This window comes from Stenotrophomonas sp. SXG-1 (assembly GCF_014083965.1).
Taxonomy (GTDB): Bacteria; Pseudomonadota; Gammaproteobacteria; order Xanthomonadales; family Xanthomonadaceae; genus Stenotrophomonas; species Stenotrophomonas geniculata.
Genome location: NZ_CP046588.1, coordinates 355,001 through 411,462 on the forward strand (window position 1 = coordinate 355,001; position 56,462 = coordinate 411,462).

A 56,462-nucleotide genomic window follows, 5' to 3' on the forward strand; every position below is an offset into this window, starting at 1 on the left:
CTTCAGCTTACGCAGACCGTACCGTAAACCGACACAGGTGGGTAGGATGAGAATTCTCAGGCGCTTGAGAGAACTCGGGTGAAGGAACTAGGCAACATGGCACCGTAACTTCGGGAGAAGGTGCACCCTTTTTGGTGGCTCGTGCGAGCTATAGCTGAAGAGGGTCGCAGTAACCAGGCCGCTGCGACTGTTTATCAAAAACACAGCACTCTGCAAACACGAAAGTGGACGTATAGGGTGTGACGCCTGCCCGGTGCTGGAAGGTTAATTGATGGGGTCAGCCGCAAGGCGAAGCTCTTGATCGAAGCCCCAGTAAACGGCGGCCGTAACTATAACGGTCCTAAGGTAGCGAAATTCCTTGTCGGGTAAGTTCCGACCTGCACGAATGGCGTAACGACAGCGGCGCTGTCTCCACCCGAGACTCAGTGAAATTGAAATCGCTGTGAAGATGCAGCGTTCCCGTGGCAAGACGGAAAGACCCCGTGAACCTTTACTATAGCTTTACACTGAACGTTGAGTTCGTCTGTGTAGGATAGGTGGGAGGCTATGAAACCATGGCGCTAGCTGTGGCGGAGCCATCCTTGAAATACCACCCTGTCGTGCTTGACGTTCTAACCTGGGCCCATTATCTGGGTCGGGGACCGTGTATGGTGGGTAGTTTGACTGGGGCGGTCTCCTCCTAAAGAGTAACGGAGGAGCTCGAAGGTACGCTCAGCGCGGTCGGACATCGCGCACTGTGTGCAAAGGCATAAGCGTGCTTGACTGCAAGATCGACGGATCAAGCAGGTAGGAAACTAGGACTTAGTGATCCGGTGGTTCTGTATGGAAGGGCCATCGCTCAACGGATAAAAGGTACTCCGGGGATAACAGGCTGATACCGCCCAAGAGTTCATATCGACGGCGGTGTTTGGCACCTCGATGTCGGCTCATCACATCCTGGGGCTGTAGTCGGTCCCAAGGGTATGGCTGTTCGCCATTTAAAGTGGTACGCGAGCTGGGTTCAGAACGTCGTGAGACAGTTCGGTCCCTATCTGCCATGGGCGTTGGAGATTTGAGAGGGGCTGCTCCTAGTACGAGAGGACCGGAGTGGACGAACCTCTGGTGTTCCGGTTGTCACGCCAGTGGCATTGCCGGGTAGCTATGTTCGGAAGCGATAACCGCTGAAAGCATCTAAGCGGGAAGCGCGCCTCAAGATGAGATCTCCCGGGGCACAAGCCCCCTGAAGGAACCATGTAGACTACGTGGTTGATAGGTCAGGTGTGTAAGTACAGCAATGTATTGAGCTAACTGATACTAATGATCCGAGAGGCTTGACCATATAACCTCAAGTTGCCTTGACTTTACGACAGCGTCGTAAGAGCATCCAGGTGCACGCTACGTCACAAGAACTACGAGAGGCAGGCGCCTTATCCAGCTGTATCGGATGGCGACGCTCCAACCGCCTCCCTGGTGAAATTAGCGCTGTGGAACCACCCGATCCCATCCCGAACTCGGAAGTGAAACGCAGCTGCGCCGATGGTAGTGTGGCTCAAGCCATGCGAGAGTAGGTCATCGCCAGGGTTTACACCCAAAACCCCGCTGCTTGCGCAGCGGGGTTTTTCTTATTAAGTGAAGGCATTGCTTTTCTGGATACCTTCCGCCCCAAGGGCAAGATCGCGAAGCTGGCGCTGCAAGCGCTGCTGCAACCGTCTCCCTGGTGAAATTAGCGCTGTGGCACCACCCGATCCCATCCCGAACTCGGAAGTGAAACGCAGCTGCGCCGATGGTAGTGTGGCTCAAGCCATGCGAGAGTAGGTCATCGCCAGGGTTTACACCCAAAACCCCGCTGCTCACGCAGCGGGGTTTTTCTTTGACCGCCGCGAGCGGCGGCGCCAACCACGGTTGGCGACTACCGATAGCAGAGGGATCAGCGGTAGATCCACGCCATGCGTGGATGCTCTCCGCAAGGAACCAAGGCGCCAACCCAGGTTGGCCGCTGCACACAGCAGGCCAGGGTTGGCACCCACCAATGGCGGAGCGCACAAAAAAAGCGGCGCCCCGTGGGGCGCCGCTTGAACCTCAACGATGTTCAGTCGAGCAGGGCTCGCCCTTACTTGGCCGAAGCCTTGTCCTTCATCATCGCGTCGCGGGCTGCCTTGAACGGGTTGCCTTCGTACCAGTTCGGCCAACGATCGCCACCGGCCAGCTCCTTGCCGACGCCGTACATCAGCTGCAGGTCCTCGACCGTACCGTCCAGCTTCCAGGTGGCCGCATCGAACTCATCCTTCGGGCCGTGGTAGCGGTTGGCGCCGTAGTCCGCTGCGGCCTTGCGGCCAGCGTCCACGCCACCCTCGCGCAGGTCTTCGCCGCCATCGGCGTACAGGGCCGGCACGCCGGCCTTGGCGAAGTTGAAGTGATCCGAGCGGAAGTAGAAGCCGCTCTGCACCGAGGTCTCACCGTGCAGGGTACGGCCCTGGGCCGCAGCCAGCGGCTTGAGGATGTCCTCCAGCTCGGAGCTGCCGAAGCCAGTGACGGTCACGTCCTTGGCGCGGCCGGCCACCGACATCGCATCGATGTTGATCACACCGGCGATCTTGTCCAGCGGGAAGGTCGGATGGGAGACGTAGTACTTCGAACCCAGCAGGCCGGACTCTTCCAGAGTCACCGCCAGGAACACCACCGAACGTTCCGGCTTCGGCTCCTGGTGGGCCATCGCTTCAGCCACCTCAAGGATGCCGGCGACGCCGGTCGCGTTGTCGACCGCACCGTTGTAGATGTTGTCGCCGGTTTCACCCTCGTGCTTGCCCAGGTGGTCCCAGTGCGCCATGTACAGCACGGCTTCGTCGGCACGCTTGCTGCCCGGCAGCACGCCCACCACGTTGCGCGACTGCTTCTGCGCGATCTGGCTCTTCAGGTCGACCGCGGCGGTGGCCTTCAGCGGCACCGGCTTGAAGCCGCGCTTGCTCGCATCCTTGTAAGCCTGCGCCAGGTCCAGGCCGGCACCGGCAAACAGCGCCTTCGCGGCGTCGGCGCTCAGCCAGCCCTGCACCGGAATGCGGGCATCCGGGTCATCCTTCGCCGGCAGGTCGTACTGCGGCCCGGCCCAGGAGTTCTTCACCACGTCCCAGCCATAGGAGGCACCGGCAGTGTCGTGCACGATCAGCGCGGCAGCGGCGCCCTTGCGCGCTGCCTCCTCGAACTTGTAGGTCCAGCGGCCGTAGTAGGTCATGCGCTTGCCGTCGAACAGCTTCGCGTCATCGACATGGAAGCCCGGGTCGTTGACGAACATCACGACCGTCTTACCCTTCCAGTCCTGGCCGGCATAGTCATTCCACTTCTGCTCCGGCGCATCGACGCCGTAGCCGACGAACACCAGGTCGCTGGCATCGACCTTCACCTCGGCCTGGCCGGTACGGGTACCCACCACCATGTCGGTGCCGAACTTCAGCTCGGTGGTCTTGCCGCCCTGGGTGATCTTCAGCACGGTCGACGCGTCGGCCGTGGTCTCGGTCATCGGCACATCCTGGAACCAGCTGTCACCGTTGCCGGGCTGCAGGCCGATGCGCTGCATCTGGTCGCGGATGTAGTTGACCGTCAGTTCCTCGCCCTTGCTGCCCGGGGCGCGGCCTTCGAATTCATCCGAAGCCAGCGTCTTGACCATCTCGGCGAAGTCGCCGGCGTTGATCTCCGGCGAGAACGCATGGGTCGCCGGCTTGGCAGCGGCGGTGTCGGTGGCCGGCGCGGGCGCCGGCGTGTCTTCGCCTTTGCAGGCACTGAGCGCGGCCGCAGCGGCCAGGCACAGGAGGAGTTTGCGGGGCATCGTCGATTCCTGGAAAACAAAGGGCGGCCGTACCTCGTGTACGACCGGTAACAGCGAGTATCACCGAACCGATGGGCGCGGTGTGCTCAGTCCGCCGGAGCGGTTTCGGTGTCGAACGGGATCGGGTCGGCGCCGGTCACCGGGCCGATGCGGGCCGTGCGGTGCACGTACAGCACCACCTCGCGCTCGAACTGCAACGGGCCGTCGACCACGGCATTCGGGCCGATGATCACGCGTGGCTTGCGGCTGGCGGTCAGCGAGACGCTGAAGTTCGGCTTGCGCACGTGCACACCGCCTTTGACCTGCGAACCGATGCCCACAGTGATGTCACCGTTGACGGTTTCCACGTCGTTGCCGACGCGGCTTTCGACCAGCCCGATGCCACCGTTCACGGTTTCAACGCCGCCTTCGATCTGGCTGCCGCGATCGCTGAAGATGCTGCCGTTGACGGTGCTGACGTTGCCATGGGCGATCACGTCGCGGCCCAGGCGCACACCGCCGTTGACCGTTTCGATCTTGCCGGTGCGCGCGCGATCGGCGACCTTCACCCCGCCGTTGACGGTGTCGATGCTGCCGGTCTCGACGCCTTCGCCGACGCGGATGCCGCCGTTGACGGTGTCCAGCTTGCCGTAGCGCTGGCCGGGTTCGGCGCTGATGCTGCCGTTGACCTTGCTGATGTTCTCCTGCGCACAGACCGGCCCGGTGGCCAGCAGTACGCCCAACAGCAGCGGAATGGAGAGAGCTTTCATGGGGACCTCGATGGATGTGCGGCTGGCAGGCCGCGTGCGGAGATGTCACCATTCCCCGGTACCCCCTGCAACTGCCTGAAGTCACTGGAAAGCCCTTGCGCAACAACGCCTTCCCATCACGCCGACATCACATCGCCGCTGCCCGCGGCGGGCGCTGCCTGCTGTTGGGGCTGGCCTTGGCACTGGCGTTGCCGTTGCCGGGTGCCGCGCAGACCACGCGCGAGACCGAGCGCAAGCTGCAGAAACTGCGCAGTGAGCTGAAGGGCGTGGCGCAGGAGCGCCGGCAGATCGAAGGCCAGCGTGGCCAGGCCTCGCAGCAGCTGCGCGAGGCAGATGAGAAGGTGGCCCGCACCGGCCGTGCGCTTGCGCAGACGGAAACCGCGCTGCGCGAGCAGGGAAGGGCCCTGGCCGAGGCCGAACAACGCCGCAGCACGCTGCAGGCCAACCTCGCCCAGCAGCATCGCGAGCTGGCCGGCCTGCTGCGTGCAGCCTACCAGCTGGGCAACCACGCACCACTGAAGCTGCTGTTGTCGCAGGACACGGTAGCCGATGCCAATCGCGCCCTGGCCTACCATCGTTACCTGCAACGCGAGCGTGCGCAGCGGATCACCACGCTGACCGCCGACCTGAAGGAACTGGAAGCGCTGCAGGCGCAGATCGCCGAGCGCAAGCAGAAGCTGCAGGGTGCACAACAGGACCAGAAGCAGCAGGCGGCGGCGCTGGAAGCCGACCGTCGCGATCGCGCCAAGACCGTGGCCTCGCTGGACGAACGCTTCAAGGACCAGCGCGAGAAGGAACAGGCGCTGGGCCAGGACGCCAAGGCGCTGGAAACACTGCTGGCCAATCTGCGCGCGGCCGCCGCCCGCGCCGAGGCCGAGCGTCGCGCGGCTGCACGCCGAGCCGCCGCCGAAAAGGCCGCTGCCGAGCGGGCCGCACGCCAGGCCGCTGCGCAGGGCCGCCCGCCGCCGCCGACCAAGGTTCCGCCGGCGGTGGCGTCGGCACCGGCGCCGAAGGTCGGGGGCCTGGGCTGGCCGCTGTCCGGCAACCTGCTGGCCCGCTATGGCGGCAAGCTGCCTGACGGGCGTACCAGCAACGGCGTGCTGATCGGCGCACCGGCCGGCAGCACCGTCACCGCGGTGGCCGACGGTACCGTGGTGTTCTCCGATTGGATGACCGGCTACGGCATGATCCTGATCGTCGACCACGGCAACGGCTACATGAGCCTGTACGCCCACAACGACACCCTGCTCAAGGATGCCGGCGCGCGGGTCAGCCGTGGTGATGCGGTGGCCAAGGTCGGCAATTCCGGCGGCCAGGGCGTCACCGCGCTGTATTTCGAGCTGCGTCGTGGTGGGCAGCCGGTGAACCCTGACAGCTGGCTGCAGCGGCGCTGAATCCAGCGCTTCCGCGTGCAGGGCGGATTCAACGGGAATTTAGCTGTGCTTCGCGCATAATCGGTGCATGTGCCTTGGGCACCATGCCACCGTCGACAGGAGTGATCCATGCGCGCAGCCCGTACCGCCACCCTCTTGCTGGCCCTGTTGCCAGCGCTGTCCTGGGCGCAGCAGACCGCGCCCGCCCCGAGCCAGGAAACCGGCGGGCAGGCAGCGAGCAGCGAGGAGGCGGTGACCTCGAAGGTGCCGCTGGAGGACATCCGCCGCTTCGTGGCCGTCTACAACGCAGTGCGGGCCGCCTACGTCGATCCGGTCGATGACAAGAAGCTGATGCAGGCCGCGGTGCGTGGCCTGCTGCTCGACCTCGATCCGCACAGCACCTACTTCAACAAGGAAGACGCGCAGGCGTTCGACGAACAGGCCAGCGGCGCCTACGAAGGCATCGGCGTGGAGCTGCAGCAGCAGCCCGACAACGCCAGCATGAAGGTGATTTCGCCGATCGACGACACGCCGGCGGCGAAGGCCGGCATCCTCGCCGGTGACCTGATCATCGCCATCGACGGCAAGCCGATCAGCGCGATCGATGCCAGCGAACCGCTGCGCGGCCCGGCCGGCAGCAAGGTGGTGCTGACCATCGTGCGCGAAGGCAAGCCCAAGCCCTTCGATGTCAGCCTCACCCGGCAGACCATCCGCGTGACCAGTGTGCGCAGCCGCCTGCTGGAACCGGGCTATGGCTATATCCGCCTGAGCACGTTCCAGGCCGACACCGGTTCGGACTTCCAGAAGCACGTGCAGCAGCTGCAGAAGCAGTCCGGTGGCCAGCTCAAGGGCCTGGTGCTGGATCTGCGCAGCAACCCGGGTGGCCTGCTGACCGCCGCCGTGCAGGTGGCCGACGACCTGCTCGACAAGGGCAACATCGTCAGCACCCGCGGCCGCATCAGCATCAGCGATGCACGCTTCGATGCGACCCCGGGCGATCTGTTGAAGGGCGCACCGGTGGTGGTGCTGGTCGATGCGGGTTCGGCCAGTGCCTCGGAAGTGCTGGCCGGCGCACTGCGCGACAACAAGCGCGCCCGCGTGGTCGGCAGCCGCACCTTCGGCAAGGGCTCGGTGCAGACCGTGCTGCCGCTGGACAACGGTGATTCGGTGAAGCTGACCACCGCGCGTTATTACACGCCCAGCGGCAAGTCGATCCAGGCCACCGGCATCGTGCCGGAGGTCGAACTGAAGCCTGCGGCGCGCCCGGAAGACGAGGCGCTGCCGGCCAGCCTGAGCGATTACAGCGAAGCGACCCTGCCGGGCCATCTGCGCGGTGACGACGAAGGCACCGAGGGCTACCACGCCGGCGCCGTACTGCCGGGCGATGGCCCGATCAACGACGCGCTGGCTGAGCTGAAGAATCCGGGTTCGGTGGCTGCACGCTTGAAGGCCGAAGCGGCGAAAGCGGATGCGGCGAAGGCCGCGAAGGCCACAGCTGCGAAGCCGGAGGCGAAGGTAGAACCGAAGCCGGAAGCGAAGCCGGAAGCGAAGCCGGAAGCAAAGCCGGAAGCAAAGCCGGAAGCAAAGCCGGAAGCAAAGCCGGAAGCAAAGCCGGAAGCAAAGCCGGAAGCAAAGCCGGAAGCAAAGCCGGAAGCAAAGCCCGCACCGGCTCCGGCCAAGCCCTGATTCTGTAGCGTCGAGCCGTGCTCGACTGATCTACGAACGAGCGGGTGAGCGTGACGCCGGCCAGCGGCCGGCTCCCCAAGGGCTCAGAAGCCGTGCCGCTTGCGCAGGCGGCGTGCGATCGCGGCGCGCACGTACACGCCGTACAGCAGGCCGAACAGGAAGCCACCGATGTGCGCCCACCAGGCCACCATGCCGAAGCTTGGGCCGATGTGGGCGAACACCACCTGCAGCGCCGCCCAGACCCCGATCAGCAGATAGGCCGGGGCGCGTACGAACTCCAGGAACAGGCCCAGCGGAATCACCACGCCCAGCCGGGCGCCCGGGAACAGGGCCAGATAGGCGCCGATCAGCGCTGACACCGCACCGCTGGCACCGATGATGATCTGGTCCGGGCTGCCCATGGTGTAGATGGCCACCAGATTGGACACCGCACCGCCGACCAGGAACAGCAGCAGCAGGCGCCACGGGCCCAGCACCCGTTCGGCGGGCAGGCCGAAGATCAGCAGGAACACCAGATTGCCCAGCAGGTGTGACCAGTCCGCGTGCAGGAACAGGGCGGTGAACAGGCGCAGCACGCTGCCGTCCTGCAGGGTCGCCCACCAGTCCAGCGGGTGGGTCAGGCCGGTGGACAGGGCGCCCCAGTCCAGCCAGAGGCTGCCCCGGGCGTCATCCGGACGCGAGATCGACCACAGGAACGCCAGCCACAGTGCCGCAAACAGCACGGGCGTGGCCCAGCGCAGGGCTGCCTTCTTGCGCGACGGGAGGGAGACGAACATGGGCACTAGCCTAGCGTGAGGGCGCTTACGGCGGGGATTGTCCTGTTCAGCTTTTGAGACGAAAAAAGCGCCTGCGCTGTTATTGTTTCATTAACAGCTCTGGGTAATACTCGCATACGGCGTCGTATGTCGGGAGGGGAATCCGGCGCGCTCCGAAGGGCCCCAAGGCCCGCCGGGCGCAGGCGCACTCAGAGCACCATCACCGCTTACCGGAGAGAGAGAACTACGATGCAAACCGCTTCCACCATTGCCCGATTGACCCTGCTGGCCGTCGGCGTTGCCGGTGCGCTGGCTGCTGCCGACGCCAATGCCGCTGCCTTCCAGCTGAAGGAAAACAGCGCCAAGGGCCTGGGCCGCGCGTTCGCCGGCTCCGGCAGCGCCGAAGGCGACGCCTCCATCATCGCCGTCAACCCGGCCGGCATGCGCCAGCTCGATGGCACCCTGGTCCAGGGCGACCTGAGCGCCATCAGCTTCAAGGCCGAGTTCAAGGGCCAGGGCCGCAATGCAGCAGGCCGTCCGCAGACCGGTGGTGACGGCGGCGACGCCGGCATGATCGCTCCGGTTCCGGCCGCGTACTTCCACATGCCGATCGGCGAGAAGGCCCACTTCGGTGTGTCGCTGACCGCACCGTTCGGCTTCAAGACCGAATACGACAACGGTTGGGTCGGTCGTTACAGCGGCCTGAAGACCGATCTGAAGGCCATCGACCTCGGCTTCGCCGCGTCGTATGACGTCAACCCGTACGTGTCCTTCGGCGCGTCGGTGTTCGTCGAGCACCTGACCATCGAGCTGAGCAACGCCGTCGACTACGGCAGCATCCTGGCCGGTGCCGGCGCTCCGGGCTTCGCCCCGGGCAGCGCCGATGGCACCCTGAAGATCGAGGGTGACAACAATGCCGTGGGCTGGACCGTCGGTGGCCTGTTCTCGATCGACGAGAACACCCACATCGGCCTGAGCTACCGTTCGAAGGTCGAGCACAAGATCACCGGTGGTGATGCGACCTTCAGCGGCGCCGACCGCGCCCGTTCCCTGCTGACCAACTCGCCGCGTACCCGCGGTTGGTTCATGGACACCAGCGGCAAGGCCACGGTGACCATGCCGGCCTCGGCCACCCTGAGCGTGACCCACAAGGTCAACGACCGCTGGACCGTGATGGGCGACGTGACCCGCACCGCCTGGTCGACCGCCTTTGACAGCGTCACCGTCGACTACGCTTCGCCGCAGGCGGATTCGGTCCTGGAGTTCGGCTACCGTGACACCACCTTCGTGTCGCTGGGCGCCGACTACAAGCTGAGCGACACCGTCACCCTGCGCGGTGGTGTTGCGCTGGACCAGACCCCGACCACCGACGCCCACCGCGACGTCCGCGTGCCGGATACCAGCCGCAAGTGGCTGTCGCTGGGCGTGGGCTGGACCCCGTCGCAGAACACCGAGTGGAACTTTGGCTACACCCACCTGTTCACCAGCGATCCGAACGTGAACGTGCGTGCGACCACTGCCAACCAGGGCAACTCGCTGTCGGGCAAGTACAAGGTCCGTGGCGACGTGCTGGCTGCTTCGTTCCAGTACAAGTTCTGATTCGGGCCAACGCCTGACGCAGTACACGGAAGGCCCCGCGCAAGCGGGGCCTTCTTTTTTGTGGAACGCTTTGGGGCATCCACGCAGGGTGTGGATCCAGCCGATTGCCTACGCAGCGCGTGGATCCACGACAATAGCGCGATGAACCTGTCCGATCCGAATTTCCAGCTGGAGCTGGCCGCCAACATCGCCGTCGCCGGCTCGATCCTGCTGGCGGGCCGCAACAACGTGCACACCTGGTGGCTGGGCATCGTCGGCTGCGCGCTGTTCGCGGCGGTGTTCGAGCGCTCTCACCTGTATGCAGACATGGTGCTGCAGTTCTTCTTCATCGCCATCAGCGTGCTGGGCTGGTGGCAGTGGCTGCGCGGCGACCACGGTGCACCCCTGCCGATCACCTCATTGCGACCGCGTGCCTGGGCGTGGCTGGCACCACTGGCGGTGGTGGCGACCTTCGGCTACGGCTGGATGCTGACCCGCCTGACCAACGCCTACGCGCCCTACATCGATTCGGCGGTGCTGGTGCTGAGCGTGATCGCCCAGATCCTGATGATGCGGCGCAAGCTGGAATCGTGGTGGGTGTGGCTGCTGGTGAATACCGTCGCGGTGCCGCTGTACTACAGCCGTGGCCTGCATCTGACCTCGATCCTGTACGTGGGCTTCTGGATCAACGCACTGGTGGCGTTGCGCCACTGGCGCAATCTGATGCGGGTGTAGAGCCGAGAACGGGCTCGGCTCTACAGGAAAAAAAGCACAAAAAACCCCGCTTTCGCGGGGTTTCTCGTTTGCCGCATCAACCGGGCGATCAGTCGCCCAGGGTCAGCAGCGAAGCGTTGCCGCCTGCGGCGGTGGTGTTCACCGTCACCGTCTTCTCGGTGGCGAAACGCAGCAGGTAGTGCGGGCCGCCGGCCTTCGGACCGGTGCCGGACAGGCCCTGGCCGCCGAACGGCTGCACGCCGACCACCGCACCGATCTGGTTGCGGTTGACGTAGACGTTGCCGACGTGGACGCCGTTGCTGATGCGATCAACGGTTTCGTCGATGCGCGAATGCACGCCCAGGGTCAGGCCGTAGCCGGTGGCGTTGATCTGGTCGATCACCGCGTCGAGCTGGTCGCCCTTCCAGCGGATGACGTGCAGCACCGGACCGAACACTTCCTTCTGCAGCTGGCCCAGGTCCTTCAGTTCGTACGCGCGCGGTGCGAAGAAGGTGCCATTGGCGGCTTCGGCGGACAGCTCGGCGGCAGCGATCAGGCGCGCTTCGCGGTCCATGCGTTCGGCGTGGTCCTGCAGGATCTTCAGTGCATCGGCGTCGATCACCGGGCCGACGTCGGTGGACAGCAGGCCGGGGTTGCCGACCTTCAGCTCCTTCATCGCACCGGCCAGCATGGTCATCACCTTGTCGGCGATGTCGTCCTGCACGAACAGCACGCGCGCGGCCGAGCAGCGCTGGCCGGCGGAGGTGAAGGCCGAACCGATCGCGTCCTTGACCAGCTGTTCCGGCAGCGCCGAGGAATCGGCGATGAAGGCATTCTGGCCGCCGGTCTCGGCAATCAGCACACCGATGGCGGCGTCACGTGCGGCCATCGCGCGGTTGATCGCACGGGCGGTGTCGGTGGAACCGGTGAAGGCCACGCCGGCCACGCGCGGGTCGGCGGTCAGCGCGGCACCGACGGTGGCACCGTCGCCCGGCAGGAACTGCACCACCTCGGCCGGCACGCCGGCGTCGTGCAGCAGCTTCACCGCGTAGTAGCCGATCAGGTTGGTCTGCTCGGCCGGCTTGGCGATCACGCTGTTGCCAGCGGCGAGTGCAGCGGCCACCTGGCCCAGGAAGATCGCCAGCGGGAAGTTCCACGGGCTGATGCAGACGAACACGCCGCGGCCGTGCAGCTGCAGCTCGTTGGATTCACCGGTCGGGCTCGGCAGCTTCTCGGCGTGGCTGAACTGCTCGCGTGCCTGCTTGGCGTAGTAGCGCAGGAAATCCACCGCTTCGCGCACTTCGGCGATGCTGTCGGGCAGGCTCTTGCCGGCTTCCTTCACGCACAGCGCCATGAACTCCGGCATGCGCGCTTCCAGCTGGTCGGCGGCGTGCTCGAGGATGGCGGCGCGGCTGGCGGCCGGGGTGCGGTTCCAGGCCGGCTGCGCGGCCACGGCATTGGCCAGGGCCTTCTGCACGGTGGCAGCGTCGGCGGCCAGCCACTGGCCGACCACTTCGCGGGTGTCGGCCGGGTTGGTCACCGGCAGCGCGGCGCCGGCCGGGTTCGCACCCGGTACCAGCGGCGCGGCCTGCCAGGGCTTCACAGCCGCGTTGATCTGCTCGGCCAGGGCGCGCAGTTCGTTGTCGTTGGCGAGATTGGCGCCCATGGAGTTCTTCCTGTCGTGGTTCTGGCTGCGCAGCAGGTCAACCGGCAGCGGGATCTTGGGATGCGGAATCGATTCGAACGAGGACACCATCTCGACCGGATCGCGGATCAGGTCGGCGATCGGCACGCGCTCGTCGGTGATGCGGTTGACGAAGCTGGAGTTGGCGCCGTTTTCCAGCAGGCGGCGCACCAGGTACGGCAGCAGGTCTTCATGTGAACCGACCGGGGCGTACACGCGGCAGGGCAGGTTCAAGCGATCGGCCGGCACCACTTCGGCGTACAGATCGTCACCCATGCCGTGCAGCTTCTGGTGCTCGTACACGCCGCCATTGGCGATGCTGCGCACTGCGGCGATGGTGTGCGCGTTGTGCGTGGCGAACATCGGGTAGATCGCATCGGCATGCGTGAACAGGCGCTTTGCGCAGGCCAGGTAGGACACGTCGGTGTTCTGCTTGCGGGTGAACACCGGGTAGCCCGGATAGCCTTCGATCTGCGCGCGCTTGATCTCGGCGTCCCAGTAGGCGCCCTTGACCAGGCGTACCTGCAGGCGGCGACCGGCGCGGCGTGCCATGTCGGCCAGGTGGTCGATCGTGTACGGCGTGCGCTTCTGGTAGGCCTGCACGACCACGCCGAAACCATCCCAGCCGGACAGCGAGGCATCGGAGAAGACCTGCTCGATGATGTCCAGCGACAGTTCCAGGCGGTCGGACTCTTCGGCGTCGACGGTGCAGCCGATGCCGTAGCTCTTGGCCAGCTGTGCCAGTTCCAGCACGCCCGGCACCAGGTCCTTCAGTACGCGCTCGCGCTTGGCGTGCTCGTAGCGCGGGTACAGCGCCGACAGTTTGATCGAGATGCCCGGGGCGTTGTTGACGTCGCCGTCCGGACGGCCGCCGCGTGCCTTGTGATCGCCGCCGATGGCGTGGATCGCACGACGGTAGTCTTCCAGGTAGCGCAGCGCGTCCTTCATGGTCAGCGCGCCTTCGCCCAGCATGTCGAAGGAGTAGCGGTAGTTCGCGTTGTCGCCCTTGTGCGAGCGCGACAGCGCTTCGCTGATGGTACGGCCCATGACGAACTGGTGGCCCATGATCTTCATCGCCTGGCGCACGGCCAGGCGCACCACCGGCTCACCCACGCGGCCGACCAGGCGCTTGAACGCGCTGGGCGCATCGGCGCGGGTGGCATCGTTCATCTGCACCAGCTTGCCGGTCAGCATCAGGCCCCAGGTGGAGGCGTTGACCAGCACCGAGTCGCTGCCGCCCAGGTGCTTTTCCCAGTCGGCATCGGCCAGCTTGTCGCGGATCAGCTTGTCGGCGGTGTCCTGGTCCGGAATGCGCAGCAGCGCCTCGGCCACGCACATCAGCAGCACGCCTTCCTCGCTGCCCAGGTCGTACTGGCGCATGAAGGCTTCGATGGCGCCCTGGTCCTTGGCACGCACGCGCACGCGGCCGACCAGGTCGGCGGCCAGCGCCTGCACCCTGGCCTGTTCCTCGGCGGGCAGGCGGGCCTGCGCCAGCAGCTCGCGCACATGGCTGGCCTCGTCCTTCAACCAGGCATCGGTGATGGCCTGGCGGAACGGGTTGGGGGGCGCCGGCAGTTCCGGCGACAGCAGCGCGCCGGGACGCGGAGCGTCGTGGGCGGCAGGGGAGGAGGAAGGTGCGTTCATGCCGGTCCGGCCAGTGGAAAACTTGGCGATTTTAATCATTTTTGCGGGTTCCGGAAGTGCCCCGCAGCCACCTTGATGAAGTGCTGATAGCCCCTAGCTGCGGTGGATTCAGCGTGTTCAGCAAGCTCGGAAGAACTTGTGCTGAATTCGTCATTTGTGTCGCCGACCTCATGCTGTGTTGCAGCATGGGAAAAAGTGTGAATGCACCCTTGCTACCGGCGAGAGGGCGGGGCTACCATCGAGACGTTTCCCGCGGCAGGAACGCGGTTGCGACATGATCGAGGTGCTTCCAGCTCCGGATGGGTCAGGTACGCAGCTGCGGCTGCGTCCCCCACGGGCGCTCGATGCCCGGCAGTTCGTCCTGTTGTTCACCGTGTTGTCGGGTGCGATGTGGCTGGTGTCCGCCCTCGGGTGGTTGGCCGGCAATGCATTCGCCCCCCTGTTCGCGCTGCTGTACAGCCTGGTGCTGGCGGCCGCGCTGCGTGCCTTGTGGCGCAGCGGTGAACGGCAGGAGGAGATCCGGGTAGTGCCGGCGTACGTGGAGGTCATCCCCGTACCCGGTGGATCGCCGGTGTTCCGGGCCCACCCCCACTGGGTGCGCCTGCTCACCGACGATGAGAGGGTCCGGCTGGCATCCAGCGGCCGGCAGGTGGAGGTGGGGAGTTTCCTCGCGCCGGCCGAACGTCAGACGCTCGCAGAGACACTTGAAAGCTTGCTCGCCGCCAGCGATGGCGGCAACCGACGACGCTAAGGGTCTAGGCAATGAAGCAAAGCAGCAGGTGGGGCACGAAGTGCGTGAACGCGGTTGCCGCAGTGCTGGCGACCGGGGGACTGATGCCAGCGTTGGCCTGGGCCCAGGCGGCCGATCCGAGGCCGTGGCAGCTGAACATGGGTAAGGGGGTGACCCAGACCTCGCGCCTGGCCTGGGAATCGAACAACCTGTCGTTGATCATCTGCACGGTGATCGGCGTCATCGTGTTCGGGGCGATGGCCTACGCCATGTTCAAGTTCCGCAAATCCAAGGGCGCGGTCGCCGCCACCTTCAGCCACAACACCAAGGCCGAGGTGATCTGGACGGTGATCCCGGTGATCATCCTGATCGTGATGGCCTGGCCGGCCACGGCCAACCTGATCAAGATGTACGACACCCGCGATGCCGAGATGACGGTGAAGGTCACCGGCTACCAGTGGATGTGGAAGTACGAATACCTCGGCGAGAACGTCACCTTCACCAGCCGGCTGGACCGCGAGTCCGACCGTGTGCGGCAGAGCGGCGTCGTGCCGACCCGCGAGAGCCATCCGCACTACCTGCTGGATGTCGACAACCGCCTGGTGCTGCCGGTCGATACCAAGGTGCGTTTCGTCATCACCTCCGACGACGTGATCCACGCCTGGTGGGTACCGGCGCTGGGCTGGAAGCAGGACGCCATCCCCGGCTTCATCAACGAAGCCTGGACCAGCATCGAGCAGCCCGGCGTGTACCGCGGGCAGTGCGCAGAGCTGTGCGGCAAGGACCACGGCTTCATGCCGATCGTGGTCGAGGCGGTGTCCAAGGAAGACTTCAAGCAGTGGCTGGCGCAGCGCAAGCCTGCGGCGCCTGCCACGCCGGCGGCACCTGCGGCACCGGCCGAACCGACTGCACCGGCGGGCGAAGCACCGGCTGCGCCTGCTGCTGCAGAAGCGGGCAGCGCACCTGCCACCGCAGCCAGCGGCGCGTGATGTAAAGCCCGCGGCCGCTCGCGGCCGTGGTGACAACCGATTCTGAGAGGTGTTTTGCAATGGCGCACTCGGCAGTTGGGCACGACGATCACCATCACCACCAGAGCTTCTTCGAGCGTTGGTTCTTCTCGACCAACCACAAGGACATTGGCACGCTGTACCTCGGTTTCAGCTTCATCATGTTCATCATCGGTGCGGCGATGAGCGTGGTGATCCGCGCCGAGCTGGCGCAGCCGGGCCTGCAGTTCGTCAAGCCCGAGTTCTTCAACCAGATGACCACCGTGCATGCGCTGGTGATGATCTTCGGTGGCGTGATGCCGGCCTTCGTGGGCCTGGCCAACTGGATGATCCCGCTGCAGATCGGCGCGCCGGACATGGCGCTGCCGCGCATGAACAACTGGTCGTTCTGGCTGCTGCCGGTGGCCTTCAGCCTGCTGCTGCTGACCCTGTTCCTGCCTGGCGGCGCACCGGCAGGTGGCTGGACGCTGTACCCGCCGCTGTCGCTGCAGGGCGGCTACAACGTCGCCTTCAGCGTGTTCGCCATCCACGTGGCCGGCATCAGTTCGATCATGGGCGCGATCAACATCATCGCCACCGTGCTCAACATGCGCGCGCCGGGCATCGACCTGCTGAAGATGCCGATCTTCTGCTGGGCCTGGCTGATCACCGCCTTCCTGCTGATTGCGGTGATGCCGGTGCTGGCCGGTGCGGTGACCATGCTGCTGACCGACAAGTTCTTCGGGACCAGCTTCTTCAATGCCGCCGGTGGCGGTGACCCGGTGATGTACCAGCACATCTTCTGGTTCTTCGGGCACCCCGAGGTCTACATCATGATCCTGCCCGCCTTCGGCGTGGTCAGTGAGATCATCCCAACCTTCAGCCGCAAGCCGCTGTTCGGCTACCAGGCGATGGTGTACGCCACCGCCGCGATCGCGTTCCTGTCGTTCATCGTCTGGGCCCACCACATGTTCACCGTGGGCATGCCGCTGGGTGGCGAGATCTACTTCATGTTCGCCACCATGCTGATCTCGATCCCGACCGGCGTGAAGGTGTTCAACTGGGTCAGCACCATGTGGCGCGGCTCGCTGACGTTCGAAGCGCCGATGCTGTGGTCGGTGGCCTTCGTCATCCTGTTCACCATCGGCGGCTTCTCCGGCCTGATGCTGGCGATCGTTGCCGCCGACTTCCAGTATCACGACACCTACTTCGTGGTCGCCCACTTCCACTACGTGCTGGTGACCGGCGCGGTGTTCGCACTGATTGCCGCGGTGTACTACTGGTGGCCGAAGTGGACCGGGCGCATGTACAGCGAGAAGTGGGCCAAGGTGCACTTCTGGTGGTCGATCGTGTTCGTCAACCTGCTGTTCTTCCCGCAGCACTTCCTCGGCCTGGCCGGCATGCCGCGCCGTATTCCCGATTACAGCGTGGCCTTCGCCGACTGGAACCTGATCAGCTCGATCGGTGCATTCGGCATGTTCGTCACGCCGTTCATGATGGCCGCGATCCTGCTGTCCTCGCTGCGCAATGGCGAGAAGGCCGAGGCGCGTTCCTGGGAAGGCGCACGTGGGCTGGAGTGGACGCTGCCATCGCCGGCACCGGCGCACACCTTCACCACGCCGCCGACCATCCGCCCGGGGGATCTGGCGCATGACGACATCACGCACTGAGGTGGGGCATGCATAACGAGAGCCCGCTGCAGACCTGTAGAGTCGAGCCATGCTCGGCTGACGAAAAGCAGCCGAGCATGGCTCGGCTCTACAACAGCCCGGGCGACGCCCCGGAAAACGGCATCGAACAGCAACGCCGGCGCGCCAGGCGCACGGCGATGTGGGTCGGCGCCATCGCTGTGCTGGTCTACGTCGGTTTCATCCTCAGTGGGGTGATCGGCCGATGAGCGACGCACCGGCCACCGCGACCTCACGCAGTGCCGGGCTGCCGCGCCTGATCGGCGTGGCGGTGGCGGTGTTCCTGCTGACGTTCTCGCTGGTGCCGCTGTATCGCATCGCCTGCGAGAAGGTGTTCGGCGTGCGACTGGAGCGCGGCCCCGGCAGCGAAGCCAGTGCGGGTGCGGCGTCCGGCAAGCGCACCGTACGGGTGGAATTCGATGGCGGCGTCAACTCGCGCCTGCCGTGGTCGTTCCATCCCGAACAGCTGACCATGGACGTGGTGCCCGGCGAACTCAACGAAGCGTTGTACTTCGCACGCAACGACAGCCAGCAGGCGGTGGTCGGCAGTGCGGTGCCTTCGGTGGCGCCGGCGCGTGCCTCGGGCTTCTTCAGCAAGACCGAATGTTTCTGTTTCACCGCGCAGACGCTGCAGGCTGGCGAGAAGCGCGACATGCCGGTGCGTTTCATCGTCGATCCGGATCTGCCGCCGGAGATCAGGACGATCACCTTGTCCTACACCTTCTACCGCAACGACGCGCTGTCCGATCGGCTGGCCCCGGCCGCCACCTCGGAAGGCGCGCACGCCGCACCCTGACCCGGATACCGACATGGCCCAGACACCGACCGACGCCAACGTGTACTTCGTCCCGGCCCAGAGCAAATGGCCGTTCGTGGGTTCCATCGCGATGATGGTGACCATGGTGGGCGTGGCCAGCTGGCTCAACGATGCCAGCTGGGGACGCTGGACGTTCTACATCGGCATCGCGATGCTGGTGCTGACCCTGTTCTGGTGGTTCAGCGACGTGGTGCGCGAGTCGCAGGCCGGCAACTACAACCACCAGGTCGATGGTTCGTTCCGGATGGGGATGATCTGGTTCATCTTCTCCGAGGTGATGTTCTTCGGCGCCTTCTTCGGCGCGCTGTTCTACACCCGCAACCTGGGCCTGTCGTGGCTCAGCGGCGAAGGCCGCGGGGTGATGACCAACGAACTGCTCTGGCAGGGCTATTCGGCAGGATGGCCGACCAATGGCCCGGCGGCGATCGGCGGTGCGTTCCAGACCATCCCGGCCTGGGGCCTGCCGCTGATCAACACGCTGATCCTGCTCACCTCCGGCGTGACCCTGACCATCGCCCACCATGCACTGAAGGCCGGCAACCGCCGCCAGCTGCTGATCTGGCTGGGCCTGACCGTGGTGCTCGGCCTCGGCTTCCTGACCCTGCAGGCGGAAGAGTACATCCACGCCTACAAGGAACTGAACCTGACGCTCGGCTCGGGTATCTACGGTTCGACGTTCTTCATGCTGACCGGCTTCCACGGCGCCCACGTGCTGCTGGGCACGATCATGCTGATCGTGATGTGGCTGCGTTCGGCCAAGGGACACTTCACCCGCGACAACCATTTCGGTTTCGAAGCCGCCGCATGGTACTGGCACTTCGTCGACGTGGTGTGGCTGATGCTCTTCATGTTCGTCTACGTGCTTTGACCGCGCACGCATCGGTGGCCTCAGCCGCCGATGCCGTGCGGCTTGATCCAGCCCATGTAGATGCTCACGATCACCAGTACGATCAAGGCCACCGACACCCCGATGCGGCGTGTCAGTGCGTTGACCGTGCGCTTGGTCTGGCCGCGGTCGACCAGCAGGTAATACAGGCCGGCGCCCAGATTCCAGACGATGACGATCAGAAACGCGATTACCAGCAGGGTCTTCAGCGAATCACTCATGCGCGGCTCGAGGGCAGGGTGGATGTGCCTATCTGACCGCGTTTGCGCGGACTTGTCATGATGCGCCAGCACACGCGCGTGCTCGGATGGCTGCTGGCCGTGCTGGCAATGGCCGGTTTCACCGCATTGGGGCTGTGGCAGCTGCAGCGCATGCATGCCAAACAGGCAATGTTGGATGCACAGGGTCCAGCCGCAGCGCAGGTACTGTCGTTGGCGCAGGCGCTGGCAGCGCCCGGTGCGTTGCATGGCGTGGCCGACCACGGTCGCTTCCTGCCCGGCGTGGTGCTGCTGGACAACCAGACCCGGCACGGCCGTGCCGGCGTGAAGATCTACCGCCCGTTCCGCAGTGACGAGGGCAGTGTGTTGCTGGTCGATCTGGGATGGCGCGCGCTGCCGCCTGATCGCACCCTGCCGGATGTGCCGTCGCCACCTTCGCCGGTGGCCGTACGTGGGTTGCTGGCGCCGCCGCCGTCAGCGGGACTGGCACTGGGCCCGGCGTTCTCCACCACCGATGAAGCGGGCCGCTGGCTGGCCAGCCGGTTGCCGGCCGAAGGCCTGGCCCGCGCGCTGGGGGTGCAGTCACTTCCCGATCGTGTACTGCGCCTGGACCCGGCGCTGCCCTTCGGCGACGAACGTGATCTGGACCTGCTGCCGAACACCTTGCCGCCGCAGCGTCACCTGGGCTACGCCGTGCAGTGGTTCGGCCTGGCCCTGACCGTGCTCGTCGTTGCGCTGGTGTTGGAGTGGCGCAGGAGGCGCGCCGTGGCACGACCGGCATCCCGTACCCAACCATGAGAAAATGCCCCGCATGAACACTGCTACGTCCCCGCAGGCGCGCGGCTCTGGCCGCCGGACCCTGGTACTGCTGTTTGCCGTGTTCTTCGGGGCGATGGCGCTGGCTGCCGTGCTGCGCTTCTCCGGCTGGCAGCCCACCGGGCACCGCAATGCCGGCCAGCTGCTGAAGCCGCCGGTGGACCTGCGCCAGCAGGCGCCGACCCTGGCCAGCGGCCAGCCTTATCCGTGGAATCCCGAGGCCCGTACCTGGCGCCTGCTGGTGGCGCCGGCCGGAGTCTGCGACGCGCAGTGCGTCACTTTGTCGCAGGGACTGGGCAAGGTGTGGCAGCTGTTCGGCCATAACGCCGATAATGTCGAAATCCTGTGGCTGGGAACGCCACCGGCGTCGATCGCCTCGCTGCCCGCGCTGCGGCCGCTGGCACCGTCGCCAGCACTGCGCGCGGCCCTGCCCGGCGTCGACGATCCGGCTGGCCTGCCGGTCTACGTGATCGATCCGAACGGCTTCGTGATCATGCGCCATGCCCCCGGCAGTGACCTGGGTGGCCTGCGCAAGGACATGGCCACGTTGCTGAAACTGAAGTGAGTCCCGTTTGATGAGCCTTTCCGCGCGTCCGGCGCTGCACCGCAATTTCCACCGCCTGGCGTGGTTCGCCATGATCATGACCGCGAGCACGATCATGTTCGGCGCCTTCGTGCGCCTGTCCGATGCCGGCCTGAGCTGCCCGGACTGGCCGACCTGCTATGGACAGGCCACCTGGCCGCAGCACGTGGAAGAGACCATCGGCCATCCGGCGGCGGAGATCCGCCCGCTGGAAACCCACAAGGCCTGGCGTGAGCAGGTGCATCGCTTCCTGGCCGGCGCGCTGGGCATCGAGATCCTGACCCTGGCGCTGCTGGCCACGCGCAAGCGGCGATTCGGAAGCACGGCGGTGGTGACCGCCTGCGTACTGGTGGCCGCCGGCATACCGCTGTACATGATGGGCTGGCACGGCACCGCCAGCGCCTTGGCCCTGATAGGCGAGGCGATCCTGCTGATCGCGGCGCTGCGCTGGAGCAACATCGACCTGGCGCGCGCTGCCCTGCTGACCCTGGCGGTGGTGATCTTCCAGGCCCTGCTGGGCATGTGGACGGTGACCCTCCTGCTGAAACCCATCGTAGTGATGGGCCACTTGCTGGGCGGCATGCTGATGTTCGCGCTGCTGGTGTGGATGGCCTGGCGCGCAACGCACATGCCGATCACCCTGGCCGAAGCACCGAAGCTGAAGTGGATGCTGCGCATCGGCGTGGCGGTGCTGGTCACCCAGATCGCACTGGGGGGCTGGGTCAGTGCCAACTACGCGGCGCTGGCCTGCGGCGGCGGCAGCGCCTCGCTGGACAACTTCCCGCGTTGCGCCAACCAGTGGTGGCCGCAGCACAACTTCGTCGAAGGCTTCACCCTGTGGCGCGGCATCGGCGTGGACTACGAAGGCGGCGTGCTGGATGGCGCCTCGCGTATCGCCATCCAGATGGCGCATCGCCTGTTCGCGGTGGTGGTGGCCGTCTACCTGCTGTGGCTGGGCGTGCGCCTGTTCCGCCTGCCGAGCATGCGTGGCTGGGCCAGCGCGCTGATCGCGCTGCTGGTGCTGCAGGTCACCCTCGGCATCCTCAATGTGAAGCTGGCGCTGCCGCTGGAAGTGGCGGTGGCCCACAACGGCGTGGCCGTTGCCCTGTTGTTCGTACTGGTCAGCCTGCTGGCCCGCCTGCGTGCCCCGGACTGATCCCATGTTTTCCAATTACCGCCAGTACTGGGACCTGACCAAGCCCAAGGTCGTCGCCCTGATCGTCTTCACCGCCCTGGTCGGCATGGTCCTGGCCATTCCGGGCGTGCCCAGCTGGGAGCAGGTGCGTGCCGGCGTGCTCGGCTTCCTCGGCATCTGGCTGGCGGCCTCGGCCGCGGCGGCGATCAACCAGCTGCTGGATGCGCACATCGATGCGCAGATGGCGCGCACTTCGTGGCGTCCGCTGGTGGTGGGCAAGGTCAAGCCGTGGCAGGTGCTGGTGTTCGCCGGCGTGCTGATCGTGCTGTCGATGACCATCCTGGTGCTGTGGGTGAACTTGATCACTGCGGTGCTGACCTTCGCCTCGCTGATCGGTTATGCGGTGATCTACACCGTGTACCTCAAGCGCGCGACCTCGCAGAACATCGTCATCGGCGGCCTGGCCGGCGCGATGCCGCCGATGCTCGGCTGGGCTGCGGTGACCGGCATGCAGGGTTCGTCGGACTGGGCGTACTCGTCGCTGCTGGTGCTGATCATCTTCATCTGGACGCCGCCGCACTTCTGGGCACTGGCGATCTTCCGCCGCGAGGACTACGCCAAGGCGGAAATTCCGATGCTGCCGGTGACCCATGGCGTGGTGCACACCCGCAAGCAGATCATGGTGTATTCGGTGGTGCTGGCACTGGTCTGCCTGCTGCCGTACCTGGTGGGCATGAGCGGTGCGTTCTACCTGGGCGGCGCGATCGTGCTCAACGCCGTGTTCCTCTGGTACGCCTGGCGCATGCTGGATCCGCCGGACGAGCTGTTCTCGATGAAGATGTTCTATTACTCCATCGTCTACCTGATGGCGCTGTTCGCCTTCCTGCTGGTGGACCACTGGATCCTGCCCTGGTTGTAAAGCGCCACCTGTAGAGCCGAGCCCATGCTCGGCTGAGGGGGGGATGGAAGAGCAGCCGAGCGTGGGCTCGGCTCTACAGTAGATCCACACCATGCGTGGATGTTCTCCTCGTCGCGTCAGGGCTTGCGCCGCGCATACCGCTGTGCGATCACGCCGCAGACGATCAGCTGGATCTGGTGGTAGATCATCACCGGCAGCACGATGGCACCGAGGCTGCCACCAGCGAACAACACCTTGGCGATCGGCACGCCCGTGGCCAGGCTCTTCTTCGAGCCGCAGAACACGATGGCGATCTCGTCCTCGCGGTTGAAGCGCAGGCGGCGGGCGATGAAGGTGATCAGCGGCATGGCGATACCCAGCAGCACCGCGGCCACCACTGCCACGGCCAGCAACGAGAGCAGCGGCGTCTTGCTCCACAGCCCTTCGGTCACTGCCTCGCCGAAGGCCGAGTACACCACCAGCAGGATGGTGGCCTGGTCGGTGTAGCGCAGCAGTGCACGCTGCTTCTCCACCCAGCCGGCAATCCACGGCCGCAGCAGGTGGCCGGCCACGAACGGCACCAGCAACTGCAGCATGATGCCGCCGATCGCATGCAGCGGATCGTGCACGCCGCCGGAGGTGCCGGCCAGCGCGGTCAGCAGCAGCGGGGTCAGGAACACGCCGAGGATGCTCGACAGCGAGGCACTGCACACCGCTGCCGGTACGTTGCCATGCGCCATCGAGGTGAACGCGATGGACGACTGCACGGTGGAGGGCAGGGTGCACAGGAACAGCACGCCCAGGTACAGCTCCGGGGTCAGCAGCCAGCCCGACAGCGGCTTGAACATCAGCCCCAGCAGCGGGAACAGGATGAAGGTGCAGGCCAGGATGGTCAGGTGCAGCCGCCAGTGCAGCATGCCGCCGATGATCGACTCGCGCGGCAGGCGCGCGCCGTGCAGGAAGAACAGCGCGGCGATGGCGACCGTGGTGACATCATCGAGGACGATGGCGGCGGCGCCCTTCATCGGCAGCAGGGAGGCCAGGCCGACGGTGCACAGCAGGGCGAGGGTGAAGTTGTCCGGTCGCAGGCGCGACCACCAGCGGGTCATGGTGGGCAGAGTCCTTGGTGCGGTGGAGTCAGGGCGAAATGGATGGCGTGGCCAGGCGCTGGCGGGTGGCGGCTTCCAGCGACTTCAGGCCGGCACGCTGGCCGAGCTGCAGGGCCTGTTCCGGGCTGGCGTGTTCGTAACGTGCATTGACCAAGCCGAGCACGGCACCGGCACGGTTGCCGGACGCGCAGTGCAGCAGCACCGGTCCCTGGCTTTGCCGCAGGGCCTGATGCACGGCGCGCACATTGGCCGCATCCAACCCCTCTGCGCCGGCCACCGGAATGCGCACATAGCGCAGGCCCAACGATTCGGCCACGCGGGTTTCATCGAAACCGCGGTCTTCGTCGGGCTGGCGCAGGTCGATCACCGTGCGCACACCCTGTGCAGCCAGTTCGCGCAGTTGTGCGGCACTGGGCTGGCCGCCGGCATACAGGCCGGGGCGGACTTCATTGAGCGGGGTATCCGCGGCCAGGACGGCCAGCGGCAGGCAGAGCGACAACAACAGCAGGCAGGTCAGGCGCAGCAGCATGGTCCTCTCCGTGAAAGCGTCTGCCCCTCTACAGGCGCAGCCCGGCGCGGGCCTTCAGCAGCTCGCGCAGTTCGTATTTGTCAGTATCGTCCAGACCCTGCTGGCGCTGTTTTGCCAACAACTCCTCCAGACGTTGCACCAGCAGCTGTTTTTCCAGCTGGGCCACCGCGTCATGCAGTTCCTGGGTCCAGCTGGCCTCGGTGCCGGGTAGCGTCTGTGCCGCCAGCGTATGCAACGAGGCCTGTTCCTCGCGGCCGTCGAAGTGTTCCAACAGGGCGCCGGTGCTGATGTCCGGGCGCTGTTCGACCAGCCCCAGCAGCTCCAGCAGCAGCTCCACGCCGGGCAGGCGCAGGCCCTGGAAGTGGTGCTTGCCGCCCAGGGTCAGCGCCAGCGACGGCTGCTGCAGCAGCACGGCGATCGCGCCGCGCACCAGGCTGCGCTTGGCCACCGGTTGAATAGTGCGTGCCGGCTGGCGCTGAGGCATCGAAGCGCGTGCAGCCTGGGCGTTGCCGCCGAGGCCGGTCAGCTGCGCCAGCTGCTGCTTCATCAGGTCGCCGAAGGCACCGTCGGGAATCTGCGCCAGCATCGGCTTGGCCCGCTCGGCCAGGCGCGCCTTGCCGTCCAGCGTGCCCAGGTTGATCTCGCGGGTCAGCTCGTCGAAGAAGAACTGCGACAGCGGCGTGGCCTGCTTCAGGCGTTCGTTGAAGGCCTCGGCGCCTTCCTTGCGCACGATGGTGTCCGGGTCCTCGCCATCGGGCAGGAACAGGAAGAAGGCCTGACGGCCATCCTTCATGCGCGGCAGCACCGACTCCAGCGCCTTCCAGCCGGCACGGCGGCCGGCGGCGTCGCCGTCGAAGCAGAAGAACACGTCCGGCGCGTTGCGGAACAGCAGCTCGGCATGGTCCGGCGTGGTGGCCGTGCCCAGCGTGGCAACTGCCTGGGTGACGCCGAACTGGAACAGCGAGACCACGTCCATGTAGCCCTCGACCACGATCAGCCGCTCGATCTTCTGGTTGGCCTGGCGCACCTGCCACAGGCCGTACAGCTCGCGGCCCTTGTGGAACAGCGCGGTCTCGGGCGAGTTGAGGTACTTGGGGCCGTCGTCCTTCTCGAACACGCGGCCGCCGAAGGCGATCACCCGGCCACGACGGTCGAAGATCGGGAACATCACCCGGTCGCGGAACTTGTCGTAGACGTGGCCGCGGTCGTTCTTGGAGAACAGGCCGGCGCGGTCGAGCAGCTTCATGCGCCGCTCGTCCTTGCCGAGCGCATCGCGCAGGCCGCTGTACCCATCCGGCGCGTAGCCGATCTGGAAGCGTGCGCGGTTCTCTTCGTCCACGCCACGCCCATCCAGGTAGCTGCGTGCCTTTTCGCTGCCCTGCAGGTTGCTCTGGAAGAACTTCGTGGCCGCCTCAAGCGCCGAATACAGCTCGCGGCTGTCGTCCTGCTGCTGGGGGCTGCGTGGGTTCTCGCTGCGCGGCACTTCCATGCCTGCGCGCTTGGCCAGTTCATCCACCGCGTCGAGGAACTCGAGGCGGTCGTAGTTCATCAGGAAGCTGATCGCGGTGCCGTGCGCGCCGCAACCGAAGCAGTGATAGAACTGCTTGGTGGGCGAGACCGTGAACGACGCCGAGCGCTCGTCATGGAACGGGCAGCGCGCTGCATATTCCTTGCCCTGTCGCTTCAACGGCACGCGGCTGCCCACCACCTCGACGATGTCGGAGCGGGCGAGCAGATCGTCGATGAAAGCGTCGGGGATACGGGCCATGGGCAACAGAACGGGGCGCGGCCGCCAGGGCGCGCAGCAGGGGCGGCAGGTTCCCCTAGTTTACTCGCTGGCGACGCCGGGACTGGCCTGTTCGGCCTCGACCCCGGCCTTGGCCAGCTGAGCCCGTGCATGCAGGCGCTCGTCGATCACCGCGGTCATCAATGCACCGACGAAGAACACGGCGGTGGCGTAGTAGATCCACACCAGTGCGATCACCAACGCGCCCATCGAGCCGTAGGCGCTGCCCGGGGCCACGGTAGCGATGTAGACGCCAATACCGTAGCGGCCAAGGGTGAACAGCACCGAGGTGATGGCGCCGCCGATGAAGGCCTGGCGCCAGGCCACGCGGCGGTCCGGCAGGTAGTGGTAGAGGAAGGCGAAGGCCAGCGTGTAGAGCAGCAGCGAGGTCAGGTAGCCGATCGCCGGCAGCACCGAGGGCAGCTGCGCGAACACCACCTGCAGTGCAGTGGTGGCGGTCATCGAGAGGATCAGCAGGAAGCCCAGTGCCAGCACCACGCCGAAGGAGAACACGCGCTTGCGCAGCCACGCCTTGACGCCTTCCAGGCGCTGGCCGCTGGTGTGGAAGATGCGGTTCAGCGCGTTCTGCAGCTGGGCGAACACGGCGGTGGCACCGACGAACAGCAGCAGCGTGCTCCACAGCCCGGCCAGCGAACCTACGCTGGGCTGGCTGTTGGCGTTGTGCAGCACGGTGTCGGCGACGCTGGCCACGCTGCTGCCGGCCACCGAACCGATCTGGCTGATTAACGTCTGTTGTGCTGGCGGGTACAGCGAGGCAGTCAGCCACAGCAGCAGTACCAGCAGCGGTGCCATCGACAGCAGGGCGTAGAAGGAGACCGAGGCGGCCTGGGTCAGCACGTCGATTTCGACGAAGCGCTTGGCGACCGCCATCGGGAAGCTGTCCTGCAGGCGGTCAGCATAGTGGCGAAGCCGTGCGGGGATGCCGTGGGGACGCGTGTCGGTGGGGGCGTTGGATTGCTCGACCATGGGGGTGTTGTAACAGCCGGCGGTCGAAGGAGCGGTGAAGCGGGTGTTGCATCTGTAGCGCCGGGCCAAGCCCGGCGATCGTGCCGCGATGGGGTCAGAGCCCTTTCGCATGGCGAAAGGGATCCGACCCCTCCGGTGCTGGATTACGCCAGCAGCTGCTTGACCAGCTTGGAGACCAGGCCCATGTCGGCCTGGCCGGCGAGCTTGGGCTTCAGCGCGCCCATCAGCTTGCCCATGTCGGCCGGGCCGGAAGCACCGGTTTCGGCGATGGCGGCCTGGATGGCGGCCACGATCTCGGCTTCGCCCATCTTGGCCGGCAGGTAGGCTTCGATGACCACGATCTCGGCGCGCTCGATCTCGGCCAGGTCTTCGCGGTTGGCGGCTTCGAACTGGCTGACCGAGTCCTTGCGCTGCTTGACCATCTTGTCGAGCACGGCGATCACGGCGGTGTCGTCCAGTTCGATGCGCTCGTCCACTTCGCGCTGCTTGATGGCGGCGTTGATCAGGCGGATCACGCCCAGCTTGTGCTTCTCGCCCGCCTTCATGGCGGCCTTCATGTCTTCGGTGAGCTGCTGCTTCATGCTCATGAGGAACCTCGTGGTGGTAGGTGGGGCGGGGCGGATGCCCGAACCCGGAAACGCAAAAAGCCGGCGACGCTCGCGCGTGCCGGCTTCGGCTCCATCGCGACAGGCAAGCCCGCCGCAATGAAGATGCGTCCGATCAGTACAGGCGCTGACGCTTGGTAACGTCGCGCGACGAGCGGCGCAGCTGACGCTTCACAGCAGCGGCGGCCTTGCGCTTGCGCTCCTGGGTCGGCTTTTCGTAGAACTCGCGCTTGCGGGTTTCGGCCAGCACACCGGCCTTTTCGCAAGTGCGCTTGAAGCGGCGAAGAGCAAACTCGAAGGGCTCGTTCTCGCGGACTTTGACGCTGGGCATGGAATCTCCGGGACACAGTAGAACCGGGTCACGCCCGGCGAGCCGCACATTATAGCGGCGAATAGACAAACTGCAAGCGGCCAACCCTGAATACGGGCCGGAAGTTCGAAAGCAGTGAGATCTGCACATCCCCCGAGGGGGCGGCAGGGGCGTCATAATAGCAGGCATGCGAGTCCTTGGCATCGAATCTTCCTGTGATGAGACCGGCGTGGCGGTGTATGACACCGACCTGGCCGGCAGCGCGGCCCTGCGCGCCCATGCGGTCTACAGCCAGATCGCCCTGCATGCCGAGTACGGCGGTGTAGTGCCCGAGCTGGCCAGCCGCGACCACGTCCGCAAGCTGCTGCCGCTGGTGCGCCAGACCCTGGCCGAAGCCGGTCTCGGCGTAGGCGACATCGACGGGGTGGCCTACACGGCCGGTCCCGGCCTGGTTGGCGCGCTGCTGGTGGGCGCCGGCGTGGCCCGCTCGCTGGCCTGGGCGCTGGAGGTGCCGGCGGTGGGCGTACACCATATGGAAGGCCACCTGCTGGCCCCGCTGATGGAAGACGACCCGCCGGAAGCGCCGTTCGTGGCACTGCTGGTGTCCGGTGGCCATACCCAGCTGGTGGCGGTGGACGCCATCGGCCAGTACCGGCTGCTGGGCGAGACCCTGGACGATGCGGCCGGCGAGGCCTTCGACAAGACCGCCAAGCTGATGGGCCTGCCGTACCCGGGTGGCCCGCAGCTGGCCAGGCTGGCCGAGCAGGGCACGCCGGGCGCGTACCGCTTCGCGCGACCGATGACCGACCGCCCGGGGCTGGATTTCAGTTTCTCCGGCCTGAAGACCCAGGTGCTGATGGCCTGGCGCGACAGCGACCAGAGCGAGCAGACCCGCGCCGACATCGCCCGTGGCTTTGAAGATGCCGTGGTCGAGACCCTGTCGATCAAGTGCGAGCGCGCGCTGGAAGCGGCCGGGACCAACGTGATCGTGGTGGCCGGCGGCGTCGGCGCCAACAAGCGCCTGCGCGCGCGCCTGCAGCAGATGGCCGAGCGCCTGGGCGGCCGCGCCTGTTTCCCGCGGCCTGCGCTGTGCACCGACAACGGCGCGATGATCGCCTTCGCTGGCGCGCTGCGCCTGCAGGCCGGCCAGCACAGCCCGCCGAAGGTGGACGTGACCCCGCGCTGGGACATGGCGACCCTGCCGGCGGTCTGATCCGGCAGCGCCGGGCCACGCCGGGCGGACGTATTACCGACGCCCTGCCAACGGCGACGCCGCCAACACGGTCGTCGCCCGCTCATGGCGCTGCAGCCAGCCCAGGGTGTGCGGGCAGCGGGCGTGGATCAGCCGCCCGATCGCGGCCAGGTCGGCGCCGATGTCGCGTTCCAGGATGGGTTCGTGGTGCGCGATCCGGTTGCGCAGGTGGCGGATGCGTCCAATGTCTGCGTGGACGGCTTTCCTGATGACACTGGGATGTGCCGAAGGTGCATGACGTAGAACCCCACCAAGTGCGGGTATCCACAGGGTGGAGTCGAAGCGACATGTAAAGAGCTGCTGCCAGAACACCATTGGCAGGTTGGCGACGATCTCAGGTGTATCGGTTACGCGGCTGGCAAGTTGTTCCAGTGCCGTGCGTGGAGAAGTACTGGATGAAGTTGGCAGTCTGCGTCGGAAGGCATCATTCCACGGCCAACGCGGGCCGTGCTGTCGGGTAAGCACAGCTGCAGCGGCGTTGCGAATGACCACCTCGCACAGATGGACCGGCATCATCAGCGCACCGCACATTCGCATGTTCCAGAGATACAGGGTATCGGCAGTGACGTCAGGGCTGCAGGTCGATGCGATTCTCTCGTAAGTCGACAGGCGCTCCGCTGACAACGCGCGCCGCAGTACATCGTATGGAGCCATCGTCATGTGCGGTGGTGAAGGAGGGCTCAATGTTCGCGAGAGTGGGCGGCGACCACCATCAGGGAACGTAGTTGTCCGCGCGGCTGATTTCCTGCGTTTCGCCTCGGGCGAATACCTGACCTGCCCTGTCGGAATTGGCCTTGACCGGCGATCTGGTCCTTGCCTAATCTGCGTGCCTGCGCCACCGGGACTCGCGGCTGGATTCCAGCTCCCCCTGGGGACAAACGGTAGTACCAAAGGGCCCTGCTAGCGGGGCCCTTTGTCTTTTCCGGGCCCGCCCCGTGCCGGCCACCCATCGCCCGTTCCGGGCAGGGTCACCGCCGTGCCGTTACCATGGCCCCCTGTATTCGGGCGGGTAAGCGCAATGGACAAGGTTTTCATCGAGGGGCTGACGATCGACGCCCTGATCGGTATCTACGATTGGGAGCGACGGATCCGCCAGGACCTGGTGTTCGACCTGGAAATGGGCTTCGACAACCGTCGCCCTGCGGCTACCGATGACATTGCCCACACCCTGAACTACAAGGCGGTGAGCAAGCGCCTGGAGCAGTTCGTGCGCGAATCGGAATTCGGTCTGGTCGAGACCCTGGCCGAGCGTTGCGCGCAGATCGTACTGGAGGAGTTCGACGTGAAGTGGCTGCGCTTGAAGCTGAGCAAGCCCGGTGCGGTGCGCGGCGCGCGCGCGGTGGGCGTGATCATCGAGCGCACGCGGGACTGACCCGGTCATGCCGGCCGCTGGCCGGCAACCTCAACAGCAATGAAGAAAGGAGACAACTGATGGTGGACGCGGTGGTGGCGGTACAGTGGCTGGAAAAGCTGCAGAACACACTGGAACCCTATCCCGGCGCCTACCTGGCGTTGATGATCTCGGCGCTGCTGATCGCAGCGGGCCTGGCCAACTGGGTGACCAAGCGCATCCTGGTGCGTGGCCTGCGGCGCCTGCTGCAGCGCCTGCCGGGTGCCGAGTCCGGGCGTGGCAGCCATTTGATGCGGGTCATTTCGCGCCTGTCCAACGTGGTGCCCAGCCAGGTGATCGCCTCGGGCATCACCCTCATCCCCGACCTGCCGCCGGGCCTGGTCAATGTGATCATCAAGCTGTGCATCGTGTGGGCGGTACTGACCGTGTCGATGGCGTTCTCGCATGCGCTGGACGCGGCCAACAGCCTGTACGAGCGCAAGCCCGACGCACGCAACAAGCCGATCAAGGGCTACCTGCAGGTGGTCAAGATCGTGGTGTTCGTGGCCGCCGGCCTGTCCATCATCGCCACCCTGCTGGGGGTCGCCCTGGGGCCACTGGTCACCGGCCTGGGCGCGGCCACCGCGGTGCTGATGCTGATCTTCCAGGACACCATCCTGTCGCTGGTGGCCAGCGTGCAGATCAGTGGCGACGGCCGCGTGCGCATCGGCGACTGGATCGAGATGCCCAGCCAGAACGCCGATGGTGATGTGATCGACATCGCCCTGCACACCATCACCGTGCAGAACTTCGACAAGACCATCACCACCATCCCGACCAAGAAGCTGGTGACCGAGTCGTTCAAGAACTGGCGCGGCATGCAGGAGGCCGGTGGCCGCCGCATCAAGCGCGCGCTGTACCTGGACCAGCACAGCGTCGGATTCCTGGACGAGGGCGACCTGGCCTTCCTCGGCCAGTTCGCGCTGCTGCGCGACTACCTGCAGGACAAGGAACAGGAGCTGGGGCAGTGGAACGGGCGCCTGCGCGAGCAGGGCGTGGCCGAGGTCAACAGCCGCCGGGTGACCAACCTGGGCACCTTCCGTGCCTATGTGGAGCGCTACCTGCGCAGCCATCCGGGCATCCACACCGACATGACCCTGCTGGTGCGGCAGCTGCAGCCGACCACCGAAGGCCTGCCGCTGGAGCTGTACTGCTTCACCCGTAGCACCGCTTGGGGCGAGTACGAGGCGGTGCAGTCGGACATCTTCGACCACCTGCTGGCGATCCTGCCGGCCTTCGGCCTGCGCGTGTTCCAGGCCTCCAGCGACGCCATGTTGATGGCCGGGCAGCGCCAGTTGGCCGGCTCGGAGTAAGCTGCGGTGCCCCCGGCGGGTCCATACGGTCCCCGCTGGTGGCTGAAACTGAATGAAGAAACCTCTCGCCAAACGGCTCGGGATCGCTAGAATGCCGGGCTTGTAAACGTTTTCATCAAGGACTGCCGGTGGCCTCCGATCGCATCGAATCCCTCATTGCCCAGATGACCGTCGAGGAAAAGGTCGGCCAGCTGGGTGTCTTCGCAGACATGGTCCGCCCGTTCGCCCCGGACGTGAACCCGGAAGCCAACGTGCGCAATGCCGACCAGGTGCTGCAGCAGGTGCGCGAGGGCAAGGTCGGCTCGCTGTTCAATGGTGTCGGCGCCGAGCTGGGCCGCCGCATCCAGCAGGTCGCCACCGAGGAGAGCCGCCTGGGCATCCCGGTGATCCTGGCTGCCGACGTCATCCACGGCATGCGCACCGTGTTCCCGATCCCGCTGGGCGAGGCCGCCAGCTTCGAACCGGAGCTGGCCGAGCGCACCGCGCGCGCCACCGCCATCGAAGCCACCGCTGCCGGCCTGCACTGGACCTATGCCCCGGCCGTGGACATCGCCCGCGACCAGCGCTGGGGCCGTGGCGCCGAAGGTGCCGGTGAGGACGTGGTGCTGGGCTGTGCGTTCGCCGCCGCCCGCGTGCGCGGCTTCCAGGGCAGCGACCTGCGCGCCGCCGATTCGCTGCTGGCCACGCCGAAGCACTTCGCCGCCTATGGCGCGGTGATGGCCGGCATGGAATACAACATGGTGGACATCTCGCCGCAGACCCTGCGCGACGTGCACCTGCCGCCGTTCAAGGCCGCCTTCGACGCCGGCGCGATCACCGTGATGTCCTCGTTCAACGACATCAACGGCGTGCCGGCCAGCGCCAATGCCGAACTGCTGACCGACATCCTGCGCGGCGAATGGAAGTTCCCGGGCGTGGTGATCTCCGATTACACCGCCGACATGGAACTGGTCGCGCACGGCTATGCCGCCGACGATCGCGATGCCACCGCCAAGGCATTCACCGCCGGCCTGGACCTGAGCATGCAGAGCGGCTTCTACGCCGAGCACCTGCCGGGCCTGGTCGAGAGCGGCGAGGTGCCAATGGCGGTGCTGGATGAGGGCGTGCGCCGCATCCTGTGGCTGAAGGAAACCATCGGCCTGTTCGACGACCCGTACCGTTCGCTGGACCCGGCGCGCGAAGCCGATACCTCGCACATCGCCGCGCATGACGAGCTGTCGCGTGATGCCGCGCGCCGCTCGATCGTGCTGCTGAACAACCGCGACAACGTGCTGCCGCTGCAGAAGACCGGGCAGAAGATCGCGCTTATCGGCCCGTTCGTGCAGGACCGCGAGAACATTGAAGGCTGCTGGACGCTGTTCGGTGACAAGCAGCGCTACGTGGATCTGGAAACCGGCGTCCGTGCCGCCATCGGTGACGAAGCGCTGCTGGAGATCGTGCCGGGCTGCGAACTGGAAACTGCCATTCCGGGCGGCACCGAAGCAGCCGTGGCTGCCGCTCTGCGCGCCGACGTGGTGGTGCTGGCGCTGGGCGAACCGCAGCGCTACAGCGGTGAAGCGCAGTCGCGCGTGGAGATCACCCTGCCGCCGGCCCAGCAGGCGCTGGCCGAGGCCGTGGCGATGACCGGCAAGCCGCTGGTGGTGCTGCTGCGCAATGGCCGCGCGCTGGCGCTGCAGGGCGCGGTGCGCAATGCACAGGCGGTGGCGGTGACCTGGTACCTGGGCACGCAGACCGGCCACGCTGTGGCCGATGTGCTGTTCGGCGACTACAGTCCGTCCGGCCGCCTGCCGGTCAGCTTCCCGCAGGTATCCGGCCAGCAGCCGTACTTCTACAACCACCCGCGCACCGGTCGCCCGGAACTGCCGACCATGTCGGAGTTCAAGGCCCGTTGGCGCGAGATTCCGAACGAACCGCTGTACCCGTTCGGCCATGGTATCGGCTACACCAGCTTCGCCTACGGCGTGCCGCAGCTCAGCGCGGCGCAGTTGGGCTGGGACGACACCCTGACCATCACCACCACGCTGACCAACAGCGGTGATGTGGCCGGCGAGGAAGTGGTGCAGTTGTACATCCATGACCGCGTGGCCAGCCGCGTGCGTCCTGTGCGTGAGTTGAAGGACTTCCGCAAGGTGGCACTGCAGCCGGGCGAGTCGACCGAGGTGGTGTTCACCCTCACCCGCGAGCAGCTGTCGTTCACCGGCCGCGACGGCGTGCTGCGCGCCGAGCCGGGCGTGTTCGACGTGTGGGTATGCGCCTCGTCGGCGGCCGGTGAAGCCGTGCAGTTCGAGTTGCTGAAGGGTTGATTGAAGAAAAAGGGGGCGGAGGGGATTAAGTCGTTTGTGGCACAAACGACTTAATCCCCTCCGCCCCCTTTTTCTGTTGCCGTCACCGTGACGGCGCTACCATCGGGCTCCCTGTTTCGATGGAGTGCGCGCATGCGCCGGATGGCTTGTCTGATTCCCGCCCTGTTGCTGGCCGCCTGTTCGCAGCCGGCGCCGCCGGCCGAGCCTGCGGCGGATGCTCCGCCGCCGATGGAGGCCAGTGCTGCAGCGACGCCTGCGGCTGAATCGGTGACGCCGACGGCCGAACCCGCCGCAACCGCACCGGCGGAAGCGCCCGCCGAAGACGCACGCGCGCGCATCGAGTCGCTGCTTGGCGATGCGGCGCAGTACGAAAAGGTGTTCAACGCGTTCAAGACTGCGGTGGTCGGCGGTGATCGTGCTGCCGTGGTCGAGGAAGTGCACTTCCCGTTGAACATCAGCGGCGGAAAGAAGATCACCGGCCCCGGTGAGTTCCAGCGCAACTACGAGAAGATCATCACCCCGGCGGTGGTCAAGGCGGTGTCCGAACAGGACTTCGGCAAGGTCTTCGTCAACCAGCAGGGCGTGATGATTGGCGATGGACAGGTGTGGTTGAACGGGCAGTGCCTGGACCAGGCCTGCACGAAGACCGAGGTGAAGGTCATCACCATCCAGTAAACGGAAACGGCCCCGCATGCGGGGCCGTTCCGGGAAAAGGTGCCGATCAGGCCTTCGGCGTCAGCTTCAACAGGCGCGCCTTGCTGCCATCTTCCAGCAGCCACAGCGCGCCATCCGGACCCTGTTCCACTTCGCGGATGCGCTCGCCCATGTTGAAGCGTTCGGCCTCGCGCGCGCTGTCGCCGTCGAACGCCACACGCACCAGCGAGGTCGACGACAGCCCACCGATGAAGCCGCTGCCCTTCCACTGCGGGAACAGGCTGCCGCTGTAGATCACGAAGCCGGCCGGCGAGATCACCGGCGTCCAGGTCACCTTCGGGGCGGCGAATTCCGGACGCGTGTCGTGGTCGGGAATCGGTCGGCCGTCGTAATGGTCGCCGTTGGAGACGATCGGGTAACCGTAGTTGGTGCCGCGCACGATCAGGTTCAGTTCGTCGCCGCCGGCCGGGCCCATCTCGTGTGCCCACAGCTTGCCGTTGGCGTCGAAGGCCATGCCGAGGATGTTGCGGTGGCCCAGCGACCACACCTGCGCGGCCACGCCGCCCTGCGAGGCGAACGGGTTGTCGGCCGGCAGGCTGCCGTCATCGTTGAGGCGGATGATCTTGCCGAGGTTGCCGCCCATGTCCTGCGCCGGATCGAACTTCTGCCGCTCGCTGGAGCTGATCCACAGCTTGCCGTCCGGGCCGAAAGCGAGGCGGTGGCCGTAGTGGCCCTCACCGCTGACCTTGGGGCTCTGCCGCCAGATCACCTTCAGGTCCTTGAGCTGACCGGCGCCGTTGGCGTCCAGCGCCAGCGTGGCACGGGCCACGGCAGCACCGCGGGTGTCCAGCGTGCCTTCCTCGGCGTAGCTGAGGTACACAACGTGATTACGGGCGAAATCGGGATGCAGGATGATGTCGCCGAAACCGCCCTGGCCACCGTAGGCGACCTTCGGAACGCCGGTGATCTCGTGCTTCTGGCCGCTGGCCAGATCCAGGTGCTGCAGCTTGCCGCGCTTCTCGGTGACCAGCAGGCTGCCATCGGGCAGGAAGGTCATCGCCCACGGCTGGTCGAAACGGCTGACCTCGGTGGCGGTGAACGGGCGCTGGTCGGCGGCGGCGGATGCCGTGGCCGTGGCCTGGGCGCCGTTGGCGGCCGGGTCGGCGGCATTGCAGGCGGAGGTGGCGAGGATCGGCACCAAGCCGAGGGCGAGCAGCAGGGGCATGCGGGTCATGGGTATCTCCAGGGCGGGGATGCGGATGGCCGGGCTGTCCCTTGTATACCACTGGAGGCGTGATCGTCGTGGCCCGAAGGTCCTGCGCCCCCCCCTGTGCGACGGCGGCGGGATCGTCTAGGGTGGGCACGCCCGGGCAACGCGTGCCCGACTGCCTGCCAAGGATCTGCAATGAACACTGCCATGCCCCACAAGCCGTCCACCGCCTTCATCGCCGCCTCGTGGGTGGCCCTGTTGCTGGGCGCGGCGGCCTACCTGATCGGCCTGTTCAACGCCGCCACGATGGCGCTCAACGAGAAGGGCTACTACCTGACCCTGCTGCTGTTCGGCCTGTTCGCGGCGGTGTCGCTGCAGAAGAGTGTGCGTGACCGCGTCGAGGGTATTCCGGTGAGTGGTTTGTACTACGCGTTGTGCTGGTTCGCGCTGCTGTCGGCGCTGATGCTGCTGCTGGTTGGGCTGTGGAATGCCACCCTGGCATCGAGCGAGAAGGGCTTCTATGGCATGGCCTACGCGCTGTCGCTGTTCGGTGCGGTGGCGGTGCAGAAGAACACCCGCGACCTGATCGCCGCCGGTGGCGGTGAGAGCAAGCGCAGCGCAGGCGTGCTGCCGCTGCCGGAACAGCAGTGATCGATCCGGTGTAGAGCCGAGCCATGCTCGGCTCAGTCGAGCATGGCTCAACTCTACAGACGTGGTGCGAGAGCCGAGCGTGGGCTCGGCTCTACAAAAGCATGGCGTTATCGCTTCAACCGCGGATCCGCCAGCTGTGCATCCTCCCAGCCACGACGCACCGCACCGCGCGCCTGCGCCCATTCCAGCCGGCTGCGGCCACGCTCGCTGGCCCAGCGTGATTCCAGTTCGCGCTCCACTTCCTCGTAGGCGCGGATCATGTCCTGTGCGCGAGCCGCATGTCCGATACGGTAGGCAGGCTCGTAATCCTCGAAGAACAACTGGTCGTCGTAGTACGGCTCGGCCGTGTAGCGTTCGCGCCAGTAGTTGCTGACCGCGTCGCGCGGCGTGCTGTCGTCCGGTACGCGGCCGGGGATCTGGTACTCGGTCATGGAAGGCTCCGTTGTGGACGAAGCCCGATCGTGCCTGCGTGGCGGTTAACGGCCCGGTCCGGCAGCGTGATAACCAGATCAATCCGCCGGGCATGCCGCGGCGTTACCGATCACCCGGCGTCGGCATCCTTGCGCGGCAGCTTGTAGATCACCGCGCCGATGGCAAACGCCACCAGTGCCGCGGCGATGTTCTGCCAGCTGGCACTGGCGAACAGCGCCAAGCACAGCAGCAGCGCCAGCACCGGAATAAGCGGGCCACCCGGCAGCTTCAGCGCACCTGGCCGGTCGGCGTAGCGCTTGGCCAGCACCAGCACCGCAGCGGCCGTTCCGATGTAGGCGAACAAGCGCGTGGTCATCGACAGCAGGGCCAGCTGCACGAACGAACCGGACAGGGCCAGGCCGAGCGCGATCAGGCCCTGGCAGAGGATCGAGGCGGCCGGGGTGTGGAAGCGTGGGTGTACCTGCGCCAGGATCTTCGGCCCGTAGCCATCGCGGGCCAGCGCGAACAGGAAGCGCGGGCCCATCATCATCGTGTTGCTGTTGGTGCCGAGGATGGAGATGGTGGCGCCGACCGTCAGGATCAGCGCAAGCGCTTCGCCACCGAAGCCGGCGGCGGCATCGGCCAGCGGCGTGGCCGAGCTGGACAGGCCGGCCAGCGTGCCCTGCGCCACCACCTGCACCGCGCCGTAGATGACGGTGACGGTGATGATCATGGTGATCAGCGCGAACGGAATGTCGCGGCGCGGATTGCGGTACTCGCCGGCCGCGGCCGGGATGTTCTCGAAGCCCGCGTAGGCATACAGCAACAGGAGCGCGGCTTCGCCCATGCGCTGCAGGTCATGCGGGTCCGGGCGCTGGCCGGAGAACGCAAGTTGCGGATCGATGTAGAACGCGCCGATGGCCACGAACAGCAGCAGGGGCAGCATCTTGCCGATCACCAGCACCACGCCGGTCCGCGCGGCCGAGCGCACGCCGATGATGTTGACGCCGGTCAGGAAGCCCAGCGACACCACGATGATCGCGATACGCCCCATGCCGGCACCGGCCCATGGCCAGAACCGCGCGACGGCATCGGCCAGCGCATTGCTCAATGCGGCCGCCGAGCTGATGCGGGTCAGCCAGATCATCCAGCCGATCTCGAACCCGGCGAATCGCCCGAACGCCTCGCGTGCATACAGGTAGCTGCCACCGGGTTCATCGAAGTAGCTGGCGGCCTGCGCGTAGCACAGCACCAGCAGCGCGACCACGATGCCGGCGGCGACCACGCCCCACAGGCTGAAGGGACCGAGCAGGGCGACGGTGGCGGCCGGCAGCAGGTAGATGCCGCTGCCGATCACATCGTTGATCGACAGGCCGACGATCTGCCAGCGGCTGACCGCGCGCTGCAGCTGCGGTTCGTCCTGCGCGCTCAACGGGCGTCTCCGCTCAGTGCGGGCAGTTGCCACTGGGCCTGCAGGCGCGTGTACTCGGCACGCGGCAGCAGCACGAAGCGCGGCGCATCCTGCGGCCGCAACCAGTTCAGCAGGGCCTGCATGCGCGCCTGCGGCATGGCGGTGCAGCCGGCTGTGGCCTCGCCGGGCTGGCGCCACAGGTGGGCGAAGATGCAGCTGCCCTTGCCGGGCTGGTTGTCCGGGTTGTGGGCGATCACGAAGCCTTCCTGGTAACGCACATCGCCCTTGTTGTGCAGGTCCAGCCGCATGGGCTCGGTGGAGCCCTTGACCGCTGCACTGCCGACTTTTCTTTCATCGACGATGCGGTTGTAGAACGGCGAGCCGGGCACGTCCATGCAGTAGCTGCTTTCGAGCATCGGCTGGTAGGCCATGGCCGTGCCTGGGCGTGTGACGGCATAGCCGAACGCACTGCCGAGCGCGAACACGCCCGCAGGGCTGCGGCCATCGCCTTCCTGCTTCTGCGGGCCATCGGCCTGTGCCGGATGCAGGCCCAGGCCCCAGGCACTGCCGGTGCGGCCAAGCGCCACCGGGAACGCCTGTCCATGCGCATGCCAGCCCTTGCCATCGCGCACATAGGCCTGCAACTGGCCTTGGGTGCTGTCCCAGCTTTCGCTGGTGACCACGATCAGCTGGCGCGCACCATCCAGCGGTGCCGCGTGGACGGACACCGCTGCAGCAAGCAGCAGCGCAGCGGTAGCGAGACGGACCAGCGATTTCATCAACAGGTGCTCCGGTCAGGAATCCAGCAGGTGGTCGATCCGCTCCAGGTTCACCGCAAGCTGCTGCTGGCGGTCCGGATTGGTGTGGCAGAGCAGCACGAACAGGAAATCGAGCAGGGCATGCATGGCGCTACGGTACAGCAGCTGCGCGACCTGCGGCGTGCGATCGTGCGCACACACCACCAGTGCTGCATCAGCATGCGCGCGCAGCGGGTTGGCGGTGTGGCGGGTGATGGAAATCACCTTGCCACCCATGTCCTGGAACTGCCGTGACAGCTGCGACAGCTGGGGCAGGTTGCCGAATTCGGAGAACATCAGCAGCGCATCGCCCGGGCGCGCGGCCGACAGGTTGGCCAGCATCAGGATCGGATCGGTATGCGGCACCACCAGCAGGCCGAGCAGCGACAGCCGCATGGCGAACTCGCGGGCGAACAGGCCATCGTCACCCAGGCCATGGACGAACAGCTTCGGTGCGCCGTCGAGCAGCTGCACGATGCGCTCGATTTCCTCGCGTGGGTTGGCCTGGCGGGTTTCCTCTTCGGCCTGCGCCTTGCTGCGGCGCAGGGCGTCGCCCAGGCGCAGGTAGTCATCGCCGCTGTCGGGTTCGCTGGGGGCCTGTTGTGGATTGGCACCGGCGCGAGCCACGTCCTGGCCGATCGAGTACTTCAGGTCCGGGTAGCCCTTGAAGCCGAGCTTCTGGCTGAACTTCACCACGCTGGACTGGCTGATGCCCAACGCGCTGGCCAGCTGCTGGGACGAGTAGTCGCGCAGCAGGTGGGCGTTGTCGAGGATGAAGTCGGCGATGCGGCGCTCGATGGCCGACATCTGCCCGCGCTCGGAGCGAATCTTCAGCAGGGGCGGCATGCGGGGTGTCCGAGGGGCGTGCGTTGGAGCATAGGGGAACGCGTTGCGGTTGGCAGCGTAGAGCAGGTCATGGAGTGGGTCGGGCGGGTGGGGTTTGCAGGGGACGCCGTGAATCCGTCCATGGAGGCTTGGCCGCGCTTGTTCGTTTGCGCTGTCCTGCGCAAACGGCAAGACCGGGGTTGGGCGTCCTGCCCAACCCGCCCGAGGCATGCCTCGGGCCCATGGCGCGGACACCCCTGCAAGCCCCACCCGCCCGACCCCGGAAAGATTGCGCGCGCGCCAGCCGCGAAGGGGTTACGGATTAGAGCAGAAGCATCCACGCATGGCGTGGATCTACAGGATGCAGTTGTTGCCTTTGACGTTGAGTCCGCCTTCAAGCGAGCCGAGCACCGCAGGTCCGGCGAGGGCGAAGAGGCGCGGGTGTCTGAGCGTAGCGAGTTCCCGCGCCGTCCCTCGACGGGCCGAGGAGCGCAGGGAACCGGTGCGTAGCACCGGCTCGCGGTCGGCGGAGCGTTTCTTTTGGTTACTTTTCTTTTCGCAAAAAGAAAAGTAACGCCCGACCAGGCGTCAGTCACCCGTGGACCTTGTAGAGTCGAGCCATGCTCGACTGCGCGGTTCAACCCAGCATCTCCAGCCCACGCACTTCGGTGATGCCCAAGCCCGGCACGTCGCTGATGCTGATCTCCGATTCGTTGAAATGCACGCCCCCGCTGACCGGGTCGAACTGGCCCAGCGACGGGCCGTCCAGGTCGACCTTGGTGATCACATCGCTCTTGGCCACCGCCAGGTGCACGGCGGCGGCCACGCTGATGCTCGATTCGATCATGCAGCCGATCATGCACGGCACGCCGTAGATGCCGGCGATGTCGGCGATGCGGATCGCGTTGGACAGGCCGCCGGTCTTCATCAGCTTGATGTTGATGATGTCGGCAGCGCGCTGCTGGATCAGGTCCATCACCTGGCTGGGGCTGAACACGCTTTCGTCGGCCATCACCGGCGTGTTGACGCGGTCGGTGACGTACTTCAGGCCACTGATGTCCGCCGCCTTCACCGGCTGCTCCAGCAGCTCCAGTACCACGCCGGCCTCTTCCAGCGTGCGCATCGCATGCACCGCCTGCTTGGCGGTCCAGCCCTGGTTGGCGTCCAGGCGCAGCAGGGCGCGGCCTTCCACCGCCGCATGGATCGCCTTGACCCGTTCGATGTCCAGGCCGATGTCCTTGCCGACTTTGATTTTCAGCGACTCGAAGCCGCGTTCGATCGCTGAAAGCGAGTCGGCCACCATCTTGTCGATGTAGTCCACGCTGATTGTGATGTCGGTAGTAATCACCGGGTCGCCGCCACCGAGCATCTGGTACAGCGGCGCACCGTGCAGCTGCGCCCACAGGTCGTACAGCGCGATTTCCACCGCGGCCTTGGCGCTGGTGTTGCGCTCCATCGCGGTCTGCACCAGCGTGCACAGATGGTTGAGATTGACCACGTCCTGGCCGATCAGGCGCGGGGCGATGAAGTGGCGGATCGCTTCGATGATCGAGCCGTGCGTATCGCCGGTGATCACCGCAGTGGCCGGGGCTTCACCGTAACCGGTGTGGCCGGTGTCGGTGCGGATCAGAACCACCACGTCTTCCACGGTTTCCACCGTGCGCAGGGCAGTCTTGAACGGCGTCTTCAGCGGCACGCGCAGCATGCCCAGTTCGATGGCAGTGATCTTCATTCAGGAGTCTTGGCCCGCAGGCGCTGGATGTTGGTGATGCGGTCGATGTAGCGGACGGTATCGCTGGCCATCATCGGCTCCAGCGGCGTGACCGAAACACCATTGAGGTGGGCCTGTACGCGCGTGCCGTCGGTACCGAACCAGCTGCCGCCCGCCGTATCGTGGATCACCCAGGTGCGGCCGTCGACATGGCCGATGGCCATCATCACGTGCCCGGGAATGTAGACGAGGTCGCCCACCTGCAGGTCGGTGACGGCGCGGTCGCGTACCGCTTTGCCGTCCTTGCCGGTGAAGGGCAGGCGATCCAGCGCGGGGCTGACCGCCTGTGCACTGGTATTGCGCGGCAGCAGCACGCCGAAGCTGCGGTAGATCTCGGAAACGAACCCGCTGCAGTCGCGGGTGTCGTAGTCGTGGCCCCATCCGTAGCGTTCGCCCAGGAACTTGAAGGCCTGCTGCAGCAGCAGGCGCGGGGTCAGCGGCAGGTAGTCGGCGGCGGTGTCCTGCGAGCGCGGCAGCAGCGCCGGCACCAGCTTCAGGCGCCCGTTGGCCTCGCGCACCGGCAGCTGCACCACCCACGACGCGTGCGCCTGCTGGCCGTTCACGGGTTCTGAAGCGGGCCAGTCGGCCAGCACCGGCAGGCGCACGCCCATGTCCAGCTGCAGGCGCGAGACGCGCGGTTCCTCCGGGGTGTAGGCGGTCTGCGCGGTGGCGCCGGTGACGATGCGGTACGGGCCCTTCGTGCCATAGCCGAGCACCGTGGCCTTGTCGCCGCTGGCGATGGCATCGGCCTCGATCCATGCGCTGTAGCGCTCGCTGTGCACGAACAGCCAACGGCCATCGGTACTGCGATGGACCACCGCGACCTTGTCGCCGGGGAACAGTGCCGATTCCTGGAAGCGGTCGATGTCGGTGTCACCGGCAGTGCTGAAGACCCGCTCGCGGGTGGGGAAGGTACGCAGTGCCGCGCGCTTCACCACCAGCCCGTAGGCCGGTGCCACCTGGGCAGGAATCGCATCGAGGCCGAGGTTGGCTTCGATCGCGCTGCGCAGTGCGGTCGCGATCGCCTGGCCCTTGTCGTTGTAGAGGGCGCGGGTGGGCCAACTCGACAGCGCGGTGATGCTGGCACGCACCGTCGCTGCATCAAGCTGGGCGGGCAGTGCGGCGATGTCCTGGATGTGGCTGTCCTGTGCCCGCATCCGCGCGTTCTGTGCTTCGATCTGCGCGCGATTCAGGATCGGCGCATCGGCGTTGTCCAGGCGCGCGGCCCAGTATTGCGGGGTCAGGTAGGCCTCGTGCAGGCCGATCACATAGGGCAGCGGTGCGCCGGGATCGGGTGCCACGGGAGGCTGTGCAAAGGCCGGGGCGGCCAGCAGGCACAGGGCCAGGGTCAACCGGCGCGGCCAACGCCGGCGCGGTTCGCGGGAAGCCAGGCTCATGCGGTGCACACCCTCCTCGAATGCCTGTTGGAATATTTATTCCTTTTGGCTTCGAAATCAAGAATAAATTATTGACCAGCATCCCGGCCCGTGTTACACAGCCGTTACCACCCGCGCTGGGGAAGTGTCGCTGTGGAGTCTGCCGTTCGCAAACCGTGTCTGCCTGCCGCCGCCGGTCTCTGTGCCGCGCTGCTGCTGTGGGTGTCGGCCGCGCACGCAGCAGACGAGCGCAGCAGCCAGCAGCGCGCGCGAGGAGTGCAGGTGATCGACCTGGTCGACAGCGGCCGTTTCCGCGACGCCGATGCGTTGCTGGCCACTGCACCCGCCGCCACAGACGAGCCGTTCCAGCGCGAGCGCATGCGCCGCATCCGCCTGGATTTTTCCCTCGACGAAACCGCCGCGAAGGCCGCCGTGCGCCGCTGGATTCCCGGCCTCACCGACGAGGAATTCGCGCGCTGGGACCAGCTCGGCCTGATTGAACACCTCGATATCGACGGCACGCGCTGGTACTTCAAGCGCGCACCGTCGAACCTGTTCCTGCTCAGCGATGAGGCACGCGCGCGCCGCCGCGCGGATGCACCGGTGCCGGCGCCGGGCCCGAACGAGGTGCTCAATGCACATCACGCGCACGTGCTTGCCGCGGCCCAGCAGAGTGGGCAGGCGTCGGTACTGCCGCAGCGCATTGAATTCACCCAGTCGCTCACGGTGAAAGCCGAGGCCGTACCGGCCGGCGAAACCGTGCGCGCCTGGATTCCGTACCCGCGCGAGATTCCGGGCCAGCAGGAGCAGGTGCAGTGGCTGGGCAGCGCGCCCGGTAAGGCACGCATGGCGCCAGCCAGCACCCTGCAGCGCACCGCTTATCTGGAAGCCAAAGCGGTGGCCGGGCAGCCGACCCGCTTCGAGATCCGCTACGCGGTGACGATCTTCGCGCGGCATACCGCGATCGATCCCGCCAAGGTGCAGGCCACACCGAACGATCCCGCATTGAAGCCCTACCTGGCTGAACAGCTGCCGCATGTGCGCTTCACCCCCGCGCTGAAGCTGTTCTCCGACCAGGTGCTGCAGGGCGAGGCGCGCCCGTATGAAGTAGTGCGCAAGCTGTTCGCAGCGGTCGATCGCATTCCATGGGCGGGCGCGCGCGAATACTCCACGCTCAGCAACATCAGCGATTACGCCCTGCGCGCTGGCCATGCCGACTGCGGCCAGCAGACCCTGCTGCTGATCGCATTGCTACGCATGAACGGCATTCCCGCGCGCTGGCAGTCGGGGATGGTGTTCTCCGACGATGGCAGTGGCTACAACAACCTGCATGATTGGGGGCAGGTCTACCTGGCGCCCTACGGCTGGTTGCCGATGGACGTGACCACCGGCGCGCTCGCCAGCGATGTGCCTGCACTGCGCAATTTCTATCTGGGTGGCCTCGACGGCTACCGCATCGCCTTCAACGACGATTTCGGCCAGCCCTTCGTGCCGGCCAAGCAGCATTACCGCTCGGAAACGGTCGACTCGCAGCGCGGCGAGGCCGAGTGGGCAGGCGGCAACCTGTACTTCGACCAATGGAGCTACGACTTCCAGTGGCGGGTACTGCCAGCCGGGCAACGCTAGCGCGACACATCGCAACTCATACCATTCAATTCTTGCAGGAGAGAGCAGGGGATGAAGGCTTACAGCATCAAGCGGGCGGCGTTGTGCGTCGCCCTCGGGGCGTGTCTGGGCGTAGTGCTGCCCGGCATCGCGATGGCACAGAACGTGAGCGGTGCAGTCGCCGGCCGTGCAACCGCCGGTGACCAGGTGACCGTGGTCAGCAGCAGCACCGGCCTGACCCGTACCGTCACCGTTGGCGCCGATGGCAGCTACCGCCTCGGCCAGCTGCCGGTAGGTGACTACCAGCTGCAGCTCAGCCGCGATGGCCAGAAACTGGGCGATCAGGTTGCTGTCAGTGTGGCGGTAGGTGGTACCACCACGGTCAACCTGGCCAGTGGCGGCGGCGTCACCAATCTTGATGCCCTGCAGGTGGTCGGCACCCGAGTGGTCAACCGCGTGGACGTCTACTCCACCGAGACATCCTTCAACATCAACCGCCAGGAAATCTCGCGGTTGCCGGTGGCGCAGGACCTGTCTGCGGTCGCGCTGATGGCGCCGGGCGTGGTCGGCGGCAACTCGTCATTCGGTGGCCTGTCGTTCGCCGGTTCATCGGTGGCCGAGAATGCGGTCTTCATCAACGGCCTGAATGTCACCGACATGTACACCCGTCGTGGCTTCAGCACTGCGCCATTTGCGTTCTTCAAGGAATTCCAGGTCAAGACCGGTGGCTACTCGGTCGAGTTCGGGCGCTCCACCGGCGGCGTGATCAATGCGGTAACCCGTTCGGGCAGCAACGAATTCGAAGGCGGCGTGGAAGTCACCGCTGAACCCAGTGCATGGCGCTCCAGCGGCGGCGATCACTTCCATCGTGATGGAACCCCGCATTCTTATGGCAGCCGCGACAACAACTCCTTCCTGAAGACCAACGTGTGGGGCTCCGGCCCGATCATCAAAGACAAGCTGTTCCTGTTCGCGATGTACGAAGACCGCAGCGACAAGGGACACAACACTTCGTCCGATGGCAGCACCTGGTTCAAGAATGATTCCGGCAACGGCTTCTGGGGCACCAAGCTGGACTGGAACATCAACGACAACCACAGCCTGGCGCTGCTGGCGTTCTCGGATGAGGGCGATGTCACCAATGCGTCGTACGGCTACAACTGGAACGCCGACCAGCTCGGCGCCTGGGGCGGCGATTCGGTCACCGAGACCGGCGGCCGCAACTGGTCGGCCACCTACACCGGCCACTTCGGCCAGAACTTCACCGCCCGTGCCATGGTCGGCCAGAACAACCAGCGTGCGTTCACCAATTCGTCGTTGGATCAGGCCTGCAGCCCCGTGTTCACCGACAGTACCTACGGCCCGCGCCTGGGCAAGCTGCAGGGCCTGCGCGCAGGCTGCCACCCCACGGGCACGGCAGTGGCCGAGCGTGACGATACCCGTGACGTGGCGCGACTGGATTTCGAATGGCAGCTGGGTGACCACCTGCTGCGCTTCGGTGTCGACCGTGAGTTGATGACCACCAAGCAATCCACACGCTACCCCGGTCCGACCGAACTGAGCTATACCGCCTACGTGGCGCGACCGGGCGATGAAGTCTGGGATGGCGCCAACGCCTACGTGCCGGCGGGCGTTACCGAAATGCTGCGTGCGCGAAACCGCAAGTCGGGCGGCACGTTCGAGACCGAAGCCAATGCGCTGTACGTGGAAGACATCTGGAACATCACCCCGAACCTGATGCTGAACCTGGGCGTGCGCTGGGACCGTTTCGAGAACCGTACCGCCGCCGGCAAGGCGTTCATCAAGATGGATGACCTGATCGCACCTCGCGTCGGCTTCTCGTGGGACATGCGCGGTGATGGCAGCACCAAGCTGTTCGGCAACGCCGGCCGCTACTACCTGCCTGTCACCAACAACATCAACGTGAATTTCGCAGGTGGCCTGACTGACGAGTACAGCCACTACGTGCTCAATGGCTGGGAGCGGAAAACCTCGCCGACCGGCTCACCGTACATGGCACCGGTCGTCGGCCAGCAGATCGGGCCGACCGACACCCGCATGAACACCGGCGGTGCCGACCTGCGCCAGAGTGTGGATCGCGACCTCAAGGCGGTCTACCAGGACGAGTACATCCTGGGCTTCCAGAACATGATCAACCAGGCATGGTCGTGGGGCGTCAACGCCACCTATCGACGGATGACCCGTGCGCTGGACGACATCCGCATCAATTACACCCCGTGCGGCCCGACCCCGAGCACGCTGTGGCCGATCGCCAACCCGGGCGAGAGCCTGACGATCTGGGGTGATAAGAGCATCGGCTGCGCCAACGAGGGCTGGATCACCATCGATACCGCCAACAGCGGTTATCGCAAGGGTGGCAGCGGCGAGGTGATCGGTTACTCCAAGCCCAAGCGCACCTACAAGGCACTGGAGTTCCAGATCGACCGTGCATGGGACGAGAAGTGGATGTTCAACGCGTCCTACCTGTGGTCGAAGAGCGAGGGCAATTTCGAAGGCCCTGTGAATTCCGATACCAACTACGGCGACACGGGCATGGTTCAGTTCTGGGACCATCCGGCCACCAACGAGCGCTATGGCGTGCTGTTCAACGACTTCCGCCACCAGTTCAAGCTGCGTGCCGCTTACGCGCTGAACAAGCAATGGTCGTTCGGAACCACGCTGCAGGTGCAGTCCGGTGGTCCGATCACGGCCTACGGCGTGATGTGGCCAAACGATTCCATCGCCGGTGGTAGTACCTCCAGCGAAGGTAGCGGTGGTGGCACCGGCTGGCTGTGCGTGGCCAACTGTTCCGGTCCGTACAACCAGCGGCAGTTCGAGTACAGCCCACGCGGTGCGTTCGGTCGCCTGCCGTGGACCTGGACCATGGGCGCCAATGTGACCTGGCGTTTGCCGGTGGAGGGCATCGACCTCAGTGCACGGCTGTCGGTGTACAACCTGTTCAACAACCAGAAGACCATCAACGTGCACCAGCGCTATGAAGCGCAGCCCGGCCAGTACCGCGAGGCGACGTTCGGCACCGGGACGCGCTGGCAGGCCCCGCGCTACACCCAGCTGGTGGTGACCTGGAACTTCTGAGGCCACGATCCGCGCCGTCCACCGTGACGGCGCGGGCAATGGAAGGGCTGCGCGCATGTACCACCTGCTGATCGTCGCGGCGGCACTGGCCGCACCGTCCGCTTCGGCGACCGACATCGCCTCCCTCGATGCCGACGTCGCCGCCGTGGTCCAGCACGAGCACCTGCCTGGGCTGGCCATGGCGGTGGTCGAGCAGGGGCGTGTGGTGTACCAGCATGCCGAGGGCGCGCGCGGCGATGGCGGCCATATCGACCAGGACACGCTGTTCAAGATCGCCTCCAACAGCAAGGCGATGACCGCCGCGCTGCTGGCGCGGCTGGTGCAGCAGGGCAAGCTGCGCTGGGAGGATCCGGTGCGGCGGCATCTGCCGGGCTTCCGCATGCACGATGCGTGGGTGGGCGAGCAGATGCAGGTGCGCGACCTGCTGATCCACAACAGCGGCCTGGGCCTGGGCGCCGGTGACCTGATGCTGTGGCCGGAACCGAACACGTTCACCCGCGCCGACATCATTGCCGGGCTGGCGCACCTGAAGCCGGTCAGTAGTTTTCGCAGCCACTACGCCTACGACAACCTGATGTATGTGGTGGCAGGTGAAGTGGCGGCGGCGGCGGGTGGCAGGCCGTATGACCAGCTGATGCGCGAGCAGGTGTTCGAGCCACTGGGCATGACGCGCTGCCAGGTGGGGGCGTGGTCGGTGAAGCGCGTGGGCAACGTGGCGCAGCCGCATGCCCGGCGCGGTGATCGCAATAATAAAGTGGTGAACGCCGATGGAGCGATCAGCCCGGACCAACCCTCGATGGCGGCTGGGGGCATCCGCTGTTCGTTGCGCGACATGACGCGCTGGATGCAGGTGCTGCTGGATCCTGCGCTGGTGCCGGAATGGCTGGGCGCTGAGCAGCGCCGCACGCTGTGGACCCTGCACATGCCCATGCCGCTGGGCGAGCGCCAGCGGCGCTGGGACAACGCGCATTTCTACGGTTATGGGTATGGCTGGCGCGTGTCGGACATGGACGGGCAGTGGAAGGTGGCCCACACCGGCACGCTGTCAGGCATGTATTCGTCGCTGGCGTTGCTGCCCGACCGCAGGGTGGGCGTGGTGATGCTGATCAACGGCGAAGGCGAGGATGCGCGTACCGCGTTGATGCAGGCCATGCTGAAGCGCTTTACCGCACCCCATGATGCGCGTCCGGCGATGGCGTACCTGGCTGAACTGAAGGCTGACCAGGCCGCCCAGGCAGCATCTGGCCACCAACGGCCAGCGACCGCAGCCGCACAGCCGGCACGTGGCGATGATCTGCCGCGTTGGCAGGGTCGCTACAGTGATCCCTGGCTGGGGCCCGCATCGCTGTGCCCGGGCAGGGACGGCCTGCGCTTCAGCGTGGACAGATCGCCGCGGCTGCAGGGCGCCGTGCTGCAACTGCAGGAGCGCTGGCTGCTGCGCTGGGATACGCTTGGCGACGAAGCGCAGGCGTGGTTGCAGCCAGGCGAGGGCCCGGTACCGACGCTGGACCTGCGCGCCATCGATCCGGACATCGACTTCAGCTATGACTTCCAGGACCTGCATTTCACTCGTACTGGCGACTGCGCTGGCAGCGACCGCCAGCGCCGCTGAGCCACCGCGTGTTTCACCGGCCACCGACGCGGCCAGCGCTGGTTTGGTGGAGATCCGCGCGTTGTCGCCAGGCATCGACATGGACATCCGCTACGCCGGCGCCAACAACTTCACCGGCGCCCGCGTGCCCGGCTACGAGGCGTCGTCCTGCTACCTGCTGGCGCCGGTGGCGAAAGCGCTGGCGCAGGTGGAACAGGATCTGCGCGCTCAGGGTTTCGGCCTGCGGCTCTACGATTGCTATCGGCCGGTGCGTTCGGTGCAGGCCTTCATGGCCTGGGTGAACGATCCGCGCGAGCTCTCGCGCAAGGCGCAGCAGTATCCGGACCTGGACAAGCCGCGCCTGCTGGCCGATGGCTACATCGCCGAACGCTCCGGCCACAGCCGCGGTGCCACGGTGGATCTGGGCCTGCTGGATTGCCGCAGCAGAGCATGTACGCCGCTGGACATGGGCACCGACTTCGATTTCTTCGGGCCACGCGCGCATACGCAGACGAGCGGGCTGAGTGAGACGCAGCAGGCGAACCGGCGGCAACTGGTGCAGGCAATGGCACGGCGTGGTTTCGTGAACTATCCGCAGGAGTGGTGGCACTACACGTTCCAGCCCGAACCGGATCCCGGCACCGCGTACGACGTCCCAGTGCGGTAGGGGTATCGGCAGGGCTGCGCCCTGCACCTGCAGAGGCAACTGCAACGGCCGAAGCAACAGCTGGCATTCCGTGGGATGGCTGGGTGGGTCCGGTTGCGTGGGACGCTGCAAGTCCCCCTCCGGGGTCCGGCCCAGCCGCTGGCGGCTGTGCGTTCGGGCGCTTGCGAAGCAGTGCTTCGCAAGCAAAGCGCCCTCACCCATGTAAGCTCGGTCGCCGCTTGCTCGTGCGCGCAGTCCTGCACGCACGGCAAGGCCAGGGTTGGGCGTCCTGCCCAACCCGCCCGAGGCATGCCTCCGGCCCATGCGGCTCACGCCCCCGCAACCGGACCCACCCAGCCTTCGACAATTCCCCGCGTGGTCCGTTGTAGAGCCGAGCCCATGCTCGGCTGCTCTTTGTTCAATCGTCGAGATATTCGATTTCGAGAGATTCATCCACGCATGGCGTGGATCTACCGTGGCTGCCGGATTGGGTCCGGGGCAGATCCCTTACACTGGCCGCCTCTTCATCCCTGCCCACCCGATGAACCTTCCCCTGCACTTCGGCCTGCTCGGTACCCTGGAAGCGGGCGCCATCGCCCTGCTGGTCGGGCTGCTGGTGTACTTCCTGTGGTCGCAGCTGTGCCGGCTCCTGCACTGGACAGCGGGGCATGCGATCGGCTGGTCCTGCGTCATCGCCGTGATCATCTCCGCCGGCATCGATGCATGGAAGCTGTTCTACATGGGCATCGTGCGGCTGGAATCCCCACTGTACGCGCGCCTGTTCCTCGCCACCATCCATGATCCGAACGAACTCGGCAGCCGCGTGGTGCTGGAAATCGCCGGCGCGCTCGCCGGTGTTGCCCTCGGCTGGGTGTTGTTCAGTTCGCGGTCATCGGCACAGAACGTCGACTGACGCAGGTTTTTCGTTGGTTGCCGGTTAAATCCGGCAGCGCTGAATGCGCATCTTATGAGCTGCTCACTTGCTGCTAACCACCGCGCTAAAGCATGCATGGGGGCGAGTGGTTAATCGTGCGTGTTGACGCCGGTCGCGTGGCAAAATCGATTCAGAAACGCGGTGGCAGGGTAGGTGCTGTGCGGAGACAACATGCCGCGCAACACCACCCAATTGGTAGGAGACACCCCTGATGACTATTCGCAACCGCAAGCCCCTGATCGCCCTGATCGTCGCCGCCGGCAGCGTGCTGGCCATTCCGGCGATGGCCCAGTCGGCCAAGCAGCAGGCCGCGCAGGCACAGAACGAAGCCGCCCAGGCGCAGCAGTCGGCGGCACAGGCAGGGCAGGCGGCTGACCAGGCGACCAATGCGGCCGCCGCGGCATCGGCGCAGGCCAATGGCGGTGGCCAGACCTGGGCCAGCATCGATACCGATGGCAACGGCACCATCAGCAAGACCGAGGCACAGGTGAACGCGGGCCTGGCCCAGGTGTTCGACCAGGCCGATACCAACAAGGACGGCGAACTGAGCGCCGATGAGTACAAGGCCTACGTGGCCGCGCAGCAGGCCGGTGCGGGTGCTGGCGCGGCCCAGGGCCGCTGATCCACACCTGATTCGGGAAGACCGGTGCATGGGGACCCGGGCGGCTGCGGCCGCCCGGGTTTTTCTCGTCATCGCCACCCCTGTATCCTTGGCCGATGAACACCTCCACGCCTGCGCCGTCGCGCGCCATCGGCCTGGTCGGTTTTGACGGTGACGATACGCTGTGGAAGAGCGAGGACTACTACCGCAAGGCCGAGCAGGATTACCTTGACCTGCTGTCGCGCTACATCGACGTGCATGACACCCAGACCGCGCGCCACCTGCTGGAAGTGCAGCAGCGCCACCTGGGCACCTTCGGCTACGGCGTGAAGAGCATGACCCTGTCGATGATCGAAGCGGCCATCGACATCACCGCTCAGCGTATCGGGGCCAAGGACATCCAGCGCATTCTGGATATCGGCCACGACACCCTGCGCCATCCGGTCGAGCTGATCGACGGTGTGCGCGAAGCCGTGGCGGCCATCGCCGAGCACTACCCGGTGGTGCTGATCACCAAGGGCGACCTGTTCCACCAGGAAGCCAAGATCAAGGTCGCCAACCTGGGCGAGCTGTTCCCGCGCATCGAGATCGTCTCGGAGAAGGACCCGGAAACCTACGCCCGCGTGCTGGCCGAATTCGATCTGCCGATGCAGCGCTTCGTGATGGTCGGCAACTCGCTGCGTTCGGACATCGAGCCGGTGGTCACCCTCGGTGGCTGGGGCGTGCATACCCCGTATGCAGTGACCTGGGCACACGAGACCCAGCACGGCGTGGCCGACGATGAACCGCGCATGGTCACCGCCGATACCGCCCACGACTGGCCGGCCGCACTGGCGGCGATCGAAGCCAAGGCCGCGGCGGCGGCCTGACAGGGCCCGGCGGCTGCGGCAGAATCGGGCCATGAACCACCGACTGCGCATGCTGCTGTTGTCCCTGCTGCTGGCGCCGGCCACCGTGCTGGCCCAGCAGACGGCCGAGCGTTCGGCCACCTATGAAGTGGACACCGGCGACAGCTGGGTCGATGCCCAGCTGCAGGACATCAATCATTACGCCGAGCGCTACCCGGATGCCTTTCTCGATGAGGTGTCGCGCTATGCCGACGTGCCGCGTGGCTACATCAGCGCGCTGTTCACCACCCACGGTTGGCAGGCTGGGGATATCTACTTCGCCTGTTTCTGGGCCAAGGCCAGCGGCCAGACCTGCCGTGAGAGCGTGCGCGCCTTCAGCCAGGACCCGGAGGGCGGCTGGGAGGCGGTGGTGAAGCGCATGCCCACCACGCCGGACAACCTGCATTACCGCGCCGTGCGCCATGCCATCGTGGCCAGCTACCAGCACTGGGACCGGCCGATCACCCTGGATGCCACCCTCAGGCGCCAGTTGAAGCGGTAGCGCCGGGCCAAGCCCGGCGAGCGCGCAGCGCGGCCTTGGGATCCGCCGGGCATGGCCCGGCGCTACCGATGTTTCATGTTGCTCTGCATATCGCGGCCGCCACGCACTCCGGCGACAATACGGGTTCGAGCTGGTCCCCGTTCCCGTAATCGAGTGACTGATGAGCGCCTCTTTCGTTTCGCCTGATGTGATCCGCCGCCTGTTCGCACAGGCCATGTCCCGCATGTACCGCACCGAAGTGCCGTTGTACGGCACGCTGGTGGAACTGGTGGAGCGGATCAACGCGCAGGTGCTGGAGCAGGACCCGGCGCTGGCCGCGCAGCTGCAGCGCAACGACGAGCGCGCACGCCTGGATGAAGAGCGCCACGGCGCGATCCGCGTCGGCACCGTGCAGGAACTGGCGACGCTGCGCCGCCTGTTCGCCGTGATGGGCATGTACCCGGTCGGCTACTACGACCTGTCGGTCGCGGGCGTGCCGGTGCATTCCACCGCGTTCCGCCCGCTTACCGGCGCCGCGCTGGCACAGAATCCATTCCGCGTGTTCACCTCGCTGCTGCGCCTGGAGCTGATCGAAGACGAAGCGCTGCGTGCCGAATCGGCGAAGATCCTTGCGCGCCGCCGCATCTTCACCGAGGGCGCGCTGGCACTGATCGACCAGGCCGAGCGTGACGGTGGCCTGGCGCAGGCCGATGCCGAGCGCTTCGTCGAGCAAGCACTGGAAACCTTCCGTTGGCACGGCGATGCCACGGTCGACCTGCCGACCTACCACGCGCTGCACAACGCGCATCGGCTGGTGGCCGACGTGGTCAGTTTCCGCGGCCCGCACATCAATCACCTGACCCCGCGCACGCTGGACATCGACGCTGCGCAGGCGGCGATGATCGAACACGGCATGGCGGCCAAGGCGGTGATCGAAGGCCCGCCGCGCCGCGCCTGCCCGATCCTGCTGCGCCAGACCAGCTTCAAGGCGCTGGAAGAGGCAGTGCATTTCCCGGACGCGGAAGGTGGCGATGCCGGCACGCATACCGCGCGCTTCGGCGAGATCGAACAGCGCGGCCTTGCGCTGACCCCGAAGGGCCGCGCGCTGTACGACCAGCTGCTGTCGCAGGCACGCGATGCCGGTGGCGAAGGCAGCACCGGCGGCGACTACGGCCAGCGCCTGCAGGCGGTGTTCGCCAGCTTCCCGGATGACCATGACACGCTGCGCCAGGAAGGACTGGGCTATTACCGCTACCAGCTGACCGACGCCGGCCGTGCCGCGCCCGAGCGCGTGGCGGATCTGCCGGCTGAAGTGCTGGTGGCCGCGGGCCTGGCGACGGCCGACCCGATCGTCTACGAGGATTTCCTGCCGGTCAGCGCCGCGGGCATCTTCCAGTCGAACCTGGGCGGCGAAGAACAGCGCGCCTATGCCGCGCACGCCAACCGCGAGGCCTTCGAGCAGGCGCTGGGCGTGGCGGTGAATGACGAGTTCGAGATCTACGAGCGGCTGCAGGCGGAATCGCTGGCGGCGCTGCGCGCCTGATCGGCACCGCTTTGGTGCGCGTGGTGGGTGCGGACCAAGGTCCGCACCCACTGGAAGCTGGTAGCGCCGGGCCATGCCCGGCGAACCGAGAATAATCAGCCCTTCATCGTGCCGGTATCCAGCCAGCGCTGGTGCCACGACAGCGCTTCCGGCAGCAGGTGCGGGGTGTGCTTGCCGTAGCTTTCGCGGCTGGCACGGTCGAAGTAATCCTGCAGCTGCGGGCGGAAATCCGGGTGCGCGCAGTTGTCGATCAGCACCTGCGCGCGCTTGCGCGGGGTCAGGCCACGCAGGTCGGCCAGGCCCTGTTCGGTGACGATCACCGACACGTCGTGCTCGGTGTGATCGACATGGCTGGCCATCGGCACGATCGCCGAGATGGTGCCGTTCTTTGCAGTGGACGGGCTCAGGAACGCCGACAGGAAACCGTTGCGGGCAAAGTCACCCGAACCGCCAATGCCGTTCATGATCCGCGTGCCCATCACGTGCGTCGAATTGACGTTGCCATAGATGTCCACTTCGATCATGCCGTTCATGCCGATGCAGCCCAGGCGGCGCACCAGTTCCGGGTGGTTGGAGATCTCCTGCGTGCGCATGATGATGCGCTCGCGGTAGAAATCGATGTTCTCCTTGAACGTCTCGTTGGCCTGTGGGCTCAGCGCAAAACCCGTGCACGAGGCATAGCTCAGCACGCCGTCGCGCAGCAGGTCGAGCATGCCGTCCTGGATCACCTCGGTGAACGCAGCCAGGTCGCGGAAACCGCTCTTGGCCAGGCCGGCCAGCACCGCGTTGGGGATGTTGCCCACGCCCGACTGCAGCGGCAGCAGGTTCGGCGGCAGGCGGCCCTTCTTCACCTCGTGCTTGAGGAACTCGATCAGGTGCGAGGCGATCTGTTCGCTGGTTGCATCGATCGGGCTGAACGGGCTGTTGCGGTCCGGGCCGTTGGTACGCACCACGGCCACGATCTTGTCCGGGTCGCAGCGCAGCGCGGTGTCGCCGATGCGGTCGTTGGCGTTCACCAGCGGAATCGGCTTGCGGTGCGGCGGCAGCGCGGTGCCGTAGTAGATGTCGTGCATGCCGTCGACGCCGGCCGGCTGCCATTCGTTGACCTCGACGATCACCTTCTTCGCCAGGTCCAACCAGGTCTTGTTGTTGCCGACCGAGGTGGAGGGCACCAGCGAGCCATCTTCGCGGATGGCCGAGACTTCGATCACCGCAGTATCGATCTCGCCGTAGAAGCCGAACCACACGTGCTGGGCCACGTGGCTGAGGTGGATGTCGATGTAATCCAGCTTGCCCTCGTTGATGCGGTTGCGTGCATCCGGGTCGCTCTGGAACGGCATGCGCATGGCGATGCCATCAGCCTTGGCCAGCGCGCCATCGAGTTCCGGCGCGGTGGAGGCGCCGGTCATCAGGCTGATCTGGAAGGGCTGGCCCTGGGCATGCACCGATTCGATGCGGCGGGCCAGTTCCACGGGAACGGCCTTGGGATACCCGGAGCCGGTAAAGCCGCTCATGGCCACGGTTTCACCGGGCTGGATCAGCGCGGCTGCGGCCTCTGCGGAGACCACGCGGTCACGGAGACGCGCGTTGGCGATGCGATCAACAGACATGACGACACGTGTTGCTGGGGGGAATTCCGATTATCGGCC

49 protein-coding genes and 3 rRNA genes (1 of these 52 cut by a window edge) are annotated in these 56,462 nt (G+C 66.2%); 32 read left to right on the forward strand and 20 right to left on the reverse strand.

The window, feature by feature from the left end; translation table 11 throughout:
- From GOC52_RS01580 to rrf (GOC52_RS01590), 3 genes are all read left to right on the forward strand, one after another.
- Nucleotides 1-1,318, forward strand: a 23S ribosomal RNA gene (locus GOC52_RS01580) (it extends 1,562 nt beyond the left edge of the window).
- A 127-nt stretch (nt 1,319-1,445) separates the two neighbouring features.
- A 5S ribosomal RNA gene (gene rrf / locus GOC52_RS01585) occupies nt 1,446-1,560 on the forward strand.
- 132 nt (nt 1,561-1,692) lie between these two features.
- Nucleotides 1,693-1,807, forward strand: a 5S ribosomal RNA gene (rrf, locus tag GOC52_RS01590).
- A 282-nt stretch (nt 1,808-2,089) separates the two neighbouring features.
- Here the strand turns inward: rrf (GOC52_RS01590) and GOC52_RS01595 are convergent.
- Together GOC52_RS01595 and GOC52_RS01600 are read right to left on the reverse strand one after the other, a co-directional pair.
- The gene (locus tag GOC52_RS01595) at nt 2,090-3,799 is read right to left on the reverse strand and encodes a M28 family metallopeptidase (RefSeq protein WP_191850511.1); all 1,710 of its coding nucleotides are present in this window, start codon (nt 3,797-3,799) and stop codon (nt 2,090-2,092) included.
- Nucleotides 3,800-3,885: 86 nt separating this feature from the next.
- Nucleotides 3,886-4,548 carry a DUF4097 family beta strand repeat-containing protein gene (locus GOC52_RS01600; RefSeq protein WP_049412328.1) on the reverse strand — a complete coding sequence of 221 codons (663 nt, stop codon included), beginning with the start codon at nt 4,546-4,548 and terminating at the stop codon, nt 3,886-3,888.
- Between the two features lie 95 nt (nt 4,549-4,643).
- Between GOC52_RS01600 and GOC52_RS01605 the strand changes: the two genes are divergently transcribed.
- Entirely contained in the window at nt 4,644-5,942 is a 1,299-nt protein-coding gene (locus GOC52_RS01605) for a murein hydrolase activator EnvC family protein (protein ID WP_191850513.1), read from the forward strand.
- Between the two features lie 108 nt (nt 5,943-6,050).
- Nucleotides 6,051-7,607: a S41 family peptidase gene (locus tag GOC52_RS01610; RefSeq protein ID WP_191850515.1), complete on the forward strand. Its 1,557-nt coding sequence runs from the start codon at nt 6,051-6,053 to the stop codon at nt 7,605-7,607.
- 83 nt (nt 7,608-7,690) lie between these two features.
- On the opposite strand, the gene GOC52_RS01615 is transcribed toward GOC52_RS01610, so the two are convergent.
- Nucleotides 7,691-8,383 carry a rhomboid family intramembrane serine protease gene (locus GOC52_RS01615; RefSeq protein ID WP_010484241.1) on the reverse strand — a complete coding sequence of 231 codons (693 nt, stop codon included), beginning with the start codon at nt 8,381-8,383 and terminating at the stop codon, nt 7,691-7,693.
- 228 nt (nt 8,384-8,611) lie between these two features.
- On the opposite strand from GOC52_RS01615, the gene GOC52_RS01620 reads away from it, so the two are divergent.
- Together GOC52_RS01620 and pnuC are read left to right on the forward strand one after the other, a co-directional pair.
- Complete coding sequence (locus GOC52_RS01620; RefSeq protein WP_010484240.1) at nt 8,612-9,961, forward strand: outer membrane protein transport protein; 1,350 nt, start codon at nt 8,612-8,614, stop codon at nt 9,959-9,961.
- A 141-nt stretch (nt 9,962-10,102) separates the two neighbouring features.
- A complete protein-coding gene (gene pnuC, locus GOC52_RS01625; RefSeq protein WP_019338979.1) occupies nt 10,103-10,675 on the forward strand; it encodes a nicotinamide riboside transporter PnuC in 573 nt (190 codons plus the stop codon).
- Nucleotides 10,676-10,763: 88 nt separating this feature from the next.
- On the opposite strand, the gene putA is transcribed toward pnuC, so the two are convergent.
- Nucleotides 10,764-13,982, reverse strand: coding sequence for a bifunctional proline dehydrogenase/L-glutamate gamma-semialdehyde dehydrogenase PutA (putA, locus tag GOC52_RS01630; RefSeq protein ID WP_019338980.1), 3,219 nt, complete (start codon nt 13,980-13,982; stop codon nt 10,764-10,766).
- A 274-nt stretch (nt 13,983-14,256) separates the two neighbouring features.
- Here putA and GOC52_RS01635 point away from each other — a divergent pair, with 274 nt between their 5' ends.
- The 6 genes from GOC52_RS01635 to GOC52_RS01660 are packed head-to-tail and all read left to right on the forward strand — an operon-like array spanning nt 14,257 to nt 19,071.
- Nucleotides 14,257-14,733, forward strand: a complete 477-nt coding sequence (locus tag GOC52_RS01635; RefSeq protein ID WP_004153894.1) for a DUF2244 domain-containing protein — start codon at nt 14,257-14,259, stop codon at nt 14,731-14,733.
- Nucleotides 14,734-14,744: 11 nt separating this feature from the next.
- Nucleotides 14,745-15,701 (forward strand): cytochrome c oxidase subunit II, encoded by a 957-nt coding sequence (gene coxB, locus GOC52_RS01640; RefSeq protein WP_191850517.1) that lies wholly within the window; start codon nt 14,745-14,747, stop codon nt 15,699-15,701.
- 59 nt (nt 15,702-15,760) lie between these two features.
- Nucleotides 15,761-17,368: a cytochrome c oxidase subunit I gene (gene ctaD, locus GOC52_RS01645; RefSeq protein WP_005407790.1), complete on the forward strand. Its 1,608-nt coding sequence runs from the start codon at nt 15,761-15,763 to the stop codon at nt 17,366-17,368.
- 8 nt (nt 17,369-17,376) lie between these two features.
- Nucleotides 17,377-17,595: a hypothetical protein gene (locus GOC52_RS01650; RefSeq protein ID WP_043400048.1), complete on the forward strand. Its 219-nt coding sequence runs from the start codon at nt 17,377-17,379 to the stop codon at nt 17,593-17,595.
- Complete coding sequence (locus tag GOC52_RS01655; protein ID WP_019336368.1) at nt 17,592-18,182, forward strand: cytochrome c oxidase assembly protein; 591 nt, start codon at nt 17,592-17,594, stop codon at nt 18,180-18,182. Before GOC52_RS01650 ends, GOC52_RS01655 begins: the two co-directional genes overlap by 4 nt.
- A gap of 13 nt (nt 18,183-18,195) precedes the next feature.
- On the forward strand, nt 18,196-19,071 hold the full coding sequence (locus GOC52_RS01660; protein WP_005412024.1) for a cytochrome c oxidase subunit 3: 876 nt from the start codon (nt 18,196-18,198) through the stop codon (nt 19,069-19,071).
- 20 nt (nt 19,072-19,091) lie between these two features.
- Here GOC52_RS01660 and GOC52_RS01665 read toward each other — a convergent pair whose 3' ends face one another.
- Entirely contained in the window at nt 19,092-19,310 is a 219-nt protein-coding gene (locus GOC52_RS01665; protein WP_010484233.1) for a twin transmembrane helix small protein, read from the reverse strand.
- A gap of 57 nt (nt 19,311-19,367) precedes the next feature.
- Between GOC52_RS01665 and GOC52_RS01670 the strand changes: the two genes are divergently transcribed.
- Genes GOC52_RS01670 through cyoE form a run of 4 tightly spaced genes read left to right on the forward strand, consistent with a single transcriptional unit; the run spans nt 19,368 to nt 22,760 of the window.
- On the forward strand, nt 19,368-20,105 hold the full coding sequence (locus GOC52_RS01670) for an SURF1 family protein (RefSeq protein WP_043400045.1): 738 nt from the start codon (nt 19,368-19,370) through the stop codon (nt 20,103-20,105).
- A gap of 13 nt (nt 20,106-20,118) precedes the next feature.
- Nucleotides 20,119-20,688 carry a hypothetical protein gene (locus GOC52_RS01675; protein WP_026347289.1) on the forward strand — a complete coding sequence of 190 codons (570 nt, stop codon included), beginning with the start codon at nt 20,119-20,121 and terminating at the stop codon, nt 20,686-20,688.
- A 10-nt stretch (nt 20,689-20,698) separates the two neighbouring features.
- The gene (locus GOC52_RS01680) at nt 20,699-21,862 is read left to right on the forward strand and encodes a COX15/CtaA family protein (protein WP_019336365.1); all 1,164 of its coding nucleotides are present in this window, start codon (nt 20,699-20,701) and stop codon (nt 21,860-21,862) included.
- A 4-nt stretch (nt 21,863-21,866) separates the two neighbouring features.
- Entirely contained in the window at nt 21,867-22,760 is an 894-nt protein-coding gene (gene cyoE, locus GOC52_RS01685) for a heme o synthase (RefSeq protein ID WP_014035731.1), read from the forward strand.
- Nucleotides 22,761-22,876: 116 nt separating this feature from the next.
- On the opposite strand, the gene GOC52_RS01690 is transcribed toward cyoE, so the two are convergent.
- From GOC52_RS01690 to rpsU, 6 genes are all read right to left on the reverse strand, one after another.
- The gene (locus tag GOC52_RS01690; RefSeq protein ID WP_043400036.1) at nt 22,877-23,848 is read right to left on the reverse strand and encodes a bile acid:sodium symporter family protein; all 972 of its coding nucleotides are present in this window, start codon (nt 23,846-23,848) and stop codon (nt 22,877-22,879) included.
- 28 nt (nt 23,849-23,876) lie between these two features.
- Nucleotides 23,877-24,377, reverse strand: a complete 501-nt coding sequence (locus GOC52_RS01695) for a protein tyrosine phosphatase family protein (RefSeq protein WP_143994161.1) — start codon at nt 24,375-24,377, stop codon at nt 23,877-23,879.
- Nucleotides 24,378-24,405: 28 nt separating this feature from the next.
- On the reverse strand, nt 24,406-26,145 hold the full coding sequence (gene dnaG, locus GOC52_RS01700; protein WP_043400033.1) for a DNA primase: 1,740 nt from the start codon (nt 26,143-26,145) through the stop codon (nt 24,406-24,408).
- Between the two features lie 60 nt (nt 26,146-26,205).
- The gene (locus tag GOC52_RS01705; RefSeq protein ID WP_049480284.1) at nt 26,206-27,150 is read right to left on the reverse strand and encodes a YihY/virulence factor BrkB family protein; all 945 of its coding nucleotides are present in this window, start codon (nt 27,148-27,150) and stop codon (nt 26,206-26,208) included.
- Nucleotides 27,151-27,293: 143 nt separating this feature from the next.
- Nucleotides 27,294-27,737: a GatB/YqeY domain-containing protein gene (locus tag GOC52_RS01710; protein WP_049435052.1), complete on the reverse strand. Its 444-nt coding sequence runs from the start codon at nt 27,735-27,737 to the stop codon at nt 27,294-27,296.
- Nucleotides 27,738-27,870: 133 nt separating this feature from the next.
- Nucleotides 27,871-28,086 (reverse strand): 30S ribosomal protein S21, encoded by a 216-nt coding sequence (gene rpsU, locus GOC52_RS01715; protein WP_002808376.1) that lies wholly within the window; start codon nt 28,084-28,086, stop codon nt 27,871-27,873.
- Nucleotides 28,087-28,252: 166 nt separating this feature from the next.
- Between rpsU and tsaD the strand changes: the two genes are divergently transcribed.
- Nucleotides 28,253-29,278 (forward strand): tRNA (adenosine(37)-N6)-threonylcarbamoyltransferase complex transferase subunit TsaD, encoded by a 1,026-nt coding sequence (gene tsaD / locus GOC52_RS01720; RefSeq protein ID WP_049426946.1) that lies wholly within the window; start codon nt 28,253-28,255, stop codon nt 29,276-29,278.
- Between the two features lie 33 nt (nt 29,279-29,311).
- Here tsaD and GOC52_RS01725 read toward each other — a convergent pair whose 3' ends face one another.
- Nucleotides 29,312-29,977, reverse strand: coding sequence for a hypothetical protein (locus GOC52_RS01725; RefSeq protein WP_191850519.1), 666 nt, complete (start codon nt 29,975-29,977; stop codon nt 29,312-29,314).
- A gap of 358 nt (nt 29,978-30,335) precedes the next feature.
- Between GOC52_RS01725 and folB the strand changes: the two genes are divergently transcribed.
- The 4 genes from folB (at nt 30,336) to GOC52_RS01745 (ending at nt 34,998) form a co-directional block, all read left to right on the forward strand.
- A complete protein-coding gene (gene folB / locus GOC52_RS01730; RefSeq protein WP_010484221.1) occupies nt 30,336-30,689 on the forward strand; it encodes a dihydroneopterin aldolase in 354 nt (117 codons plus the stop codon).
- A 59-nt stretch (nt 30,690-30,748) separates the two neighbouring features.
- Nucleotides 30,749-32,020, forward strand: a complete 1,272-nt coding sequence (locus tag GOC52_RS01735; protein ID WP_010484220.1) for a mechanosensitive ion channel family protein — start codon at nt 30,749-30,751, stop codon at nt 32,018-32,020.
- A 128-nt stretch (nt 32,021-32,148) separates the two neighbouring features.
- Nucleotides 32,149-34,323, forward strand: coding sequence for a glycoside hydrolase family 3 N-terminal domain-containing protein (locus GOC52_RS01740; RefSeq protein WP_043400022.1), 2,175 nt, complete (start codon nt 32,149-32,151; stop codon nt 34,321-34,323).
- Nucleotides 34,324-34,455: 132 nt separating this feature from the next.
- Nucleotides 34,456-34,998 carry a hypothetical protein gene (locus GOC52_RS01745; RefSeq protein WP_043400019.1) on the forward strand — a complete coding sequence of 181 codons (543 nt, stop codon included), beginning with the start codon at nt 34,456-34,458 and terminating at the stop codon, nt 34,996-34,998.
- A gap of 46 nt (nt 34,999-35,044) precedes the next feature.
- Here GOC52_RS01745 and GOC52_RS01750 read toward each other — a convergent pair whose 3' ends face one another.
- Nucleotides 35,045-36,211, reverse strand: coding sequence for a PQQ-dependent sugar dehydrogenase (locus GOC52_RS01750; protein WP_043400016.1), 1,167 nt, complete (start codon nt 36,209-36,211; stop codon nt 35,045-35,047).
- A gap of 171 nt (nt 36,212-36,382) precedes the next feature.
- Here GOC52_RS01750 and yiaA point away from each other — a divergent pair, with 171 nt between their 5' ends.
- Nucleotides 36,383-36,838, forward strand: a complete 456-nt coding sequence (yiaA, locus tag GOC52_RS01755) for an inner membrane protein YiaA (RefSeq protein WP_043400013.1) — start codon at nt 36,383-36,385, stop codon at nt 36,836-36,838.
- A gap of 107 nt (nt 36,839-36,945) precedes the next feature.
- Here the strand turns inward: yiaA and GOC52_RS01760 are convergent, their stop codons facing one another.
- From GOC52_RS01760 to GOC52_RS01785, 6 genes are all read right to left on the reverse strand, one after another.
- Nucleotides 36,946-37,269 (reverse strand): hypothetical protein, encoded by a 324-nt coding sequence (locus GOC52_RS01760; protein WP_019336755.1) that lies wholly within the window; start codon nt 37,267-37,269, stop codon nt 36,946-36,948.
- A gap of 110 nt (nt 37,270-37,379) precedes the next feature.
- A complete protein-coding gene (locus GOC52_RS01765) occupies nt 37,380-38,681 on the reverse strand; it encodes an APC family permease (RefSeq protein ID WP_049454509.1) in 1,302 nt (433 codons plus the stop codon).
- Complete coding sequence (locus GOC52_RS01770) at nt 38,678-39,439, reverse strand: L,D-transpeptidase family protein (protein ID WP_043400008.1); 762 nt, start codon at nt 39,437-39,439, stop codon at nt 38,678-38,680. Before GOC52_RS01770 ends, GOC52_RS01765 begins: the two co-directional genes overlap by 4 nt.
- A gap of 15 nt (nt 39,440-39,454) precedes the next feature.
- On the reverse strand, nt 39,455-40,303 hold the full coding sequence (locus GOC52_RS01775; protein ID WP_010484212.1) for a MurR/RpiR family transcriptional regulator: 849 nt from the start codon (nt 40,301-40,303) through the stop codon (nt 39,455-39,457).
- A 616-nt stretch (nt 40,304-40,919) separates the two neighbouring features.
- Nucleotides 40,920-42,014: a dipeptide epimerase gene (locus GOC52_RS01780; RefSeq protein ID WP_012478950.1), complete on the reverse strand. Its 1,095-nt coding sequence runs from the start codon at nt 42,012-42,014 to the stop codon at nt 40,920-40,922.
- Entirely contained in the window at nt 42,011-43,450 is a 1,440-nt protein-coding gene (locus tag GOC52_RS01785) for an SH3 domain-containing protein (protein ID WP_191850521.1), read from the reverse strand. Before GOC52_RS01785 ends, GOC52_RS01780 begins: the two co-directional genes overlap by 4 nt.
- Nucleotides 43,451-43,582: 132 nt before the next feature.
- On the opposite strand from GOC52_RS01785, the gene GOC52_RS01790 reads away from it, so the two are divergent.
- From GOC52_RS01790 to hglS, 9 genes are all read left to right on the forward strand, one after another.
- Entirely contained in the window at nt 43,583-45,055 is a 1,473-nt protein-coding gene (locus tag GOC52_RS01790) for a transglutaminase-like domain-containing protein (protein WP_191850523.1), read from the forward strand.
- Between the two features lie 51 nt (nt 45,056-45,106).
- Nucleotides 45,107-48,130, forward strand: coding sequence for a TonB-dependent receptor (locus tag GOC52_RS01795; RefSeq protein WP_191850525.1), 3,024 nt, complete (start codon nt 45,107-45,109; stop codon nt 48,128-48,130).
- 55 nt (nt 48,131-48,185) lie between these two features.
- The gene (locus GOC52_RS01800) at nt 48,186-49,742 is read left to right on the forward strand and encodes a serine hydrolase domain-containing protein (protein ID WP_191850527.1); all 1,557 of its coding nucleotides are present in this window, start codon (nt 48,186-48,188) and stop codon (nt 49,740-49,742) included.
- Nucleotides 49,675-50,388: a M15 family metallopeptidase gene (locus GOC52_RS01805; protein ID WP_019336420.1), complete on the forward strand. Its 714-nt coding sequence runs from the start codon at nt 49,675-49,677 to the stop codon at nt 50,386-50,388. Before GOC52_RS01800 ends, GOC52_RS01805 begins: the two co-directional genes overlap by 68 nt.
- 520 nt (nt 50,389-50,908) lie before the next feature.
- Nucleotides 50,909-51,280, forward strand: a complete 372-nt coding sequence (locus GOC52_RS01810; protein ID WP_071306529.1) for a hypothetical protein — start codon at nt 50,909-50,911, stop codon at nt 51,278-51,280.
- 232 nt (nt 51,281-51,512) lie between these two features.
- Nucleotides 51,513-51,923 carry an EF-hand domain-containing protein gene (locus tag GOC52_RS01815; RefSeq protein WP_004139214.1) on the forward strand — a complete coding sequence of 137 codons (411 nt, stop codon included), beginning with the start codon at nt 51,513-51,515 and terminating at the stop codon, nt 51,921-51,923.
- A gap of 95 nt (nt 51,924-52,018) precedes the next feature.
- Nucleotides 52,019-52,771, forward strand: a complete 753-nt coding sequence (locus tag GOC52_RS01820; RefSeq protein ID WP_071306530.1) for an HAD family hydrolase — start codon at nt 52,019-52,021, stop codon at nt 52,769-52,771.
- Between the two features lie 31 nt (nt 52,772-52,802).
- The gene (locus tag GOC52_RS01825; protein WP_071306531.1) at nt 52,803-53,291 is read left to right on the forward strand and encodes a hypothetical protein; all 489 of its coding nucleotides are present in this window, start codon (nt 52,803-52,805) and stop codon (nt 53,289-53,291) included.
- 160 nt (nt 53,292-53,451) lie between these two features.
- A complete protein-coding gene (hglS, locus tag GOC52_RS01830; protein ID WP_010484201.1) occupies nt 53,452-54,813 on the forward strand; it encodes a 2-oxoadipate dioxygenase/decarboxylase HglS in 1,362 nt (453 codons plus the stop codon).
- 95 nt (nt 54,814-54,908) lie between these two features.
- Here the strand turns inward: hglS and GOC52_RS01835 are convergent, their stop codons facing one another.
- Complete coding sequence (locus GOC52_RS01835) at nt 54,909-56,423, reverse strand: acetyl-CoA hydrolase/transferase family protein (protein ID WP_010484200.1); 1,515 nt, start codon at nt 56,421-56,423, stop codon at nt 54,909-54,911.
- Nucleotides 56,424-56,462 lie beyond the last annotated feature (39 nt).

What these genes read in the sequence shown, in the direction of transcription:
- GOC52_RS01595 (WP_191850511.1), bottom strand. Translation starts at nt 3,799, where the DNA reads ATGCCCCGCAAACTCCTCCTGTGCCTGGCCGCTGCGGCCGCGCTCAGT.
- GOC52_RS01600 (WP_049412328.1), bottom strand. Translation starts at nt 4,548, where the DNA reads ATGAAAGCTCTCTCCATTCCGCTGCTGTTGGGCGTACTGCTGGCCACC.
- GOC52_RS01610 (WP_191850515.1), top strand. Translation starts at nt 6,051, where the DNA reads ATGCGCGCAGCCCGTACCGCCACCCTCTTGCTGGCCCTGTTGCCAGCG.
- GOC52_RS01615 (WP_010484241.1), bottom strand. Translation starts at nt 8,383, where the DNA reads ATGTTCGTCTCCCTCCCGTCGCGCAAGAAGGCAGCCCTGCGCTGGGCC.
- GOC52_RS01620 (WP_010484240.1), top strand. Translation starts at nt 8,612, where the DNA reads ATGCAAACCGCTTCCACCATTGCCCGATTGACCCTGCTGGCCGTCGGC.
- pnuC (WP_019338979.1), top strand. Translation starts at nt 10,103, where the DNA reads ATGAACCTGTCCGATCCGAATTTCCAGCTGGAGCTGGCCGCCAACATC.
- putA (WP_019338980.1), bottom strand. Translation starts at nt 13,982, where the DNA reads ATGAACGCACCTTCCTCCTCCCCTGCCGCCCACGACGCTCCGCGTCCC.
- GOC52_RS01635 (WP_004153894.1), top strand. Translation starts at nt 14,257, where the DNA reads ATGATCGAGGTGCTTCCAGCTCCGGATGGGTCAGGTACGCAGCTGCGG.
- coxB (WP_191850517.1), top strand. Translation starts at nt 14,745, where the DNA reads ATGAAGCAAAGCAGCAGGTGGGGCACGAAGTGCGTGAACGCGGTTGCC.
- ctaD (WP_005407790.1), top strand. Translation starts at nt 15,761, where the DNA reads ATGGCGCACTCGGCAGTTGGGCACGACGATCACCATCACCACCAGAGC.
- GOC52_RS01650 (WP_043400048.1), top strand. Translation starts at nt 17,377, where the DNA reads ATGCATAACGAGAGCCCGCTGCAGACCTGTAGAGTCGAGCCATGCTCG.
- GOC52_RS01655 (WP_019336368.1), top strand. Translation starts at nt 17,592, where the DNA reads ATGAGCGACGCACCGGCCACCGCGACCTCACGCAGTGCCGGGCTGCCG.
- GOC52_RS01660 (WP_005412024.1), top strand. Translation starts at nt 18,196, where the DNA reads ATGGCCCAGACACCGACCGACGCCAACGTGTACTTCGTCCCGGCCCAG.
- GOC52_RS01665 (WP_010484233.1), bottom strand. Translation starts at nt 19,310, where the DNA reads ATGAGTGATTCGCTGAAGACCCTGCTGGTAATCGCGTTTCTGATCGTC.
- GOC52_RS01670 (WP_043400045.1), top strand. Translation starts at nt 19,368, where the DNA reads ATGATGCGCCAGCACACGCGCGTGCTCGGATGGCTGCTGGCCGTGCTG.
- GOC52_RS01675 (WP_026347289.1), top strand. Translation starts at nt 20,119, where the DNA reads ATGAACACTGCTACGTCCCCGCAGGCGCGCGGCTCTGGCCGCCGGACC.
- GOC52_RS01680 (WP_019336365.1), top strand. Translation starts at nt 20,699, where the DNA reads ATGAGCCTTTCCGCGCGTCCGGCGCTGCACCGCAATTTCCACCGCCTG.
- cyoE (WP_014035731.1), top strand. Translation starts at nt 21,867, where the DNA reads ATGTTTTCCAATTACCGCCAGTACTGGGACCTGACCAAGCCCAAGGTC.
- GOC52_RS01690 (WP_043400036.1), bottom strand. Translation starts at nt 23,848, where the DNA reads ATGACCCGCTGGTGGTCGCGCCTGCGACCGGACAACTTCACCCTCGCC.
- GOC52_RS01695 (WP_143994161.1), bottom strand. Translation starts at nt 24,377, where the DNA reads ATGCTGCTGCGCCTGACCTGCCTGCTGTTGTTGTCGCTCTGCCTGCCG.
- dnaG (WP_043400033.1), bottom strand. Translation starts at nt 26,145, where the DNA reads ATGGCCCGTATCCCCGACGCTTTCATCGACGATCTGCTCGCCCGCTCC.
- GOC52_RS01705 (WP_049480284.1), bottom strand. Translation starts at nt 27,150, where the DNA reads ATGGTCGAGCAATCCAACGCCCCCACCGACACGCGTCCCCACGGCATC.
- GOC52_RS01710 (WP_049435052.1), bottom strand. Translation starts at nt 27,737, where the DNA reads ATGAGCATGAAGCAGCAGCTCACCGAAGACATGAAGGCCGCCATGAAG.
- rpsU (WP_002808376.1), bottom strand. Translation starts at nt 28,086, where the DNA reads ATGCCCAGCGTCAAAGTCCGCGAGAACGAGCCCTTCGAGTTTGCTCTT.
- tsaD (WP_049426946.1), top strand. Translation starts at nt 28,253, where the DNA reads ATGCGAGTCCTTGGCATCGAATCTTCCTGTGATGAGACCGGCGTGGCG.
- GOC52_RS01725 (WP_191850519.1), bottom strand. Translation starts at nt 29,977, where the DNA reads ATGACGATGGCTCCATACGATGTACTGCGGCGCGCGTTGTCAGCGGAG.
- folB (WP_010484221.1), top strand. Translation starts at nt 30,336, where the DNA reads ATGGACAAGGTTTTCATCGAGGGGCTGACGATCGACGCCCTGATCGGT.
- GOC52_RS01735 (WP_010484220.1), top strand. Translation starts at nt 30,749, where the DNA reads ATGGTGGACGCGGTGGTGGCGGTACAGTGGCTGGAAAAGCTGCAGAAC.
- GOC52_RS01745 (WP_043400019.1), top strand. Translation starts at nt 34,456, where the DNA reads ATGCGCCGGATGGCTTGTCTGATTCCCGCCCTGTTGCTGGCCGCCTGT.
- GOC52_RS01750 (WP_043400016.1), bottom strand. Translation starts at nt 36,211, where the DNA reads ATGACCCGCATGCCCCTGCTGCTCGCCCTCGGCTTGGTGCCGATCCTC.
- yiaA (WP_043400013.1), top strand. Translation starts at nt 36,383, where the DNA reads ATGAACACTGCCATGCCCCACAAGCCGTCCACCGCCTTCATCGCCGCC.
- GOC52_RS01760 (WP_019336755.1), bottom strand. Translation starts at nt 37,269, where the DNA reads ATGACCGAGTACCAGATCCCCGGCCGCGTACCGGACGACAGCACGCCG.
- GOC52_RS01770 (WP_043400008.1), bottom strand. Translation starts at nt 39,439, where the DNA reads ATGAAATCGCTGGTCCGTCTCGCTACCGCTGCGCTGCTGCTTGCTGCA.
- GOC52_RS01775 (WP_010484212.1), bottom strand. Translation starts at nt 40,303, where the DNA reads ATGCCGCCCCTGCTGAAGATTCGCTCCGAGCGCGGGCAGATGTCGGCC.
- GOC52_RS01780 (WP_012478950.1), bottom strand. Translation starts at nt 42,014, where the DNA reads ATGAAGATCACTGCCATCGAACTGGGCATGCTGCGCGTGCCGCTGAAG.
- GOC52_RS01785 (WP_191850521.1), bottom strand. Translation starts at nt 43,450, where the DNA reads ATGAGCCTGGCTTCCCGCGAACCGCGCCGGCGTTGGCCGCGCCGGTTG.
- GOC52_RS01795 (WP_191850525.1), top strand. Translation starts at nt 45,107, where the DNA reads ATGAAGGCTTACAGCATCAAGCGGGCGGCGTTGTGCGTCGCCCTCGGG.
- GOC52_RS01800 (WP_191850527.1), top strand. Translation starts at nt 48,186, where the DNA reads ATGTACCACCTGCTGATCGTCGCGGCGGCACTGGCCGCACCGTCCGCT.
- GOC52_RS01805 (WP_019336420.1), top strand. Translation starts at nt 49,675, where the DNA reads ATGACTTCCAGGACCTGCATTTCACTCGTACTGGCGACTGCGCTGGCA.
- GOC52_RS01810 (WP_071306529.1), top strand. Translation starts at nt 50,909, where the DNA reads ATGAACCTTCCCCTGCACTTCGGCCTGCTCGGTACCCTGGAAGCGGGC.
- GOC52_RS01815 (WP_004139214.1), top strand. Translation starts at nt 51,513, where the DNA reads ATGACTATTCGCAACCGCAAGCCCCTGATCGCCCTGATCGTCGCCGCC.
- GOC52_RS01820 (WP_071306530.1), top strand. Translation starts at nt 52,019, where the DNA reads ATGAACACCTCCACGCCTGCGCCGTCGCGCGCCATCGGCCTGGTCGGT.
- GOC52_RS01825 (WP_071306531.1), top strand. Translation starts at nt 52,803, where the DNA reads ATGAACCACCGACTGCGCATGCTGCTGTTGTCCCTGCTGCTGGCGCCG.
- hglS (WP_010484201.1), top strand. Translation starts at nt 53,452, where the DNA reads ATGAGCGCCTCTTTCGTTTCGCCTGATGTGATCCGCCGCCTGTTCGCA.
- GOC52_RS01835 (WP_010484200.1), bottom strand. Translation starts at nt 56,423, where the DNA reads ATGTCTGTTGATCGCATCGCCAACGCGCGTCTCCGTGACCGCGTGGTC.